The following is a 57671-nucleotide window of genomic DNA, read 5'->3' as shown; positions in this document are numbered from 1 at the left end:
TGATTTGAAACGCCGCCAAGGTGGTTATGGTCGTGGTGGCCGTATGAAAATTGAGTCTGATAAGGTTGAAATCACTTCTGGTGTTCGTCATGGGAAAACAACAGGGGCTCCGATTACCCTTCATGTTATCAATAAGGACCATCAAAAATGGTTGGACATCATGGCTGTGGAAGACATTGAGGATCGTTTGAAAAACAAACGTAAAATCACTCACCCACGTCCAGGACATGCTGACTTGGTTGGTGGAATGAAATACCGTTTCGATGATTTGCGTAATTCCTTGGAGCGTTCCAGTGCGCGTGAAACAACGATGCGTGTGGCAGTAGGTGCTGTCGCTAAACGAATCTTAGCTGAGCTCGATATTGAAATTGCTAATCATGTGGTTGTCTTTGGTGGTAAGGAAATTGATGTGCCTGAGAATTTGACGGTAGCCCAAATCAAGGAGTTGGCCCAACAATCTGAGATTTCAGTCGTTAACCAAGAACGTGAACAAGAGATTAAAGATTACATTGACCAAGTCAAAAAAGAAGGTGATACTATTGGTGGTGTCGTTGAAACGGTTGTTGGCGGCGTCCCTGTTGGCCTTGGCTCTTATGTGCAATGGGATACCAAACTTGATGCTAAGATTGCTCAAGCAGTTGTTTCCATCAATGCCTTCAAGGGGGTCGAGTTTGGTCTTGGATTCAAAGATGGCTACCTCAAGGGCTCTCAAGTGATGGACGAGATTCTCTGGAATGAAGAGGATGGCTATACGCGTCGCACTAACAACCTTGGTGGTTTTGAAGGTGGTATGACCAACGGGCAACCGATTGTGGTCCGTGGGGTTATGAAACCTATTCCAACCCTTTACAAGCCATTGATGTCAGTAGATATCGAAACACATGAACCATACAAGGCAACAGTCGAGCGTTCAGATCCAACGGCCTTGCCTGCAGCGGGTGTCGTTATGGAATCTGTAGTTGCTACAGTCGTAGCCAATGAAATCTTGGACAAATTCTCTTCTGATAACATGGAAGAATTGAAAGAAGCGGTAGCACGTCACCGTGACTATGTGAAAAACTTTTAAGCAGCATCAGACAATAGATGGGAGTAGTAATGAGTAAGAAAACTATTTATATCGCAGGATTGGGCTTGATTGGTGGCTCCTTGGCCTTAGGGATTAAAAGGGATCACCCTGATTATGAGATTCTTGGATATAATCGTTCTGACTATTCTCGAAATATTGCACTTGAGCGTGGGATTGTTGATCGTGCAACCAGTGATTTCAAAGAGTTTGCTCCACTTGCTGATGTGATTATCCTTGCAGTGCCAATTAAGCAAACTGTGGCCTACTTGCAGGAATTGGCTGACTTGGATCTCAAAGATAATGTCATCATCACAGACGCAGGGTCTACTAAGTTGGATATCGTTGAGGCAGCTGAACGTTACCTAACAGGTAAAAATATTCAGTTTGTTGGTTCCCACCCTATGGCTGGTTCCCATAAATCAGGGGCTATTGCAGCCGACGTGACGCTTTTTGAAAATGCCTATTATATTTTCACACCGACAAGTCTGACAAGAGAGACAACTATCCCAGAGCTTAAGGACATCTTGTCTGGGCTTAAGTCACGTTTTGTGGAGATTGATGCGGCTGAACACGACCGTGTAACCAGTCAAATCAGTCATTTTCCACACCTTTTAGCTTCTGGTCTTATGGAGCAGGCGGCTGATTATGCTCAGTCTCACGAGATGACCAATCACTTTGCGGCTGGGGGATTCCGAGATATGACCCGTATTGCAGAAAGTGAACCTGGCATGTGGGCTTCCATTCTCATGACTAATGGGCCTGCTGTCTTGGATCGTATTGAAGATTTCAAAAAACGTTTGGACCATGTGGCCGACTTGATTAAAGCTGAAGATGAGAATGCCATTTGGGAGTTCTTTGACAACGGTCGTAAAAAGCGTAAAGAGATGGAAATCCACAAAAAGGGTGGCGTGGAAAGTGCCTTCGATATTTTCGTGGATGTGCCTGACCGAGAAGACGTTATCCTTAGCATTATGGAATTGTTACGAGGAACGTCTTTGGTTAACCTTCGTATCAATGAAGAAAATCGTGAGGATATTCACGGTATCCTTCAAATTACTTTTAAAAATGAAAAAGATCGCACACATGCTAAGACTGTTATTGAAGCCAATACAGACTATCATGTGGTGATCGCCTAGGAGAATAAAATGACAAATATTTATGATTTAGCAAATGAGTTGGAACGTGGCATTCGTGCCCTTCCTGAGTACAAAACTTTGGTAGAGAAAAAAGAAGCGATTGCAGCTGATGCTGAGGCTAGCGCTCTTTTCAAAGAGTTTACTGATTTCCAAGAGGATTTCTATGCTAAAATGCAAGCTGGTACAATGCCAACAGCAGAAGAACAAGTAGCTGTTCAAGAATTGGGTCAAAAGGTAGAAGCTAATGCCCTTTTGAAAGAATACTTGGCTGCACAACAAGGTTTGTCTGTTTATTTAAATGATATTGAACGTATTATCTTCAAACCATTGCAAGAATTGAATAGTTAATTAGGGAGGGTGTGTCATTTGACAGGCCTTTTTCTGCTTTCAAAAGAGATTGTCTAAGGAAAAAACTAGAAATATTAAGGAGAAAAATGATGAGTCGTAAGATTGGAATTATTGGTATGGGAAATGTTGGAGCTGCGGTCGCTCATGGGGCAATTGCTCAAGGCTTGGCTGATAGCTATGTTTTTATTGACATTAATGAGAAGAAGGCCGAGGCAGATGCTCAGGATTTTAAGGATGCTATGGCAAATCTACCTAGCTATGCAAACATTGTTGTCAATGATTATGCAGCACTTGAAGATGCTGATGTGATTATTTCATCTCTTGGAAATATTCAGTTACAGCATAATGCTGGTGAGGACCGCTTTGCTGAATTTCCATTTACTCGAGAAGCCGTTTATCAGGTTTCTCAGAAGCTTAAAAAATTGGATTTTCAAGGAATACTCTTGGTTATCTCGAATCCTGTAGATGCTGTATCAGCCCTCTATCAGGAATTCACAGGCTGGCCAAGAGAACGTGTGATTGGGACAGGGACTCTACTCGATACAGCTAGAATGAAGGCAGCAGTAGGAGATGATTTGTCAGTCAATCCCAAATCAGTATCTGGCTACAATCTTGGTGAACATGGGAATTCCCAATTTACAGCCTGGAGTCAGGTTAAGGTCAAAGGTCAAGATATTACAGAATTGACCAGTGAAGAAGAGCGTCAAAATCTTTTTATGGCTTCTATGAAGGGTGGCCACAAGGTCTTTTATGGTAAGGGCTATACTTCATACGGCATTGCCAGTGCGGCTCTTCGTTTGGTAACTATTATCCTTTCGGATGCTCAAGAAGAAGTGGCGGTATCGAGCTATCAAGAAGCCTATCAGACCTATCTTGGATATCCAGTTATTTTAGGACGTCAAGGGGTGGTTGCTCCTGTTCACTTATCTTTGTCGGCTGAGGAAAATCGTCTTTTGGAGGAGTCTGCTAACTTAATTCGGAACCGTGTTCAAGAGGCAGTTGCCTTTCTAAGAGAAAAGTATACTAATACTAGAGAGTGAATATTTTGACAATTCAGTCTATGGTTGGGCTTTCGATTATGGTATAATGAAAGTAACTATAAAATTTTCAGGAGTAACCTATGAAACTAGAAACCAAGGCACAAGGTCTTCATGGCAGCTTGCGTATCCCTGGTGACAAGTCAATCAGTCACCGTTCGATTATGTTCGGAAGTCTTGCTAAAGGTGTGACAACTGTTCGTGATATTTTACGAGGTGAGGATGTCCTCTCAACCATGCAGGTCTTTCGTGATCTGGGTGTGACCATCGAGGATGACGGTGATGTGGTTCGCATTCACGGTGTTGGTTTTGATGGTCTCAAGGCTCCTCAAAACAAATTGGACATGGGTAACTCTGGAACATCGATTCGCTTGATTTCAGGTGTGCTCGCTGGTCAAGATTTCGATGTAGAGATGTTTGGGGATGATTCCCTTTCAAAACGCCCTATGGACCGTGTGACCATTCCCTTGCGTCAGATGGGTGTAGAGGTTTCTGGTCAAACAGATCGTGATTTGCCACCATTGAAAATGCACGGTAGCAAGTCCCTTAAACCTATTCATTACCAATTGCCTGTGGCCTCTGCTCAGGTAAAATCTGCCCTTATTTTTGCAGCTCTTCAAGCTGATGGTGAATCTGTCATCATTGAAAAGGAAAAAACACGTAATCATACGGAAGACATGATTCAGCAGTTTGGTGGTCAGCTTCAAGTAGATGGCAATGAAATTCGTATTTCTGGTGGACAAACCTTAACTGCCCAAGAAGTTGTGGTTCCAGGGGATATTTCTTCAGCCGCCTTTTGGTTGGTAGCAGGACTTGTGATGCCAAACTCTAAGATTGTCTTGGAAAATGTCGGTATTAACGAGACACGTACCGGTATCATTGATGTTATCAAGGATATGGGTGGTAAGATAAGCCTTTCAGATATTGACCAGGTTGCTAAATCTGCGACCATTACGGTTGAAACTTCAGAACTTAAAGGAACCAAAATTGGCGGTGACATCATTCCACGTTTGATTGATGAACTTCCGATTATCACACTCTTGGCGACACAAGCTCAGGGCAAGACGGTGATTCGTGATGCTGAAGAACTCAAGGTCAAAGAGACTGATCGTATTCAGGTGGTAGCAGATGCCTTGAATGCTATGGGGGCTGATATTGTTCCAACTGAGGATGGTATGATTATCACTGGTAAGACAGCTCTTCACGGGGCAGAGGTCAATACCTTTGGTGACCACAGGATCGGTATGATGACAGCCATTGCTGCCCTCTTGGTTCAAGATGGCGAAGTTAACTTGCAACGTGCAGAAGCTATCAATACAAGCTATCCAAGCTTCTTTAGTGATTTGGAAGGATTACTACATGGCTAAGGTTTTATTGGGCTTTATGGGAGTTGGTAAGAGTTCCGTCGCCCCATTCCTGGATGGTCGTTTCGTGGATATGGATCAGGTCATTGAAGAGAAAATCGGAATGTCCATTGCTGATTGTTTTGCCAAAGAAGGCGAAGCAAGCTTTCGTCAGATTGAGTCTGAGACTCTGGAAGCCCTCCTTCAAGAGGGAGATGACGTCATCATCTCTACTGGAGGTGGTGTCGTTGTGACGGAGCGCAATCGCCAGCTTTTGAAGAAAAATAGTAAGTATAACATATGGCTTCACGCTTCTTTTGATGTGGTCTATGACCGTATTAAAAAGGATACCAAGAATCAGCGCCCACTCTTTCTCAATCATTCTAAAGAGGAATTCAAGGCCATTTATGATGGTCGAATGGCCCTCTATCAAAGTTTGGCAGACCTGGTTATCACTGTTGATAACAGGACACCAGAAGAAGTAGCAAGGTTTATCAAATGTATGTAGGTTATTTGGGCCCAAGTGGGTCGTTTACGCATAATGCAGCCTTAAAGGCTTTTCCTGAGGCAGAATTGGTTTCATTAGGTACCATTACCGAGGTTATCAAGTCTTATGAAGAGGGACGTGTGGATTACGCAGTTATTCCTGTGGAAAATTCCATTGAGGGCTCTGTTCATGAGAGTTTAGACTATCTCTTCCATCAGGCCGATATTCGTGCTGTGGCAGAGATTGTTCAGCCCATCAAGCAGCAGTTGATGGCGACTAAACATCATGAGAAAATTGAGAAAATCTTCTCACACCCACAGGCCATTGCCCAAGGGAAAAAGTATATTAAACAGCATTTTCCACATGCCAAGATTGAGACAACAGCAAGTACAGCCTTTGCGGCGCGTTTTGTCGCTGATAATCCAGATCAGCCTTATGCAGCAATTGCTCCACATGCAGCGGCTAAGGAATACGGTCTTCAAATATTGGCTAAGGATATCCAGGAGATTGAAAAGAATTATACCCGCTTTTGGGTGCTGGGAAACACTGTTCCTGAGATTCCGCTCAATCAGATTGATTGTAAATTAACGCTGGCCTTGACCCTGCCTGATAATATGCCAGGGGCACTTTACAAGGCCCTATCGACCTTTGCCTGGCGAGGCATTGACTTGACCAAGATTGAAAGCCGTCCGTTGAAAACGGTACTTGGCGAGTATTTCTTTATTATTGATTGTGATTATACAAAGGAAAAGTTGGCTCAGTTCGCTCTTGAAGAGCTAACTGCAGTTGGAATTGGATATAAAATCTTGGGTGCTTACCAAGTCTATGAAATTTAAAGGGAAATCTTATGACCAAATCTAACGATGAGCCGTTTACGCATCATGAACGGTTACGTTACAACTATCTTTTAAAAAATCTTGCCCACCTTAATGGACAGCAGGCTTCGGAATTCAATTATCTACAAGGAAAGTTGGATGCTTATGAAGCGGAGCGTTCCTACGAGAGGTATCAGGGTCAAACTGCTGACTATCAAGAAGCACGGAGCCAGCCTTATAATAATCGTTCAAATTATTATCAGGCACCTGATTATGAGGATGTCAATCCGCTAACAGAGGAAGGTCTGCCTGTCTATCGAGAGGAAGCGCCTCAACGAAACGTTAAACGAAAAAAGGTTCAAAGACAAGCAGCCCCTTCAGCAACGTCGGCTCCAAGGTTCAAGTCGCAAGTAGTCAAGAAGAAGCGGCCAAAGAAAAAGCGAAGACTCAAGAAAGTCGTTAAGCTAGTGCTTAGTTGCTTAAGTCTTGGTGTTGTCTTTTTGGTGCTAGCAATGGCCTATCAATTTTACAAAGGAACTGACCTTTCTGCTGCTGGTAACAATGGTAAAGCCTATCAACCGGCCTTAGTCGAAACCTTTAACGGTAAAGACACTAAGGATGGGGTGAATATCCTTATTTTGGGTTCTGACCAACGAGTCAGCCAAGAATCTACCGAGGCCAGAACAGACTCCATTATAGTTGTCAATGTGGGCAATAAGGAAGGCAAAATCAAGATGGTAAGCTTTATGCGAGACACCTTGGTTAATATTAAGGGCGCTTCAGAGACAGACTATTCTCAGGATCTGAAACTCAATACTGCCTTCAATATTGGTGAGCAAAACAATCATCAAGGGGCAGAGCTTATGCGACAGACGCTCAAACGAAATTTTGACATTGATATCAAGTACTATGCCATGGTCGACTTTGAGACCTTTGCGGCAGGTGTTGATACCCTGTTCCCAGATGGCGTGAAAATCAATACTAAATTCTCCACTGTTGATGGTAAAAAAGTGTCCTCGGTCAAAGTTCCAGATGATTTGAGGATGGACAAGGATGGGAATGTTCCGAATCAAACCATTAAAGTCGGTAAGCAACAGATGGATGGACGAACTCTTCTTAATTACGCTCGTTTCCGTAAGGACGATGAAGGGGATTATGGGCGTACCAAGCGGCAACAACAAGTGATGCAAGCTATTATGAAGCAAGTTAAAAATCCTATTAGTCTTTTCAAGGGTTCTGAGGCTTTAGGAAAAGTATACTCACTGACTTCAACCAATATGAGCATGACGGAAATGTTGGATTTGGGTCTTTCAAATGCCGGTAGTTTCAAAAATGGTATCAGTTCTCAAACTATTCCATCAGATGGTGATTGGATTGACAGCTATGATTTATATGGCGGTCAAGGAATCGAAATTGATTTTGACAGTTACCAGGATAAATTAAAAGAACTAGGATTTAGATAAATAAAAAAACAAGCATGTTCTGTGAACGTGCTTATTTTTTTAGCGTTTAGCTTGTATAAAATCATTATACAGAAGCTTAATAAAATGATAGAGCAAATAGGCCATAATAGCCAGAACTAAAATCAGCTCGATAGTGTAAATCAATTGAGTTACTGGATTGACTAGCCCAAGACTTGTGGTAGCTGCTTTAAAAGCATTGACACTATTGACTAATGGGAAGCTAAAGGCAGCAAAAAGTGGGATAAAACCCTTGTTAACGAGTCTGGCAAAGAGTCTCAAGGCGCAGAAAAAGAAAATTTGGGAGAAGACAAACAGGCCGACTAAAATGATAGTTGCAGGTCTTTGATTACTCTTGATTGAGCTGGTAATGAGAAGGGCCAGAGGTGCTGCTAAAATAGCGAGTATAGGCTGATATAGGTGAGGGATGGCTATCTGTTTCATTCTCCATAAAACAAGTGGAAAGAGGGCCAGGGTCGCTAATCCCGTTAGTCCTAGGATAAGCCCCTTGATACTATTTGGAATACCATCCGGAACGGTTACAAGACTAATTGCAGGGCCTACATAAACCACGAACCAACTTGGATAGACTTGTTCTAAGGCTAGTGGGCGCAGAAAACGTAGACTGAAAAAGATGATATAGGCAATATAAAGTCCAAGGAGCCCTATCCATGTGATACTTAGGTCAGTTTGAGCTAGTGGAAGGCGACTGGTAAAGAGAAAGGCAGCCATAAAGAGGCTGGGAAAGGCCGAAGCTATGACTGGATTATGCAAATCTTCTTGAGTTTGTCTATAGCCAATGATCAGGCGTCCTAGCACTAGGAAAAAGCCAAAAACGGCTATAAGCCAAATACCCTGAGCAATCAGGGTAAGTTGACTTATTTGATTGGATAAACTAAAGAGGGCAAGTACCAGACTAGATAGGGCCAAGGGAATTTTCTTGAAAAATACCTTCATTGGTCCACAGTCTTTCTAGCTAGCTGCAAGGATATGGCGAAGCTGAACCGCACTCGGAGATACAATTGGAAGGAAGACGCCTTCATTCCAACGACGGATAAAGCTTGACTCTGATTCTTTCAAATAGCCACGACCACCACTAGCCTGAAGTTCGAGGAGCAGGCTGTTAGCTACGACATCGACAATATCGATACGCAATTGGAAAAGTTCACGTGGTTTGTCAATGAAATAATCGGCATCATTAAGACCCGAAAAGAGTTGATCTTGAATAGCAAGAAGATTTTCACGTGTTGCTTCAAATTCCTCACGAAGAACGCTACGGTTACTGTTTAGACTAGCTTCAACCTCATCAAGAGAACGTTGGGCCAAACCAAAGGCAAGACCAAACTGGAAACCAAGAAAGTTTGGACGTGTTTTGGCAATGTAGTCGGTACCATTTTTTGAAAGGACCCAATTAGGATCAAGTTTGACATGATCGAAAGTAAGAGAAGCGGTGTTAGCTCCTTGAAGAGAAACAAATTCCAAATCTTCGGAACGACTAAGACCTTCAGCTTCAGATGGAATAGTGATAATCCAAGGTTGGCTACCGTCTTTAAAGTCAGCAGCAAAGAGAGCTGCAAACTTATCTGCACGAAGATTAGTTACCCAAGGCAAACGACCATCGAGATAGTAGTCATCACCTTCTTGGCTGAGGGTCACATTCAATTCTTCAATGTCAGACAAGAATTTGACGGCATTTGATAAGCCAGTTCCACCAGCACGCTCACCAGTATACAATTCTTTCAACCAGGTTTCACGAGGGTAAGCATTGTCGCTAGCTAGGATATAGTCAATGAAAGTACGGTGTCCCCAAGAAATAAAGGAAGCTGTCAAAGAATGTTGTGCCAATTCATTAAGCACATCAACAACTTGAGTAGGACCACCACCTAGGCCATCAAACTCAGCAGGTACGCCTATTTTAAAGACGTCGTTTTCAGCAATTTTTTCAAGAAGTTGGTCCGCAATTGGTCCAGACTCTTGGTCAATATGGTCAGCGTTGGTGTCCAACCAAGTAAGGAATTCTTTTGAAAAATGTGACATAGGCTTAGGTCCTCCTCTAGTTTATCAGTTTAGCTTTGCATTAAGCGAATTCTTGAAGTTCAGGGTTAATTGGTGTTTGTGCGAGATTGTTAGCGTAGTTACACAAGCTTGCAAGGCTGACACCCAAGATAACGTCAAGGGCATTTTGTGCAGTGTAACCAGCTTCCAAGAAGTCGTTGTAGGCTTCGTCACCAACAGCACCTTTGGTATTGATTACAGCAATAGTGAATTTAGCGAGGGTATCAAGTTTTGGATCGTCCTCAATTGGTGTACGGTTACGAAGAGCTTCCAAAAGTTGAGGTGTCATTTGGATTTGCTTGATTGAAAAGGCTGTGTGACCTGCCACACAGAAGGCACAGCCATTAGTAACAGCAGCTGTAATTTGAACAACTTCACGTTCAGTTGGTGTCAATGAATTACGACGGTTGATTTCACCGACAGTGCGGTAAGTTTCAAGCGCAGTTGGCGCATTAGCAAGGAGACCAATCAAGTTTGGAATGAATCCCCCATTGGCATCTTTGACTGTCTGAAGGACGTCTTTGACTTCTTCTGGTGCAGTTTCGATTGTATGAATGGTAATATCTGGCATGATTATTCTCCTTTAGATAGAAACGACATCTAGCCAAGTAGCTGAGCCGTTTAATTTTTTGTCATGGACCTATGATAGCACTGTATGACTTTTCTGAAAAATCTATATTATTTATGGCCAGCCATAAATTTGATTTATATGTGCTATAATGGAGGGTAGCAAGTGGCTTTTAGGTCCCTCTAAAGCCCTATAAGAGTAAAGAAAGTTGAATTATGTTAAATAAAAACGCTATTGTAGAAGTTGAAATTGTTGATTTGACACATGAAGGAGCAGGCGTTGCTAAGGTGGACGGCTTTGTCTTTTTCGTGGATAACGCCCTACCAGGCGAAGTCATCAAGATGCGAGTGCTTAAGCTCAAGAAAAATATCGGCTTTGGTAAGGTTGAGGAGTATATGACCCTTTCACCAAACCGTAATCAGGACATTGATGCGACCTATCTTCGTTCAGGAATTGCTGATTTTGGGCATATGACTTATGAGGAGCAGCTTAAGTTCAAGCGTAAACAAGTTGTGGACAACCTCTATAAGACAGCAGGTATCTCAGACGTAGAAGTCGCTGAAACATTGGGGATGGATACACCGTACGCTTACCGTAATAAGGCGCAGGTGCCCGTTCGCCGTGTTAAAGGTCAGCTTGAAACTGGTTTCTACCGCAAGAATTCGCACGACTTGATTCCAATTGAAGATTTCCTTATCCAGGACAAGGAGATTGATAAACTCATTGTCTTTGTACGTGACCTTCTCCGTCGCTATGACCTCAAACCTTATGATGAGAAGGAGCAGACAGGTTTGATTCGTCATTTGGTAGTTCGTCGTGGTCATTATTCAGGTCAGATGATGTTGGTCTTTGTAACGACCAGACCAAAAGTTTTCCGTATTGACCAGATTATTGCTAAGATTACGGAAGCTTTTCCAAGTGTCGTTTCAATCATCCAAAACATCAACGATAAGAACACTAACGCCATCTTTGGTAAGGAGTTCCGCACCCTTTATGGTCAAGACACCATCACAGACAGTATGTTGGGCAATGACTATGAGATTTCTGCCCAGTCTTTCTATCAGGTTAACACCGAGATGGCTGAAAAACTCTATCAAACAGCTATTGACTTCTCAGATCTAAACAGCGACAGCATTGTTATTGATGCCTATTCAGGTATCGGGACAATAGGTTTATCATTTGCCAAACAGGTCAAGGAAGTCTACGGCGTTGAAGTCATCGAAACAGCCGTTGAAGATGCCAAGAAAAATGCAGAATGCAACGGCATTACTAACGCCCACTATGTGGCTGACTCAGCTGAAAATGCTATGGCCAAGTGGAGCAAGGATGGTATCAAACCAGACGTCATCATTGTAGATCCACCACGCAAGGGCTTGACGGAAAGCTTCATCAAAGCCAGCGTCGCCATGCAACCTGAGAAGATTACCTATGTCTCATGTAACCCAGCAACCATGGCGCGTGATATCAAACGCTATCAAGAATTGGGCTATGAACTGAAGAAAGTACAGCCGGTGGATCTATTTCCTCAAACGCATCACGTGGAGTGTGTAGTGTTGCTACAACGAAAAATAGGGTGAAAATCCTTGATTTTAAGCTATTTTACAAGCATTTTGTCTTTGTAGATAAAGGCAATTTTGACGTCAGAAAAGTCCTAAAAAGGCACATAGATGTATATGTATTTGTAGATGTCGTTTGCGCATCGGAAAAATGAATACAACAATAAATATTTAACTAACGAGAGAACAATTGTATATTGTTCTCCTTTTTTTATTTTCAGGAGGGAAAATGACAAAAGAATTACAATCATCACGCTATATTGTCATTTCATTTTTAGTACGTGAAATGGGAATAGATATTGTTGAAGCCATCTCTCTTATGGCTGAATTAGAAAAAAGTGGCTTGGTTCGATTGGAATCAAGTGGAAATTTAATACTCAAAGAACTTGGAGGAGCGTTATGAAACGAATAACCGCAAATCAATATCAAACTTCAGAACGGTATTACAAATTACCTAAAATTCTTTTTGAGGATGAGAAATATATGGATATGAAACTAGAAGTAAAGGTAGCTTATTCTATTTTAAAGGATCGTTTAGAATTATCTCTCAGTCGCGGTTGGATAGATGAAGAAGGAGCGGTTTATTTAGTATTTTCTAATTCTAAACTGATGAAGCTATTAGGTTGTTCGAAGTCAAAATTACTGTCCATCAAAAAAATTCTTAAAGAATATGACTTAATTGATGAAGTTCAACAGTCTTCAAGTGAGAAAGGGAGACTTGCTAATAAGATTTATTTAGGGGAATTGTCTTCTACCCAAGTAGGAAATTCAAACAGGCCTAGTGTTAAAAAAAGACTAGGGCAGGATGAAAATGAAACGGCCCCCGTCTCTTATTCAGCCCCTAGTGAGACTGAAGTTAGTGAGACTAAATATAGTGAGACTGAATCTTTATTTATTGAGGATGAGGAAGAAAGGAATTCTCAACCTATTTTGAGAAGAAAAGTCGAAAAGGTCACAAAATATGATCGAGATTATATTTGGGGATTGGTACAAGATCAATTTAGACGAGAAGGTTTTTCTGAAACAGCTAGTGAAATTGCTATGACTGATTTTGAGAGAATCTATCAGTATGCTCTAGATAATGTTCACTTTGTTAGACGAGCGGAAGTACTTGCTGAATTTGTGTTTAATGGCTTGTATTCCGTTTGGAATAACCGTGTTAGAAAAGGAGGTGGTTAAATGTCGCCAATCGAGTGGATATTAGTTATGCTCATTGTCATTTCAAGTGGTGTGACACTTTGGACATTGATAGTCGATCAGAAAGGGGTGATAAAGAAATGAAATTTATTGATTTATTTTCAGGTATCGGTGGCTTTCGACTAGGAATGGAAAGTGTCGGACACGAGTGTATTGGATTTTGTGAGATTGATAAATTTGCTAGAGAATCTTATAAGTCCATTTTTCAAACAGAAGGAGAAATAGAATTTCATGACATACGAGATGTTTCAGATGACGAATTTAAAAAACTTAGAGGGAAAGTCGATATCATCTGTGGGGGATTCCCTTGTCAAGCATTTTCAATCGCAGGAAGACGATTGGGATTTGAAGATACTAGAGGCACTCTGTTCTTTGAAATTGCTCGGGCGGCCAAACAAATCCAACCACGTTTTCTTTTTCTTGAAAATGTTAAAGGCCTACTCAATCACGATAAGGGACGGACGTTCACCACAATCCTTACCACGCTTGATGAGTTGGGGTTTGATGTTGAGTGGCAGGTGCTTAACAGTAAGGATTTTGGCGTTCCCCAAAACAGAGAGAGGGTGTTTATTATCGGACATTCTAGAAAGAAAGGTACCAGACTCCTATTTCCTTTCAGACGAGAAGGTCAAGCAACTAACTCTGAGACTTTGAAAGAACTAGGGAATTTAAATCCATCAAGAAGTGGAATGAGTGGTGAAGTCTATTATTCAGAAGGTCTTGCGCCAACTTTAGTTCGTGGAAAAGGAGAAGGATTTAAGGTTGCGATTCCTTGTATGACACCAGATAGATTAGACAAAAGACAAAATGGTAGACGTTTCAAGGATAATCAAGAGCCAATGTTTACTTTAAATACTCAGGATCGTCATGGCATTGTCGTTGTTGGAGATTTACCGACTAGCTTTAAGGAGACAGGTCGTGTCTATGGAAGTGAGGGCTTATCTCCAACACTGACTACAATGCAAGGTGGAGATAAAATTCCTAAAATACTAATTCCAGAACCAATCCAATTTCTAAAAGTCCGAGAGGCAACGAAAAAAGGATATGCTCAAGCAGAGATTGGGGATTCAATCAATTTAGAAAGACCAAGTTCTCAGTATCGTCGTGGTAGAGTTGGAAAAGGTATAGCTAATACGTTAACAACTAGTGGGCAAATGGGAGTAGTAGTGGCTAGCTATGAAGGAGAAGATAAACAAGTTTACCAAGTAGCTGGTGTTTTAATAGATGGACAATTTTACCGTTTGAGAATACGACGAATCACTCCTAAAGAGTGTTTTCGCCTGCAGGGCTTTCCTGATTGGGCTTTTGAAGCTGCTAGAAAAGTTTCTAGTAATAGTCAGCTCTATAAACAAGCTGGTAATAGTGTAACCGTTCCTGTGATTGCCGCAATCGCAAAGAAATTAAAAGAAATAGAGGAAAAAGATGAAAGCGTTAAATAAAGAGTCAATACTATATTGTGATGAATTAGAAACAGAATTACATGATGCAGAAATGATGCAGTTGGATGAACAAATATTTTTGATGCCCAATTATCCATGTGAGTTTGAGGTGACATTTTTAGATTATTACCATAAAAAACATAATTACCCACTATTTTATGAATCCTATCTTCAAAACATTATGGAATTCCTTGAAAGTCAGGATATAAAGAACGGAGCTGATGCTTTTGTAGATGATCATCAGAATCTTGTTTTTGTTTTATATGGGCAAGGCTATCGAGCCGAGGGAAAAGAGGGAATACTTACAACCCAAGTAACTGTAAAAGCTTATGATGAAGACAAGAAACCGATTAACTTCTCCAATTTATTAGATTCCTTAATCGTCTCAGAATATAAAATGGAACCGAATCTTTGGGAGGTCTCCCATGATTGATCTCTATCTAAGTAAAAATAACCATAGAAATCAACTTCTTTTAGAATTCTTCCAAAACTATGGCATTGAGGTATCCTGTCATTCGATTTCTGAAATGACAAGGGATAAATTAATTGAGCTGATGAGCTATTCTTCAGATTGTTTTGAGTTTTTATCTCCCAATTTATTACGATTTAAGAACCGTGACAATTTAAGATTAACGGATTTCATTGAAATGATATTAAAAAATCCTGAACTAACCATCAGACTTCCTCTTGCGGTTTCAAATAAGAGAGTTTATCCAAATCTAAATTTGGAGGAAGCTAGAGCTTTATTGCCAAGAGATACGAAACAATTGATTTACATGGAACAAACACATTATTTATCTAGTTAAAGGAGAAGCAATATGGCTGAACGATTTTGGGAGAACTTGTCCATTATTTTGGCTGAAAGAAATATTAGCTGGATTGAGTTAACCAGAAAAATGTTTGCGGGAGAGTTTCACTATCCAAGTGAATTGAATCGTTTGTATCAAAAGATTAGGCACTACAAGGTGGAACAACGAATGCCTCAAAGTCCATGGGTAGAAAGGATTGTACAGGTATTAGATTTAGATTATGAAGATTTATTTCGGAGGTAACTATGAAAAGAATAATTCCAGTTTATATATTCCAACAAGTAAATGTCCTATTGGTATCTCTATACTTACTGAAATTTCTTTGTATCGGTGAGTTAACTATACTACAGATTCTCTATGGTTCGTCACTCATTTCTTTTTTATGGATGTATGGCCAACGTAAAAAAGTGCATAAGGTCAGTATGAAATCTAGGATGAAATGGCTTGGTATTGGATTAGCTAGCCTACTGATTATAAGTCTATGTTTTAGCCTAATCCATGCTCAAGGAAGCACGAATCAAGCAAACTTAATTGGCCTACAACATCAGGTTCCTTGGTTTTCATTTTTATTGTTCTTAATCAATGCGAGTATGGTTGAAGAATTTCTGTATCGAGAAATTTTATGGAACTTGGTTAGAAAATTAGATATTCGAGTTGGTTTGACAAGTGTTTTATTTGCCTTAGTACATCATCCAGGAACCATTCTAGCTTGGTGTTTATATGTTTCACTTGGGATGTTTTTAGGGCTTGTACGCTATAAATCTGACTTATGGGGAAGTATGGGTTTACATTTGGTGTGGAACCTACTAGTTTATAGTTTGCTGCTTTTTTAGACAAAATTAGCTTATTTTAGGGAAATGAAATGCTAACGTTATGTAACAATGTTAGTCTTTTATTTCAAAATCTTTGTTTAGTATGAATTTAGCTCTGCAGGAAAATAAAAAATGTGATAAAAATTTCAACTACTCTTATCTATAATAAAGCTACCTGTTCTTTGAAAATTGAATCCACTCCGTCTTGATTAGCGTGCCTGTGTAAGTAGGGACTGAGAGTATTTCCCTGTGAAGGGCAACTGGCACAAGACGTGTGTGAGAATTTTCTAACAGACACGGAGTTTATCGTTACCAGACTTAAACGATGCGACAAACTAGATAAAGGAGTTAATCATGAAGGTAGTAAACTTGTATGATTTGAAACAAATGGGAAATAAAGGTGGTTGTACCATCCAATTGATTCATCACTTTCCTTTTGGTATGGGCTTAGGACATCTCAAAAAAGACTACATTGAATTTAAACGTGTTGGTATCTTTGATGGGAAAGCAGTAGAAGTTACTCTTCGAGAACCTTATTCGAGAGATCTACTGCAGGTTGTCAAGTCGATTAAGCAACGTCAGAAATTGATAGCTTATCGTTATAAAGAAGGAAAGCTGCTATTTGTGAAGAAGGAGGCATCAGATGTCCTCTGAACAACAGGAACGAATGGCAGTTCAATATGCTGAGCGTAGTCTTTTATTTACTGTCAAAAGTCTCTTAAAGATTCTAGAATGGTCTAGACGTCAGGCTTTAGCACAGGATTCTGCCTATAAGATAGGGGTACAGAAATTAGAAGAATTGCTACAATCTCCTTATTCGATTGATACGATTAATCTGAAAAAAGATTTTTTAGACAAACCAATTGATATAGAGAAATTTAAAGCCTTTTTAGAAAAAGAAGAGATTCCTTTAGCCATCGCTTGGCAAGGGGATTCTCTACATTTCTACACGAAAGACCGTTCGATTCTAGATAATCATTTAGACCATCTGTTAGAAAAAATGGTTAATGATCCGGAGAAATTAGCTGATTTTACTATGGATAAGTCATTAGACGATGCAATTGATGAGGCTAAATCCCAAATTACCTTTAGACAAGAAGGAGCCGTTAAACAGAAAGAGATGGTGAGATGATGTACAGTGGAAAGAAATTCCTACTATTCTCACTGTTAGGTATCTTCCTAGGCTATCTTTTTCATCGTTTGACGCTTTTGTATGATTCCTATACTGGAAATAGCTTAGATAAATGGACTCATCTTCTAATGGAAGGTCAAGATGAAGTTCTTCAGTCGCCATGGAATGTTTCTTTTACTGGAAAATCAAGTGCTTTTTTTCTACTAGGCTTTGTGATGATGTTGCTGGTTTATCTCTATCTAGAGACTGGTAAAAAACAATACCGAGAAGGGGTAGAATACGGGAGCGCCCGTTTTGGAACCCTAAAAGAAAAGAAGCTCTTTTACGGCAAGGAATTTTCTAATGATACGATCTTAGCACAAGATGTTCGTCTGACATTATTAGATAAAAAACCACCTCAATATGATAGAAATAAGAATATTGCGGTGATTGGAGGTTCAGGAAGTGGGAAGACCTTTCGCTTTGTGAAACCCAATCTGATTCAGATGAATAGTTCTAATATTGTAGTGGATCCTAAAGATCACTTGGCCGAGAAAACAGGCAAACTCTTTTTAGAACATGGCTACCAAGTAAAGGTGTTAGATTTAGTCAATATGAAGAACTCAGATGGCTTTAATCCTTTTCGCTATATAGAGACAGAAAACGATTTGAATCGCATGCTGACGGTTTATTTCAATAACACCAAAGGCTCTGGCTCCCGTAGTGATCCATTTTGGGATGAAGCTTCTATGACTTTAGTCCGTGCTTTAGCCTCTTACTTGGTCGATTTCTATAATCCACCCAAAACAAGAGAACAGCTCATAGAAGAAAGTCGTTTAAGTCAAAAAGAATATCAAAACTTGTTGAAACGTCAAAAAAAAGAAGTGGAAGAGCGAAAAAAACGAGGGCGTTATCCAAGTTTTGCTGAAATCTCAAAACTCATTAAACACTTATCCAAGGGTGAAAACCAAGAAAAAAGTGTCTTAGAAATTCTATTTGAAAATTATGCTAAAAAGTATGGAACTGAAAATTTTACCATGCGAAATTGGGCAGATTTTCAAAATTATAAAGATAAGACTCTGGATTCTGTTATAGCTGTAACCACTGCTAAATTTGCCCTCTTCAATATTCAAAATGTCATGGATTTGACCAAAAGAGATACCCTTGATATGAAGACATGGGGCCAGGAAAAATCAATGGTTTACTTAGTTATCCCAGATAATGATAGTACCTTTCGCTTTCTTTCAGCCCTCTTTTTTTCAACCGTATTTCAAACCCTAACAAGACAAGCAGATATTGATTTTAAGGGTCAATTGCCTCTTCATGTGAGAGTCTATTTAGATGAGTTCGCAAATATCGGAGAAATTCCAGATTTTGCTGAACAAACCTCAACAGTCCGTTCTCGAAACATGAGCCTCGTTCCCATTCTACAAAATATTGCCCAACTTCAAGGACTCTATAAAGAAAAAGAAGCTTGGAAAACCATTTTGGGGAACTGTGATAGTTTAGTCTACTTAGGTGGTAATGATGAAGATACCTTTAAATTTATGAGTGGCTTACTCGGTAAACAAACCATTGATGTTCGAAATACTAGTCGTTCCTTTGGCCAGACAGGTTCAGGATCCCTTTCTCATCAAAAGATTGCTCGTGATTTAATGACACCTGATGAAGTCGGAAATATGAAACGGCATGAATGCCTGGTTCGAATTGCTAATATGCCAGTCTTTAAAAGCAAAAAATACAGTTCCACTAAGCATCCAAACTGGAAATACCTAGCCAATCAAGAAACCGATGAACGGTGGTGGAACTATCAAATCAATCCTTTGAATCAAAGACAAGAAAATCATCTTGAAGGCCTTAGAATTCGTGATTTAACTTTTGAATCTAGTTTAAAATAAAAATAGAAAAGAGGAAATAGATGATTACGCATTTTAAAGGTTTTGTTTATGGAGTAGACGCAAGTGCTATGTTTGCACAAGCTATGTCTTTGTTACAGAAGGGATTGATTGCAGTTGGTGCCTTTCTCGTTGTTGTGGGGATTGTCAACCTTGCAACCAACATTAAAGATGGTGGACCAGGTGTTCGGAATGCCATTCTTGAAATTGTCGGTGGTGTTATGGTAGGGGCTGCTGGAGCCTTTGTAACTCAAATTTCAATTTAGGAGGATAAACAATGACATGAATCTTAGTTTAGTCTCACCCTTTGTTTACCTTGCATCTGAAAAAATATCAGCTGAAAATTTATTTGAAGGATTTAATGTGGATTTACAATCTACGGTAGATCTGATTAAATCCCTATCTAACTACAATCCAACCGTTTGGACTTATATGTCTAGTATTACTAAAAGTGTCATGCAGCCTCTTGGAGTTGCGATTTTATCAGTTGTTCTCATCTTAGAATTTTCGAAGATGGCAAAGAAGATTGCTAACTCAGGTGGAGCGATGACCTTTGAAGCATTAGCCCCGATGTTGATTAGTTATATCATGGTCGCAGTTGTAATTACCAACACTACCGTCATTGTAGAAGCCATCATCGGGATTGCGAGTCATGCCATTGAACAAGTGGCTTCGATTGTGGCTCACGGTGGGGCAAAGTATGATACCATCTCTGGATTAAAAGGTTCAGGCTTTATTGGCCGGATGATTGTAGGCTTTTTCGCCCTCCTCATTTGGCTTGTTCGGATAGTAAGTGCAGCCATGGTCAATCTTTTGGTATCCATTCGATTTATTCAACTTTACCTTATGATTCCATTTGCCCCTCTTACGATTCCAACATTTTTAAGTGATGAGTGGAAGTCTATTGGTATTGGCTATTTAAAAAATATTATGGTCTATGCGGTACAAGGGGTTCTCATTTTTCTGATTGTTTCTCTTGTTCCTTTGTTTGAATCTGCTGGGAAAATAGCTGTTTCAAATGGTGCAGGAGTCCTGCAATCTCTTGCGATTATGTTTGGTAGTTTAATACAAGCTATCTTACTGATTATTGCCCTCGTTGGTTCTCAACGTACGGCTCGCTCAATCTTAGGTATGTAATTAGATAAAGGCTAGGAAGTGATTGCTTCTTAGCCTTTTTAGAAAGGAAAGTCATGAATACACGTGTCTTTAAAGACATCTCAAAATACCAACACAGAGCTTGGTTAGGCTTCACTACAAGGCAAATCATCTTTGTTTTACCAGCCTTTATTGTCACAATTATTGTTTTGGGCTTGAATCTCTTTTTCTGGCAATTTGGAGATTGGTTTGTTTACGGTTTTGTGTTTGCCTTTACCATTCCCCTCATGCTTTTTGGAGTCTATAAACCCAATGATTTATATTTTGAACATTATTTGAAATACCGTCTTCATTTTGAATTAACGGTTCCCCTACGCACAATTACAGGAAAGAAAGGACCTGAACATGAAAAGAAAATCAAATACATTAAAGAAACAAAAAACTTCAATGACTAATAAAAAGGAAAAAGTTAAAGGGAAAAAAGAGGAAGTGTTACCCTCAACGGCTAATACTCTTTCCTATCAAGCCCTGTATCAAAATGGTCTGATGCAGGTAAAAGAAGATTATTTCTCACAAAGCTATTTACTTGGTGATGTCAATTACCAAACTGTTGGTTTAGAAGATAAGGGCGCAATCATTGAGAAGTATTCTGATTTGATTAACTCTTTAGACGACCAAACCAACTTCCAATTGACCATCTTTAATAAAAGATTGAATTTAGAAAAGTTTAGACAAAGTGTTTTGTATGAGGAAAAAGAAGATGGATATGATAGCTATCGTAAAGAATTGAATCGGATGATGAATCAGAATTTAGACAGTGGTGAAAATAATTTTTCAGCTGTGAAACTGATTAGCTTTGGTAGAAAGGATTCTAATCCCAAACAAGCCTATCGTTCCTTGTCCCAAATAGGAGAATATTTCAAGAGTGGTTTCTCAGAAATTGATGCTCGATTTGAATCCTTGGCTGGAGAAGAACGGGTGAACTTGTTGGCAGATATGCTTAGAGGAGAACACCATCTTCCTTTTTCTTACCGTGATTTAACGAGATCTGGTCAGACAACTCGTCACTTCATAGCGCCTAATCTCTTAGATTTCAAAAACAAGAATTACCTACAAATCAATGACCGCTTATTGCAGATTGTCTATGTGAGAGACTACGGCATGGAATTAGGGGATCAATTTATTCGAGACCTCATGCAAGGAGATTTGGAATTGATTGTGAGCCTCCATGCTCAAAGTTCGACCAAGGCTGATGCCATGAAGAAACTACGAACGAAGAAAACCTTGATGGAATCCCAAAAGATTGGGGAACAACAAAAACTTGCTCGTACAGGTATCTATTTGGAAAAAGTAGGCCATGTATTAGAAAGCAATATCGATGAAGCTGAGGAACTCTTAAAAACCATGACAGAGACAGGAGATAAACTATTTCAAACTGTCTTCTTGATTGGTGTTTTTGGTCAGGATGAAGAAGAACTCAAACAAGCACTAGACACGATTCAACAAGTGGCCGGCTCAAATGACCTAATGATTGATAAACTTCCATATATGCAAGAAGCAGCCTTTAATAGCTTACTGCCATTTGGTTGTGATTTTTTAGAGGGAGTATCACGGAGTTTATTAACATCTAATGTAGCAGTGAACTCTCCATGGACTTCAGTAGATTTACAAGACCGTAGTGGGAAATATTACGGTATCAATCAAATATCAAGTAATATTATTACCATTGATCGCAGCCTATTAAATACACCGTCTGGTCTGATTTTAGGAACATCTGGAGCCGGTAAAGGGATGGCAACCAAGCATGAAATTATCACGACAAAAATCAAGGAATCTGGTGAAAATACAGAAATTATCATCGTGGATCCAGAAGCAGAGTACAGTGTTATTGGACGGGCTTTTGGTGGGGAAATGATTGATATTGCGCCAGATTCCCAAACCTATCTCAATGTACTTGATTTGTCTGATGAAAATATGGATGAGGATCCTGTTAAGGTAAAATCAGAATTTCTTTTATCCTTTATCGGCAAGTTATTGGATAGGAAAATGGATGGAAGAGAAAAATCGATTATCGACCGAGTTACGAGACTCACCTATCAGTCATTTAAAGAGCCTTCTTTGGAAGAATGGGTATTTGTCTTGAGTCAACAACCAGAAGAAGAAGCGCAGAATTTGGCACTTGATATGGAACTGTATGTCGAAGGTTCTCTTGATATTTTTTCTCATAAGACCAATATTCAGACAGGATCTAATTTCTTAATCTATAATGTTAAAAAGTTAGGAGATGAGCTGAAACAAATCGCTCTTATGGTTGTTTTTGATCAGATATGGAATCGTGTTGTTCGGAACCAAAAATTAGGGAAGAAGACCTGGATTTATTTTGATGAAATGCAACTTCTTTTACTAGATAAATATGCCAGTGATTTCTTCTTTAAATTGTGGAGTCGTGTCAGAAAATATGGAGCCAGTCCGACTGGGATAACCCAAAATGTCGAAACCTTATTGTTAGATCCAAATGGTAGACGGATTATTGCAAATAGTGAATTTATGATTCTCCTCAAGCAAGCAAAAAATGATAGAGAAGAACTGGTTCAACTCTTAGGCTTGTCAAAAGAACTTGAAAAATACCTAGTCAATCCAGAAAAAGGGGCAGGACTGATAAAAGCTGGTTCAGTTGTCGTACCCTTTAAAAATAAGATTCCTCAAGGTACTCAATTGTTTGATATCATGAGTACGGATCCTGATAAAATGGCTTCTAATTAAGGGAAAGGTAAATGAAGGATAAAAGAGAAATCATACGTGCCCGAAAGGCATTTAGAAGAAGTCTAAAAGATGAGAAGAAATTCTTGAAACAAGGAAAGAAGGAGGTGAAGAAACAGAAAAAAGATTCCGCTGTACTGGATGAAAAAGCATGGAAAAAAGAGATAAAAGAAAAGCTAGAGGAGATGAGTGAAGCTTCAAAGGCTAGAGTAAAACAAGCAAATGAAGACTACAATCATATTCTTCAAAATAGTCCTCCATCTCTTTTGAATCGCAAAGAATTAAGAGACAGACGGTTGCCTCATGCTAGGAAACGATTGAAAATAGCTAAGAAGCAATTTAGAGAAGCCAAGGTAGAAGTAAAAGAAGAAAGAAAAGAAGAAAGAAAAGAGAGTCGTAAAGAAAGAAAAACCAATCAAAAATTTCTTTATGGTAAGGAATCGAAACAAAAATCTAATTTTTTCTTTCAAGGGAAGAGTTTAGAAGAATTAAAAGCTAAGAAAGAAGTCAAGGCCGCAAAAGAAAATCTAAAATCTACTAAACAAGCCTATAAGTCCAAAAAAGTCAGTAGGAAAGCCAAAACCTTTCTCTATGTCCTTGGACGTGAAGGTGGAGAGTTAGTTTCAGAAAATGAAGATTTAGAAGGCTATCGCACACTTCAAGAGACCATTAGAAAAGGGAAACGCTACAGTCGGCTTTCTTATAATCTGGGGAAAGCTAGTGTCAAAACAGGACAAGCAACAGGTCGTTTTACCAAGAAAAGACTGACCAACACAAAAGAGCGATACCATCATTTTAAGGATGGAAAAGGATGGAAACTAGCGAAAGACAACCCAAGTTCCTTTAAGAATCGGTTTCGAAAATTAAAGAAACAAGGTCTTACAAGTGTCCGAAATATCTATCAAAAACTAAAAGCAGCCTTTTCTTTCTTTACATTTGCGACTGGGAATCCTGCAACATGGATAGTTGGAGGAGTCATTTTTCTCCTCATACTGATGATGAGCTTCTTTTTAGGATTTTCATCTGCTAGTTTGATTCAACAAGATGAATTTGAATTGACTAAAGCTTATACCCACATAACTTGGGAAGATGCAGAACATACCCGAACAAATGATAAAGGCATTACCTATTACACAAAAGTTGATGATGTGATGGGGTATATGAACTTTAAGTTCCATGACTATGAGTTACACAAACCAGTTCACTTATTTAGTTCAGAAACTTATAAGAATTTTTTGTCTACTTTGTGGCATGATTTAAACGATGGGGAAGATTTGAAATCCATGCAAGACCTCTATGAAATTCCTAAGTATAAACTATCGAAAGACGATCAAGAGGAAATGAAGGAACTAAAAGAAGAAGGTGTGTATGCTTCCATGCAGGAATTGGACAATCCATTTGAGGGGAAAAGCAACGAAGATAGTCTAACCATGACTTATCGTTACGGATACTATGATTTAGACGGGAAACCTACTCTTCAGGAGTACATTCTACTAGAAGCGAAGGCTCACCAAACGATTGTCGCACCAATGGATGGAGTTGTATCTTTTGATGGCAACAATGTTATTCTCACTAACGGAAAAGGAGAGAATGAGAGTCGATTGACCTTGTACTCTATTCATAATGGCCGTGCGATTGAGGGGACAAGAGTCCTAACGGGTGATATTATTGGTGAAACACCAGACGATACAGGTTTGAAAGTTTCTTATCAAAAGTATAAGAACAAGAAAGAAAAATTGGTGTATGTCAATCCGCAATTCTATTTTCCAAAGGTCATTCAACTTCAGACCACTATCTTACCTGCCATTGGTCAGTTTGGTGGGGATGAGTTTGAACGTGCAAAACATATTTATGAGTTTTTGAAATCTCAAGGGGCAAGTCCCCAAGCCATTGCGGCTATTTTAGGAAATTGGTCGGTAGAGTCTTCTATCAATCCTAAACGTGCTGAAGGAGATTATTTATCTCCTCCAGTTGGCGCTACCGATTCCTCATGGGATGATGAAAGCTGGTTAGCAATTGGAGGTCCAGCCATTTATGGAGGTGCTTATCCTAATATTCTTCATAGAGGTCTAGGTTTAGGGCAATGGACGGATACCGCAGATGGTTCAACACGTCATACAGCTTTATTGAATTATGCACATATCAAAAATAAGAAGTGGTATGATTTAGACCTCCAGCTTGACTTTATGCTTCATGGAGATAGTCCTTACTATCAAAGTTGGTTAAAGGATTTCTTTAAAAATACGGGCAGTGCAGCCAATCTTGCCCAAGTCTTCCTCACCTATTGGGAGGGAAATTCTGGTGACAAACTACTGGAAAGACAAACCAGAGCAACGGAATGGTATTACCAAATTGAAAAAGGTTTCAGCCAAACAAATGGAGGACAGGCAAAAAGTGACCCGCAATCTCTTGAAGGGGTTCGTGGGGACTTGTATGAGCATTCTGTTCCTGGTGGTGGAGATGGTATGGCCTATGCCTATGGACAATGTACATGGGGTGTTGCGGCTCGTATGAATCAATTAGGCTTAAAATTAAAAGGAAGTAATGGAGAGAAGATTTCAATCATTAATACCATGGGAAATGGTCAGGACTGGGTTGCGACAGCTTCAAGTCTTGGTGGGGAAACTGGCTCTACACCAAGAGCAGGTGCTATTGTTTCTTTTGCGGGAGGTACACATGGCACACCAGCAGACTATGGTCATGTGGCTTTTGTAGAGAAGGTCTATGACGATGGTTCTTTCCTCGTGTCTGAAACCAACTATGGTGGCAACCCTAACTATACCTTTAGAAAAATCTCGCAAGTAGATAGTGCCATTAGTTTTGCCTATACTACGAAATAGAAGAGTTTACACTTGAAATTTTAGATATTTTCAGGTAAAATAAATAGTGTAGATGAGTGGTCGGCTCATGGTCAATCTGATAGTAATCTTGGACATAAGGGCCAAGCGGTGGCGGACACCAGAACGAAATCCGATAGCAATCTTGGACGTAAGGGCCAAGCGGTGGCAGACACCAGAATAAACCGACTGACTAGGTGGCTTACAGACTCTGTAAACCACCTTTTTTGTGAGGAAAATATGGAAAATATGGAAAATATGGAAAATTTTGAAGTTTATCGTAATCCTAATTACAACGAAAAAATAAAACTTCAGCGTTTTTTTACACAGTTACAAATTGCGGCTTCTTTTTTTAAAAAACACTTTGTTGGCAAAATCATGTATTATGAAACGGAAATTGAAAGTGTTGAGCTTCATTTTTCACCTACTAATTTCATGCACCTATGTGGTGTTGATTACCAAAAAGGTGCAGGCAGTTTCTTTGACGATTGTTTAAATAGACATGTCATAATTGATGAGTTGAAAATAAAAAAAGATGGAACCACAATGCAAAAGTTACAAGTTTTAGGATCCATTGAGGAGTTATTGGGAAAGCATGTTCATCTAACTGGTTCAGGACGTTATTTGTATTTGGAGTTTGATTATGCTCTTCGTACAAGAAAACAGATACTAGCATTAACATTGAAAGAGACATCAAGGAAAATTGTTCCTCAATCTTTATTAGATTTGAAGAGAAAGACAGTATTTCCAAAAGGTGAAAAAGTAATTTCCATTTACTCAAAACATTTACAAACATCGGAACTTTTTTATTATTTAAAAGATTAGTTTACATATCTTTTGTGGCATAAAATATATTTTTATCATTTTAAGGAGAACGCAGTTTTGGCTCGTTCTCTTTTTTGTTGTGATACTTCTTTCAAGAAATATTTGGTAGGATTGGAGTGAAAAAAGATTAACTAGGAAAGAAGGAAGTATATGGAAGCCATTTATCAACGTGATTCGGATCAAGATGGACTGACTGATGCTCAAGAATTGACGCTAGGAACCAATCCTCTTAGCGCAGATTCTGATGGTGATGGTCGTTCAGATTTAGTAGAAGTAGAAGAAGGAACCAATCCCTTAGAAAAGGATTTACAAGACATGGACCAAACAAGTATAACTGAACCGTCTTCAGTATTTATGGAAATGAAACAAAAGATTTCAGATATGATGGAGAGTCACTACAAGGAATTTATACAGGCTCTGATTAGTATTGAAACAGGGATTGAAAACCAACAAGACCTAGAAGACTTATATACTTACTACATGAGAACAGATGCCGTTTCTCTTTTGTCTAGTGATTTAGAAACCAGTCCTCAAGAGGTTGAAATGGAGATAGAGTTGTAGGGGAATCATGTGATTCTCCTATTTTCGTATAGATGAAAGGAGCGAGTATGGAAGTAATGCAATTATTGGCTATGTTTCGTGGAACAATTCCAAAAGATAGGGAGAAAATGGGCCTATTTCTTCGTTATCAAGCGCAACATTTTGATGAGAAATGGCAAGACTTGGTAGAGAGTTTTTTGGCTGAAGATGGCAAGATAGAAGAGATACCTCATGTCTATTCGTTTCATCAAGATATTATTTCTTTCCTAGAGGCTAGTTCTGAAAACAATGACCAAGATTTAGAAAGTTACACAAGAAATTTCGGGCAAGCGGGTCTAAGTAAATTATCTCAATTAAGTAATTTTGAGAAAAACTTGGTGCTAGAAGTCGCAACCTATAACCTTTCCACTCGATTTTATACCCAATCTGAAAAAGAGAAGTTAGAACCATTAAGTGAGCTTGTATCTCATCAGAATCAGGATGTCAATTTAGTCAATGTCTATCGGGTTGCGAATAATCTATCTGACCGCATTAGTAGAGATATAGAGGAGTTTCTTCTAATGGTTGATTCCAAAGAACTAAAAAAAGAGGTTCTTGAGATTCATTTTGAAGAAAAAGAAGGAGATGTTCTAGCCTATTTGGGTTCAGAATTGATGGCTACTTTAGATACTGTTACGGATTTTGTCCATCATGAAGAAAACTACAAACAACTACCACTGACACAAAAGCTGAAGATTATTACTCATTTTGATGAAGTAAAGGCTATAAGAGAAAAGTCTAAGCAAGTAGAGGAAGCAGTCTTACCTTTAGATAATATTGACCAGGTAGAAGAAAATGTGGAAGTTCATTCCCTATCTAAAGTAGATAAAATTGTAGAAGAAGCTTTGAGGGAATATCCAATCGGTTCACAAGTAAGTTATAAAGGACAAGTATTTCAGTTGGTTTCGATTGAAAATGCACAGTTAAATGACTTAGTTCGCCTAGAGCTATTCAATGATTCCAACCAGTTATTTGAAGAGAATCCTATCTTATACTTGAACAGTTTGGAAGAGATTGAACAAGTATTGTCTCTCGTAGAACTTGAAAAAGAAGATTCAGAGATTGAGATTGATTCACCAAGTGAAAGCCAGGAAATAGATTTGTTTTCCTATCTGCAAGAAGATAATGAAAAGGATAAGGAAACAGAAATGCTTATTGTAGGCATTGAAGAGACGGATGTCCCTGTTCTAGATTTTGTTTTTCCAGATGATTTAGAGGATTTTTATCCTAAGACAAATCGAGAAAAGATTGAAACGAATATCGCCGCAATTGAACTTGTTAAAAGATTAGAAAAAGAGAGACGACAAGCAAGTCCAGAAGAACAAGAGCTACTAGCCAAGTATGTTGGATGGGGTGGTCTTGCCAATGAATTTTTCGATGAACTCAATCCAAAGTATGAAACAGAACGTTTAACTCTTAAGAGTTTAGTAAGTAAATCAGAATACTCCACTATGAAACAAAGTTCTCTCACAGCCTATTATACAGACCCAATGATTATTCGCCAGATTTGGCAAAAGTTACTGGATGATGGTTTTGAGGGAGGAAGGATATTAGATCCTTCTATGGGGACTGGGAACTTTTTTGCGGCTATGCCTAGAAGTATACGAGATAAATCAGAACTCTATGGGGTTGAATTAGACAGTGTGACAGGCGCAATCGCAAAACAACTCCACCCCAATACCCATATTGAAGTGCGAGGATTTGAAGAAGTGCCCTATCAAAATAATAGTTTTGATTTAGTCTTAACGAATGTTCCTTTTGGAAATTTTCGCATTGCCGATAAAAACTATGATAAACCTTATATGATTCATGACTACTTTGTCAAACACTCACTTGATTTAGTAAGAGACGGAGGACAAGTGTCGATTATCTCATCTATCGGGACAATGGATAAGCGGACAGATAATGTCTTACAAGAGATTAAAACCAACACTCATTTTTTAGGGGGAGTTCGGTTGCCAGATATGGCTTTTAAAAGGATTGCAGGTACTCGTGTAACCACAGACCTCCTTTTCTTTCAAAAGGATCAAGCAAAGAATATTAATGAGGAAGAACTTGTTTTTAGTGGTTCTATTCCCTTTGAGGAGGATAAGCGTGTCTGGATCAATCCTTATTTTGATGGGAAATACAATACACAAGTTTTGGGTGAATATGAAGTACGTAATTTTAATGGAGGAACCCTCAATGTTAAGGGGGTATCAGAAACATTAGCTACTGACATAATGAAAGCATTAGAGAATGTGGAAGCACCTAAACAAATTGACAATTCTTTGAAAGCACCTGTTTTTATCCAAGAAGAAGTGGATAGTTCTATCCCAAGTCGTATACGTGAGGACTTAGCGCTCTATTCTTTTGGATATGAGGGAAATCAAATTTATTACCGAGATACGCATGGTATTCGGAAAAGTTCAAAAGTAGACGAAATTAGTTATTATGTAGACGAGAAGGGAGATTTTAAAGCTTGGGATAGTTCTTTGTCTGAACATAAAATAGACCGATTCGTGCAACTTCATTTGACAGATGAGGAAGCACTAGATGTATACAAGTCAGAAGAAGCGAGTAAAAGGGGGAAATATAAAGGCTTGTTCAAAAAAACTGTCTTTTATGAAAGTCCCTTATCGGATAAGGATATTAGTCGCATTAAGGGAATGGTTGATTTAAGAGAGACCTATCAAGCCTTAATTGAAATTCAACGTCATCCAGATTATAGTCGAACAGATTTTCAGGTATTACTTAGTAAACTCAATCATGACTATGACCGCTTTGTAGGTCAATTTGGATACTTGAATGCCTCAGTCAATCGGAACTTATTTGATAGTGACGATAAGTATTCCTTACTAGCAAGTTTAGAAGATGAATACATTGATTCTAAAAGTCAGAAAGTAAAATATAAAAAATCTTTAGCTTTTGAGAAAGCATTGGTTAGGCCAGAGAGGGTGATTACAAGAGTTTCAACAGCTCTAGATGCCTTAAACTCCAGTTTATCGGATGGTAGAGGGGTTGATTTAGACTATATGGTATCCATTTATCCCGAACATAGCCAAGCTGCTATTTTAGATGAGTTAGGTGACCAGATTTTAATGGATCCAGAAAGCTATTTAAGAGGGGAAAGAAAATATCTTTCTAAGAACCAGTTTTTGTCAGGAGATATTCTCAACAAGATAGAAGTAGTTCAACTATTAGTGGAGGAAAACAACCAAGAATATGACTGGTCGCATGCTTTAGATTTGTTAGAATCTGTTCGCCCTCCACGGATTCATCTGGCAGATATTGAGTTCAAAATAGGGTCACGTTGGATTCCTCAATCCGTTTATGGTAAATTTGCCTTTGAATGTTTTACCAATCGTGAAATTGAATTGTCTTCGCCAGATGTTGAACAAGTCATTGAAGTGAATCCTGTCGATGGCCAGGTTCATTTAAGGACATCATTTGCTTATCGCTATCCAAGTGCCAAAGATAGTAGTCTTGGAGTTAGTGGGTCACGTTATGATACAGGAAGAAAGATTTTTGAGAATTTACTAAATTCAAACCAACCGACGATTACCATGACAGTTACGGAAGGAGAAAAGAAAAAGACTATCACAGATTTGGAAAAAACCTCTGTTCTAAGAGCAAAAGAGCAGCATTTACAAGATCTATTTCAAGAATTTGTCTCACGGTATCCAGAAGTCCAACAAGTCATTGAGGAAAGCTATAATCGCCTTTATAATCGAACGGTTAGTCGAGAGTATGACGGTAGCCATCTAGTCATTGATGGCTTGGCACAAAACATCAGTCTTCGTCCTCACCAAGAGAATGCCATTCAAAGAATCGTAGAAGAAAAAAGAGCCTTATTAGCTCATGAGGTAGGTTCGGGAAAGACCTTGACCATGCTTGGGGCTGGGTTTAAATTAAAGGAGTTGGGGATGGTTCATAAGCCCTTGTATGTAGTGCCCTCTAGTTTGTCTGCTCAGTTTGGCCAAGAAATCATGAAATTTTTCCCTACTAAAAAGGTCTTTGTGACCACTAAGAAAGATTTTGTGAAGGCGAGAAGAAAACAATTTGTTTCTCGTATTATTACAGGAGATTACGATGCCATTGTCATTGGGGATTCTCAATTTGAAAAAATCCCTGTCAGTAAGGAAAGACAGATGAATTATATCGAGGATAAACTCAATGAACTACGAGAGATTAAAACACATTCTGAAAATAAGTACACCGTTAAAGAAGCAGAGCAATCAATAAGTGGTCTAGAGAAACAATTGGAAGAACTCCAACGCTTCAATCGTGATAGCTTTATTGATTTTGAAAATCTAGGAATTGATTTTCTCTTTGTGGATGAAGCACATCACTTTAAAAATATTCGTCCAATTACTGGACTTGGGAATGTAGCAGGTATTACCAATACAACTTCTAAGAAGAATGTGGATATGGAAATGAAGGTGCGACAGATTCAGGAAGAGCATGATTTTAAAAACATTGTCTTTGCGACAGGAACACCTGTTTCCAATTCTATTAGTGAGTTATATACTATGATGAACTATATTCAACCAGATATCTTAAAACGCTATCAAGTTGATTATTTTGACTCTTGGGTAGGTGCTTTTGGAGAAATTCAAAACTCTATGGAATTAGCTCCTACAGGGGATAAGTACCAACCTAAGAAACGATTTAAAAAGTTTGTCAATCTACCTGAGTTGATGAAAATCTATAAAGAAACAGCCGACATTCAAACACAAGATATGTTGGATTTACCTGTTCCAGAAGCTCATATTATCCCTATTGAGAGTGAGTTAACTGAAAACCAGAAACTCTATTTAGAAGAATTAGTTATGAGGTCAGATGCGGTCAAATGTGGAACAGTTGATCCGAGTCAGGATAACATGTTAAAAATTACGGGTGAGGCACGAAAACTAGCTATTGATATGCGTTTATTGGACTCTAGCTATAGTCTAGCAGACAATCATAAACTGCTTCAGGTAGTGGATAATGTTGAAAGAATTTATCGTGAAGGAATGGAAAATAAGGCTACTCAGATGATTTTTTCAGATATTGGCACACCTAAGAAAAAGGATAATGGCTTTGATGTCTATTCTGAAATAAAGGATTTATTAGTTGATAGAGGAATTCCTAGTAAGGAAATTGCCTTTGTACATGATGCCAATAGTGATGAAAAGAAGAATAGTTTGTCTCGAAAGGTCAATGCAGGAGAGGTGCGGATTCTCCTTGCCTCAACTGAAAAAGGAGGAACAGGTTTAAATGTTCAGAGCAAGATGAAAGCAGTTCATCACCTGGATGTACCGTGGAGACCAAGTGACATTCAGCAACGCAATGGACGGATTATCCGACAGGGAAATGAAAACAAGGAAGTGGATATTTACCACTATATTACCAAAGGTTCGTTTGATAATTATCTATGGGCAACTCAGGAGAACAAACTCCGTTATATTAAGCAGATTATGACTTCTAAGGAGCCGATTCGTGCTGCAGAAGACATTGATGAGCAGACCATGACAGCTTCTGATTTTAAGGCACTAGCAACAGGTAATCCTTATCTCAAATATAAGATGGAACTAGAGAATAATCTAACTCTATTAGAAAATCAAAGACGCGCCTTTCAACGCAGCAAGGATCACTATCGTCATACAATCTCATACTGTGAAGAAAATATGCCCATTCTTGAGAAACGATTAAGCAAGTATGAAGGCGACATTCAACAGTCTGAAATGTCAAAAGACCAGGTATTTACTATGACAGTAGGTAAGCAAGCTTTTGAGCAACGAGCTGAAGCAGGTGAATCCCTACACCGTCTTATCCGTCATAATCAAGCTGACAGCAAAGAATTCCGAACCCTAGCAAGCTATAGAGGATTTGACATTAAAATGCTTAGTCTTCCAATAAATCAGCCTCTTCCTGAAACCTTCTCTGTTAAGATTGTGGGAGAAAATCAGTATTCTGTCAGTTTAGATTTGTATTCTCCTTTAGGGACAATTCAAAGGCTTCAGCATACGATTGATCACATTAAAGAGGACCAAGTGAAAACTCAGAACTTATTGGATGAATTAAAGGATAAATGGAATACTGCTAAGGTAGAAATTGAGAAAAATTTTCCAAAGGAAGAGGATTATCAAACTAAAAAGGCCGAATACGATGTACTCGCGCCATTGATTGAAACAGAAACGGATTTAGATATTATTGATCAGGCCTTAAGACAATTCCACGAAAAAGGAAACGAAAAGCAAGAACAACTTTCTTTTGAATTGGATTAAAAAATAGATATAAATAGCGGACAAGAAAAGAAAAGCGCGGTAAAATAAAGATAGAAAGAAACGAGGTAACGATTATGATGGAAGATACCTATTATCAATTAGAAGAGGCCTTGGTACAGGGATTTCAAACACCTGAAGAATACCATGCCTACAAGGAACTAAAGGAACATTATGAGGAAGTGACAGGCGATTACAGCTTTTCTATACGAGAACTCACTAGCCAATTGGAAATCTCTCTTCAGAATCATAGAGGTGTGGACTTTGAAGAACATGAAAAAGAGGAGTATTTGGACTTAGTTCAAAAGCTAGAGGAATTTGATTCCTCTCTTGCCACTCATTACCGTCACTTGATTGACTAGAAAGGAGAAAGTCATGAATGATTTACTCCTTATCCCAGTAATTTTTTTAGCAGTAGGAGGAATTCTCATTCTTTTATGGAGACTCTTTCTTATTGCCAGTGGACTTTTCCTGATTGGTTTTGTCAGTTTTCTTATTTTCGTGGAGGTCTATGGAATTTATCTGTTCTTTACTGAACCTAGTTTATACTTTGATGATATCAGACAACATGGTTTAACTAGTTATACGGCTGTGTACCTTTTCATCAATCTGATGTTGGTTCTAGGATTCAGTTGGTGTTTCATAAACTCCAAAACTAAGGAAAGTATGTAAACTTGTTAGATGGTTAAAAAACTTTATCTGAATCTAAATTCGGATAAGGTTTTTTATTAGCCTTGATTCTTTCATATACTTCATAGCTAAATTGGAGTAATAATTTATGAAAATCATTATCCTCACTATTATTACTTGTATTTATGGCTTGTTTATGGCGTTCAATATGAGAAAGAGCTCTTCTCAAATTTTCTTCTTTTAATTTGTTCATATTTATATTATAAACTGAAGACAGCTAATTTTGATATTTTTCTCTGAACTGTACGATTTTGCGCCTGAAATGTAGGAATTACATTTCGTTGTGATGTGATAAAACTTACAAGTTCTTTTTGTTATTCTTGACCTAGTTTTTATAGAAAGAAGGTCTAAGATGTTAAATAAAGTCAAAACTAAAGCCTTAATTAGTGTTGGTGCAGTAGCCGCAACTAGCTTTATTCTCATGATGGGATATACTGCTGGTCAACATTCTACTGCTAAACAAAGTCGCAAAGAAATCGAATTGGCTGCAGCTAAACTTGTAGAGGACAAACAAGCAGAAGATAAAGCCAGCATTTTGTCATCGGATACTGTAAAAGAATTTTTGACGCAGTACTATACGAAAGAAAAGCTCGGAGAAAATAATACACGTATTCAACCTTATATGACTGAATCGGCTTATTCTCAAGAATTGTCAAGTCAAAATGATGCCATGAACCAAGTGTATAAGGATTATATTTTGGATTATCATTTTGAAAAAGCAGATATCTTTGTCAATCAGACTACGAATCAAGCCATTGCCATGGTCTCTTATAATGTAACCTATGTATCTGATTTAAAGAATGCCAACCAATCAAAGACTAATCAGACAGAAACAAGAACAGTTAAGTTATCCTATTCTAAACTACCTGGTAAGTTATTGGTCAACCAAGTACAGGTTTGGAAATCTGGGTTAGATGATTTGGATAAGGCCACTCCCAAAACTTTGGAAGAATCCTCATCTGTTCCATCACTGCCAAATACTACGACAAAATGATGATATTGCATGGAAATAGAAGAATGTAAGCAAATTTCAATTCTTGATGTAGCCAATCGTTTAGGTATCTCCTTTAAACAAGTTTCGAGCAGTGTCTATGAACATCCTGAACACGATTCATTTCGGATTTTTTCAACTACCAATACTTTTAAATGGTTTTCAAGAGATATTCAAGGTGATGTCATTGATTTTGTTCGACTTGTTCAGGGAATTTCCTTTAAAGAAGCTCTAGCCTTTCTTTCTGAAGAACCTTTTCAAAAAGAAGCTGTTCAAGCAAAAAGAGAGAGACCATTTTATTATCCTTTAAAGAGAATAGAAGATTCTAACTGTAGTCTGGCCAGATATTACTTAACAGAATGTAGAGGAATTTCAGAAGAAATCGTACAAAGTATGATTCAACAGGGTTTAATAGCACAAGCCAGATGGAAAACAAATGAAACAGTTGAACCTGTTATTGTTTTTAAAAGCTTTAATCATCGTCACAAGCTGCAGGCAGCAAGCTTACAAGGGATTTATAAGAATCCCGCTCTTTCTAGAGAGAGGTTAAAAACGATTCTAAAAGGAAGCCATGGACATATTGGAATATCCTTTGACATTGGTAAACCAAATAGACTGGTCTTTTGTGAATCGTTCATCGACTTGATGAGCTATTACGAACTGCATCAACAAAGTCTATCTGATGTTCGTTTGGTATCTATGGAAGGATTAAAAAGGTCTGTTGTTGCTTATCAAACTTTACGACTGATAGCTGAAGAAAATCAGAAGTTGGAATTTTTGGATACAGTAATACCTTCAAAGTTATTGCCTTTAATCAATACAATTCGTGATACCACCAGCTATTTTGATAATCATCATGATTTATTGACACTTGCGGTAGATTGTGATGATGCAGGAAAAGATTTTTCTGATAAGTTATCTCAATCAGGATTTCCTGTTTTCTTGGATTTCCCTGATAATGAATCAGGGAAAGAAAAAGTAGACTGGAACGATATTCTTCGAGAGAAGAAATCAGATTTACAATTGATGATCGAGAATGCAAAGGAAACATTGAGGAATCAACCAGTAAGACAAACCTCTCAATGTTTAGAATTGTGATAACAAAATCAAGATGTTTTAGCTAATATTAGAATGAAGGAGGAACGTATATGACCATTATTGAACGCTTAGAAGAAAAGGTCACTAGGCAAGAAAGTAAGGTAGCAAGAGAGACAGAAAAACTAGCTGCTTACAAAGAGCAACTGGAGACAGCGATGTTTGCGACGTTCAAAAGGCGTCAAAGCATCAGTCACATGAGTTTTGAAGAAGCTCTTGATCATGCCTTTGGTAAAGAAAGACAATTCGATGATTCTGAATTTAGAAAGGATGAAATGAGTGAATGACAAAAGATTGGAATTTTAATCAACCATTAGAAAGTAAATCAGAAAATCCAGAAGATCCAGATAAAATTGCGGCCTTATTTGGAAATCATCAAGGAGGTAATGATGTAAATTATGAAGCAGCTTTTCAAAAGCGAAAACAAGCACCTGTGACGGAATCAAATTCTAGTTCTAAACCCAAAATTACAGAGGTTAGAACAGGAAAAGAAACAGATATCACTACAAGTTATCAGCAACATCTTAAAAGACTGATTGCAGATAACAATAGCGATATTCAAAGTAGTCAAAAGAAAATTGAAGAGCTACATACGTTGATCGACACAAAGAATAAAGACAATAAGAAATTGCAGTCCATTTATGATGCGATTTCCGAATTACACTAAGCAGTCCTGATAGGCTGCTTTTTTTGAGAGGTTATAGATGTTTACAACATTTTTTAAGAAAAATCACGACAATAGTGATGTATTTAAAAAGCTGATTCATAGACTATCTGATATGTCTGTCCAAGATCTTGAAAAAATAGACCGACTGCTAGATATCATTTTCACTCCAAATCAAGAATCACAACAACTAAAAACAGAAGCAACTTACAGAGAAGAAACTTTGGACGACACATTAAAGAAAGCTAAGAACCAACTTCATAAGGAACAATTGGAGAAGAATTTAGAGAGATTTAGGAAAAATAGTCAATAACGCACCAAAATTGGTGCGTTATACTTTTTTATGCTATAATGGATTTATAAAAATAAAGGAGTTTGCCATGATTGGAAAGAACATAAAGTCCTTACGTAAAACGCATGACTTAACACAACCAGAATTTGCCCGAATTATTGGAATTTCTCGAAATAGCTTGAGTCGTTATGAAAATGGAACTAGTTCAGTCTCTACGGAACTAATAGATATCATTTGTCAGAAGTTTAATGTATCTTATGTCGATATCGTAGGAGAAGACAAAATGCTCAATCCTGTTGAAGATTATGAATTGACTTTAAAAATTGAAATTGTGAAAGAAAGAGGTGCTAATCTACTTTCTCGACTCTATTGCTATCAAGATAGTCAGGGAATTAGCATTGATGATGAATCTAATCCTTGGATTTTAATGAGTGATGATCTATCTGACTTGATTCATACGAATATCTATTTAGTAGAAAATTTTGATGAAATAGAGAGATATAGTGGCTATTTGGACGGTATTGAGCGGATGTTAGACATGGTGAATCATCGGGTGGTAGCCTAATGGGAATCCAAGATTATACTGACAGTGCATTCAAACATGCTTTAGCTCGGAACGTTCGCTCATTGACAAGAGGAAAAAAGTCCAGTAAGCAACCTATAGCGATTTTGCTTGGAGGGCAAAGTGGTGCTGGTAAGACTACAATTCATCGAATTAAACAGAAAGAATTTCAAGGAAATATTGTTATCATAGATGGCGATAGTTTTCGTTCTCAGCATCCACGCTATTTAGAACTGCAGCAAGAATATGGCAAAGATAGTGTAGAATACACCAAAGATTTTGCAGGCAAAATGGTAGAGTCTTTAGTAACAGAATTGAGTCATTTGAGATACAATCTTTTGATTGAGGGAACTTTACGAACGATTGAGGTTCCAAAGAAAACAGCACAACTCTTGAAAAACAAGGGATATGAAGTGCAATTAGCCTTGATTGCGACAAAGCCTAAGCTGTCCTATTTGAGCACTCTTATCCGATACGAAGAACTGTACGCTATTAATCCAAATCAAGCACGCGCAACTCCAAAAGAACATCATGATTTCATTGTAAATCATCTAGTTGATAATACAAGACAATTGGAAGAACTAGCTATCTTTGAAAGAATTCAAATTTATCAACGAGATAGAAGTTCTGTATATGATTCAAAAGAAAATGAAACTTCAGCAGCGGATGTTCTTCAAGAGTTACTGTTTGGGGAGTGGAGTCAGGTAGAGAAGGAGATGTTGCAGGTGGGACAAGAACGGTTGAGAGAATTGTGTGATAGAGATAGAGAGGGAAATTATGAAAATTAAAAAAATTTATGTACAAAATTATCGTTTATTGAAGGATTTTTCTCTAGAGTTGAAAAATGATTTATCTTTAATTGTTGGTAAAAATAATTGTGGTAAGACTTCGGTTTTATCTGTGTTAGAAAAGATATTCAATAAGAATTCTGGTAATACCTTAACATGGGAAGATATTAGCTTAAGTCATAGAAAAGAAATTTATGAAAAAGTAAAGTTAGTTTCTGATATTTCTGAGAAAGACTGGGAACCTATTTTAGGTACTAGTCTTCAAATTTGGATTCAATATTCGGAAATAGATTCGTATCAAAATATCCAAACATTCATGATGGATTTAAATCCCGATAACAATTTTATTATTCTTGAATTTACGTATATAATCCCTATTCAAAAACTTCGTGAGTTAAATCTTCAAGTTAGTGATTTTATAGATGATTTTTCAAGATTTGAGTCGTTCATGAAGAAAAATATGAGTAAACTTTTCGAAATGCAGATTTACTCACTGGGATACAATCCTTCTACTCAAAAATTAACAGAAGAAAAATCTGATTTACTTGAAATGAAAGATGTTCATAAAATTATTAAAGTAAGAGGGATCAGTGCTAGTCGAGAAGTATCTAATAAAGAAAATAACCATTCATTGTCTAAGACGTCAAATCAATTTTATAAATTAAATAATGGAGAAGATATTGACAGCAATGCAAATAATTTACTTAAATCTGCGATTTTAAAGGCAGATGAAACTTTAACGAAAGCTTATAGTGGTGATGATAGTAGCGAAGGGATATTTACTCCAGTCTTTGAACGAGTAAAAAGATTTGGTGGAAATGATAGTGAAGCAGAGTTGGCAATTCATTCATCACTGTCTGAGAAAGATATTATAAGTAATAATACGACGCTATATTATAAGCATGATGATAGTCTATTACCTGAGACATATAATGGTTTGGGGTATTTAAATCTATATGGAATAATTTTTGAAATTGAGACTGTAATGGCAGATATAAAAAAAGACCCTGCAGATATTAACCTAGTTTATATTGAAGAGCCAGAATCGCATACGCATCCACAATTACAGTATATTTTTATCAAGAATATTAAAGATTTGTTAAAAGTACACGATGATGAACTAAAAGCACGTGGAGATACTAGCGGTGTTCAAACTTTAATTACAACTCATTCATCTCACATAGTTTCTGATTGTAGCTTTGATGATCTAATTTATTTTAAGCGTGATAATGGCACAGCAGTATCAAAGGCTTTTAACTCATTGAAAGAAGAATATGGTGATGAACAACTAGGATATAAATTTGTAAAGCAGTACCTTACTCTCAATAGTAGTGAATTATTTTTTGCTGATAAAGTTATTTGTGTTGAGGGTGATACAGAAAGGATTTTAATTCCTACGATGATGCAAAAGGTAGATATAGCCAATCCAATAAACAAAGCTTCGAATACAATGCCATTGCTTTCTCAAAATATTTCAATTATCGAAACAGGTGCTCATTCACAAGTGTTTAGGAAATTATTTGATTTCTTAGGAATAAAAGTATTGATAATTACAGATATTGATCCAGCAAATAAAAATGAAAATAATCGTATGAATTCTTGTTCGGCAGTAGATGCTACATCTACGACAAATACTTCAATTAAAAGCTTCTTTGATATTTCTGGAGATGAAATTTTTTCAATAGTAACTCAAAAGAGTTTTGCAGAAAAAATATCATCAGATTATAGAATCCGTATTGCATATCAAATTCCCGAAGATGACAATGGTTATCAACCTGCTAGTTTTGAGGATGCCTTTATTGGTTTAAATAAAGAATTTATTATTAAACATAAAGATGGTCTTATTGAATTTGAAGCTTTAAAAAACTTTGATGATGGTGAGATAGAAGATTTCTATGAATTTGCTAGGAATAAAGTGAACAAAAAATCTGCATTTGCGTCAAGTTTATTATACTTTGAAGATGAAGAAAATACTTGGAAAGTACCTAACTATATTTCGGAGGGATTATTATGGTTGAGAGAACAATAGAATCAGAGGTAGAAAAAGTATTTGAAGTTATAAAACAAGATCAAAATTTTATTCTTGAGGGCGGTGCTGGAAGCGGGAAAACTTATTCGTTAATTTCCATTATTGAAAAAATATCTATTGAGGAACCGAAACAATCGATTATATGTATTACTTATACTAACAATGCTGTTGCAGAGATTAGGTCACGAATCATTAATGATAATTTATGGGTTTCAACAATTCATGAGTTTATCTGGTATGTCATTGGAAAATTCCAAAAAGAGATTAAAGAATGTCTTGTTGAGTTAATAAATGATGATTCACAAAAGTTATTCGTTGCACCAAAGGAAGTATTTGAAGAAGAAAATATTTCACATGATTACTTTGATGATGTTCGTGTTGACTATGCTGAATGGTATTCTATGAGTAGAACAGACCAAAATAGAGTTCAAATAAGTCATGATCATATCCTTATAGTTGCTGAAAAAATGTTTTCGAAATATAAGAAACTGTGTGATATTTTAGCGGATACTGCAAACTATATTTTTGTTGACGAATATCAAGATACAAGTCCACTAATTGTGAAAATATTATTAGAACATCTACAAAAGAGTACTAAGAAAAATGTTGTAGGATTTTTTGGAGATTCTATGCAAGCTATTTATGATTCAGGGGTAGGAGACTTAGATTCTTATAATTTGGTAAAGATACAAAAAGCTCAAAACCGGCGTAATCCTAAAAAAGTTATTGACTTGGCAAATAAATTCAGAAATGATGGATTAGTTCAAATCCCATCTAGTGATGTAACTGCTCCCAATATGGAAGAAGGTAATGTAATTCAAGGAGTAGTGAAATTTATCTACGGGAATGATATTAATAAACTTGAAGTTCTTAGAAATAGTAAACTATACAGAGAGTTAGAATTCGATATACCTAACAAAACAAAGGAATTGCGCCTGACGCATAAACTTAATGCAGAAATGGCAGGTTTCTCTAAGTTATTTGAATTATATAATTCTGATATATTTGTGAAATTAGTTGCAAATTTGAAGAAGAAAATTGACACAAATCAGATAATTGATGATGGAAAATCATTTGAAGAGTTAGTAGAAGAAGCTCAAATAGTTGTTGGAAGGGGTGGTCCATTAATAATTGATGTTGTTAAATCTACCCCAGAACTTTTAGATTTTTATGATGAAGTTAAAACATATTCGTTTGAAGAAGTGATTAGTAAGAGTAAAGTTAACAAAGATTCTTTATTAGCATATAAATTTAATGGATCAAGCAGTAGATATGAAGCGGGTACAGATAGAGATAGGATTCTTAGAAGACTAGATCTAATCCATGAACTATTAGATCTATATAAAACAGGTAAGCATAATGAATTTTTACGTATTACTAAATTTAATATAACTTCTTCAGAAGATAAGATTAGTCTATCTGAAGTTATGACAAAAATCTCTGTTGATGATATTACAATTGGAAAAGTCATAGAACTTGCAGAGGTAAGTGGATTAATTTCAAAGGATGACTTATTTACTAATTTTATTGAAAATAGGGGATATTATTTATGGTTACGACTTAAGAAATTATCATTTAAAGAATATATAAATAGTATTGCTTATCTTAGAGAATATGTATCTGTCATAACTCAGCATAAAGTTAAAGGCAGTGAATATGAGAATGTCTTAGTTTTGTTAGATAATGGAAGGTGGAATCAATATAATTTTGATACCTTATTTGGTATGGGGTCTACTAGTGAGAAGGTTCAAGATAGAACGAAGAAATTATTCTATGTCGCAATCACTAGAGCAATGAAAAATTTAATCGTTTATATGCCGACTAGTGATAGTCAGATTATTGAAAAAGCACAAGATTACTTCGAATTAGATGATATTGTTGATGTTATGTCTTTCGTTGATGATTAAATTTTGGTAAGGAGGAAATATGATTACATTAGACACTAAATTGTTGGAATTTGATATTACTGGTATTTTAGGTTTTGAAATTAATCAACACATTGATTTTTATAATGATGGGGTTAATGAAGCCTATATGGCAATTAAAAATAATGATAAGAGTACTGCATTATCTATTTTACGAATACTAAAATCACAATTAGATAGAGAATATAAGTATTTTGATTCTAAGAGGTTTTGGGATTTTAATTCTCTAAACGATGCATATAGCTATGTTGATGGTATAAATAGAGCGAGTAGAGCATTAGTAGGGGCACCAAATTATAGAAATTTGGAATCTATGCTCTATGATATTAATGATTATATGACTAGGCATAGATATGAAGAGGATATGTTTTATGGGAATATATTTGCCTTAGCTGTGGAAAATCGATTAGATGAGATGACAAATCAAGAATATCATTCTTGTGCTGGACAATTACTTCAAAGGATTAGAGCATTTTATCTGCGACCAGGAAAAGGTACTGCAAAAGAATGTATTGAACTTTCTAAAGGTTTTTCACAAAAGAGTTTAGAACCGTATGTCTTTAAAGAATATTTTGCTAAATATTTAAGATAGTTTTTTGAGAGTTTAGGCTCTCTTTTTTCTTACCTTTATTTCTATGATGTGATAACTTTTCCAAAACATTCTTGTTATCCTTATATCATTCCTAAGAAAATCAGGTCTTGATTTTTCACTGGGGGGTTGGGGGGCGGAGCCACCAAGTTATCTTATCGTTGGCTGTCAAAATTGGAGGGTTTTGGTCGGCTGGCGATATGATTTTTGGGATATTGTGGACACAATATCTGAGCTCGCAAAGACCGAACAAGAAGCGAGTGAGGCCTTTAGGAAGCGTACTGACAATGTGAGGTAGACTTACACTGTCAGACAAGTAGAATGTTGAAGGGATATCAGAATGGGACAAGAAATTAAGTCAATCCGAAAGCAATTTAGAATTACGAGACAAGAAGAAAAACAGATAAAAGAAATGATGAGGGAACAAAAAGTGGATAGTTTCTCAGAATTTCTTCGTCAAAATTTATTGAAAAAGAATTATCAGGATAGAATTTTTGAAAGTTGGTTCTCCCTTTGGCAGTCTCAAAAGTTTGAACAGATTAGTCGAGATGTGTATGAAGTTCTGGTTGTCGCAAGAGAAAATCATCAAGTGACTCAAGAGCACGTCTCAATCTTATTGACTTGCGTTCAAGAATTGATTGCAGAAGTGAATCAAGTGCAGCCACTCAGTCGTGAGTTCCGTGAAAAATATATGGGTTAGGACGATGTAATGGTTTATCGCTATCGTACCAATCTCAAAAAAGTATTTCTAACTGATCCAGAATTACACCAATTGAATGAACGGATTGCTAAGAGCAATTGTCAAAATTTCTCAGTCTATGCCAGAAAAGTGTTACTTAATCCCAATATGGCTTTTGTCACAATTAACACGGATACCTATGAACAGTTAGTGTTTGAATTGAGACGGATTGGGAATAACATCAATCAAATTGCGCGTGCGATTAATCAAAGCCATTTGATTTCTCAGGACCAATTACAAGAATTGAGTAAAGGAGTCGGAGAGTTAATTAAGGAAGTGGATAGAGAATTTCAAGTGGAAGTGAAAAAATTGAAGGAGTTTTATGGTAGTCACTAAACATTTTGCGACACATGGTAAAAAATATCGTAGGCGTTTGATTAAGTATATCCTCAATCCCTATAAAACAGATGATTTGAAATTGGTATCTGATTTTGGAATGAGCAATTACTTGGACTTCCCTAGTCATGCAGAAATGGTAGAGATGTACAATGTCAACTTCACCAATAATGACAAGTTGTACGAATCCAGAAACGACCGACAAGAAAAACACCAACAAACTATTCATGCTCATCACCTCATTCAATCATTTTCTCCTGAAGATAATCTGACACCTGAAGAAATTAATCGCATTGGTTATGAGACCATGATGGAATTAACAGGAGGACGTTTTCGTTTTATCGTGGCAACTCACACAGACAAAAATCATATTCATAATCACATCTTAATCAACTCTATTGACCGCAATTCAGATAAAAAGTTGATATGGAACTATGCCTTGGAACGAAACCTCCGTATGATTTCAGACCGTATTTCGAAAATGGCTGGTGCAAAAATTATTGAGAAACGTTATTCCTATCGAGATTATAAAAAATATAGGCAGTCTAGTCATAAATTTGAATTAAAGCAACGTCTTTATTTTTTGATGCAGCAATCTAAATCATTTGATGATTTTTTAGAGAAAGCAAAGCAGTTGCATGTTCAGATTGATTTTAGTCAAAAGCATAGCCGTTTTTTGATGACAGATAGAACGATGATAAAACCAATTCGAGGACGCCAACTCAGCAAACGAGATCTATATGATGAAGAATTTTTTAGAACGCATTTTGCTAAGCAAGAGATTAAAAGTCGTTTAGAATTTTTGTTGAACCGTGTCAATTCTTTAGAAGAGTTAATAACAAAAGCAAAAGAATCGAATCTAACCATTGACTTAAAACAAAAAAATGTAACTTTTATCCTGGAAGAAGAGAATCAAAAGATAAGTTTGGGTCATCAAAAAATAAGTGATAAGAAATTATATGATGTCAAATTTTTTCAAGATTATTTTAAAAATAAGGAAGTCGGTGCTTCAGAAGGATTAGAGAATTTACAGGAACAGTACCATGCTTTCCAAGAAGAACGAGATAAGGATAAAGTATCCACTGAAGAGATTGAGGAAGCCTTTGAGACATTTAAGGAAAAACGAGATACCGTTCGTGAATTTGAAGTGGAACTTGCAGAGAACCAAATAGAGAAGCAAGTTGATGAGGGCATTTATATCAAAGTGTCTTTTGGTATTAAGCAGAGTGGTCTCATTTTCATTCCCAATTATCAATTAGATATTCTGGAAGAAGAGAATCAGACAAAATATAAAGTCTATATCCGAGAGACAACCTCATATTTTGTCTATAACAAAGAACATTCGGATAAGAATCAGTATATTAAAGGGCGAACCTTGATTAGACAGTTAACCAACGATAGTCGAGTAATACCATACAGAAGACCGACTGTTGATCGACTTCAAGAAAAGATTTCTGAGATTAATCTCTTGATTGAGTTGACAGAGACAGACAAAAAATACCAGGACATCAAAGACGAACTGGTTGCAGAAATAGCAGAGCTAGACATCAAACTGACTCAAACAAATGAAAAAATCGCCACCTTAAACAAGATGGCGGAAGTGCTTATCAATTTGAAGAGTGAAGATCCAAATAGTCGAAAACTAGCAAGGTATGACTTTTCAAAACTAAATTTAACAGAATCAATTACACTAGAGCAAGTGACTGAAGAAATAAGAGTATTACAAGAGGAGCTAGGTCATTATCTTTATGAGTATGAAAGACTGATTATAATATTGGAAGAATTTGTAAAAATGTTAAATATTACTACTAATAATCCTAATCCAAAATTTCAAGAGAATATTTTGATGGACTAATCTCTATAATTGACATAGTGGTATAAAATATTTGATAACTAAAGACTAGACTGGTATACAAATAGTGACAAGAGCACCGTTCTCAAAATTACTCAAATTTACTTCTCCGCCATGAATTTTCGCTACCCGATTAACAAATGCTAATCCAATTCCGAAATGACTTCCTTGCTCTGAATTTGTTGCCTGTTTGTCTTGAAAGTATAGTAACCCATATTTCTCGAGTATATTCTCCGAAAATGAAGAATCGCTATTCCATATGGAAATATAAAATTTATTATCTATTAACCTATAGTCTACTCTTATTAATGGAAAATTACTTTTGGAATGGTCAATTGCATTATTAATAATATTTAAGATTGCTCGTAGGAATAGGTTTAAATTAAGTGTTAAATTAATAGTGATTGGTAGATTATTGGAAAATTGGATTTTAGCCTTTTTATCAGTAATTAACTTAATTTCTTGTTCAAATAATTCAAGTAAGTAATCCGAAGAGAAACTCTCCCAATTAGAACTATCATTATAGAATGTTTTAGAGTAATTAATTAGCTGATTAAAGTATCTATTAAGTTGTTGGCTAGCAATTTCGATATCTCCTAAACATTGACCAATATTTCCAGTAATATCCATAGATTGTAAAAATTGAGCATTTCCTTGAATAATTGTTAAAGGTGTCTTCAAATCATGTGCTGCAGCTGAGACTTGAAACATCAATTCCTTTTTTTGCTGTTTTTCAGATTGAATCATTTTTTTAATCGTTGACTGCATTTCCTGAATTTTTTGTCTTGTTTCAATCAGTTCAATCAAAGTTAATTTAGCTGGGGCTTGTTCATTTATATCAACCAATAGACTTTGATTATAAACAATATTTGTTTCTTGCTTTATCTTTTCTAGAAGGTTGCTAATATTTTTAGCAATAATAGAAAATAAAATTAGACTAATATAAATCCAAGAAATCGTGCTGAAATAGATAGTAAATGCACCTGCATTTTTTTCAGTAATATTAGTAAAAGCAGTAAATAACAATGGTAGCAAATAAAATAGAAAAAGACTAATAAGAAATTGTCTTAAAATCTTAAAATATGTTTGTTTAATCAGTTGGTTAAAAGTCAGAGCGTTATCCACTGATAACCACCTCCCCAGATTGTTTTAATTGGATTAATTTCATAAGGTTTTAATTTTTGCCTGATTTGGTATACATACTCTGTAATAGACCTTCCCAGTGTTTCAGAATCATGAGGGTAAAGATAATCAAAGAGTTCGTCATTTGAAAATATTCTATTTGGATTGCTGGAAAGCAACAAAATTAATTGGAATTCTCTTTTCAAGGGTTAAGACTGAACCTACCCAAGATGTCAAGGTTCACGCCAAACATATGGAAGATTACTACAAGCAGTTCACCTTTGATGACAAGGCATGTATGCTGTCGGTTGTTGTCCATGATAATCTGGACGGAGATTCTCTTTTTGTTGGTCATGTTGGCGTCTTAGTTCCAACGACGGATGGCTACTTATTTGTTGAAAAGTTGACCTTCGAAGAGCCCTACCAAGCCATTAAATTTGCTAGCAAGAAGGACTGCTACAAGTATCTCACAACCAAGTACAAGGACTACACCGGACCGGGTCTAGCCAAACCCTTTATCATGGACAATGGCAAATGGGTGGATATGGACTAGGTTAACGTGCAACGAAAGTTTGAGTAGGGTAGAAACATGACACATGAGCTAGTCAATCCCTTGTCTCATCAGTCCCAATCAGTTGTATAATCTCATGTAAGAGTGTAAAATCTACTATATAAAGATTAAGAGGAATTAGTAATGAAATTAAAAGATTTTACTGAAAAAGAACAAGAACAAATCAACCAAGGGTTGAGTACAGCTGAGATTTCTGACAAGGAAGCTGCGAAGAAGTTGCTTGACTTGGTACCGCTAGAATGGATTAAACGCATTCCTTTCTTTGTAAGAGGCCATGCGACGACTAAGACAGTAGAGCGTGTAGCCAAGCAATATCCTGAGCTCTATGCAGTGGCTAAGCGCCAAGGGGACCTTCCTGAAAAAGAGAGAGAAGAGTTGCGTAAAATCATGACAGCTATTTTTGAAGAAAAAATGAACAAACACAAAATTAAGTAATGTTTTACCAAAAAAGGTATAAGTCTGCAAACTTATACCTTTTTCTTATCTTTACTTCCTATTTGACTTGGATAGACTAATGGCAACCACTGTCGCACCCAGATAAAATGCAGCTAGCAAACCTTTTGTAGTTATAAAAGGTTTGTCGAAGATAATATAATTATATACAGAAAATCCGAGTCCAATAAGAGTTACACTAATTGATAAAAGAATAGCGTCAACCATAATTGTCTTTGGGTCATCATCAGCCTCCTGTTTGTATCCGTTTTCTTTCTTGCAATAGTAAAACATAAAAAAACTTAGCTAAATCAAGAGAGTGGTTTGGCTAAGGTATATGATATTATTTTGTTAAGATAATGGTATCATCTGAATCACGATCATCATCTTCAATAGTCAGCTGATTTCCGTCGAGTTTATAGTATTTGATATCATCCCCAATCGTTAGACTTTGATTGGCAGGGTTAACTGTTACAGACTTGCTATCCTTCTCGCCATCTGCTTCGTCCTCTTCCCAAGTACCAGTATTTCCAGAGATAGTAAGAGTAATACGATCGCTTTCATCAGTTCCTTTATAGGTGCCATCTAGCCCGTTAGTCTGTTTAGAAGCTTCAGAACTTTGTGAAGGTGAAACCTTACTTGAACTTTGTTGGGTACTAGCAGAGCTTTCAGGTGTTTGAGCTTTCTGGTTTGAGCAGGCTGCTAAAAGACCAAGAACTGCCATAGAGGCAAGAGAAAGTGTGAGTTTTTTGGACAATGTCATAGGCTTTGTCTCCTTTCTTTGATACCTTAAGTATAGCAAACGCTTATACATAAACCAAGCAAAACCCTTTTTCTGAAAATAGATACAACTATCCCTAGCAAATGACTCCCCACTAGCAAGATCATACTCTATTATCCCCATTTAAACTATGCTATGATGATAAAAAGTTATTAAGGAAGGTCCCTAATGACAACAAGAAATCCACGTCGCCAGTGAGAGCGACTTTGGGCAGTAAATAAGTACCTGGTGTTCAGTCATTCAAACAAGATTTACTTAGAAATCCGGAACTATCTCAAGAATGATGAGGTTAGTTTGGATTAGGCTCAAGCTTATATTAATCAAGCACTTGACCTTCCTGAAAATCCTGGTCAAGTCGTCAATTCCTTCCAACATATCTGCAGCTATTTTAAGAAAAGGGCGACTGCCAGCGAAAAGGAAATGTTTATGGTCCAGATGGATAGCTATAAGGTTGTAAGGGAAACTAGGATTCTAGGGGCTAATCTCGTCCAGTCTCTATTATTTGGGCTCATCCATGCGCTTATGTTTATCCAACTAATTGGCGCCCTAAAAGCTATGGCTACTTTTTACCTTCTCACTCATTGAGATAAATATAGCAGAAAATTATCATGGATGAATTAAAAGAAATCAAACTTAAAAACTATTAGTACTTAAATGAGGTCGCCATCAAGGGAGAGATATTCTTCACTGGCTTCTCTCTCATGGAGCTTTTTCCCATTTGTGAAATTGCTAGGAGTAGAGGTATTGACGATATCATCTATAATGGAGGCATCAGTGGTTTGAATACGGATGAATTTCTCCAGCATATCCTTCCCCTGATTTTGGATTTGCAACCGGCCAAGCTTTTCATCAGTATGGGTACTAATGTTATGACCTAGGAGACTTATGGAGACCATTGGTTACACCATATGATGGCAAATATCGGACAAATTCTGGAGCAAATACTAGCTATATTGCTAAATACCAAGATTTACCTGATAGCTTTTTCTCCAGCAAATCTTCATCTGCCTTGTCAGACCCGGGCATCTATCCAGTGGATGAAACTGCGGACCCCTGAAAACCTTGACCGTTCTAATAAGACTCCTGAGGAAATCGCCAAAACCTATGGTTGCCACTTCATTAATTGTAATGCTGAGCCGGTCGATGATATAAAAGAGCAGAAAGCAGAGCGTACCTATGACGGCGTTCACCTATATGCCAATGCTTACTGAAAGGTCTATGAAGCTCTTGAGCCCTACCTCTTGGATTAAGAAAATATGAGAGAATTTCCAGTTCTTACTCGCTTTTTTCCCTTGATTCCAGTACAATAGACGTCAAAAGTGAAAAATTGAAATGGGGTATCCCTATGTGGAAGTGGTTTAAACGATTCATTGTCCTTGTCATTGTGCTCTTTTTTGCAATGGTGGCTCTACTTATTCCGGATAAGATTGACAGTCAAGACCAATTAAAAAATGTACCAACACAAACATCTCTTGTTGATTTAGTCCAGGCTGGTATTGGTGGGACATCACTATCATCAGGGAGCCTTTCAACCGAGATTAATCTGGATAGTAATCAGTTTCGTCAAGTCCTAAAAGAAAGCATAGCTGAATCTAATGATGAGACCCTGCAAAACAGTACCGTAGAGTTGAATGATTCCTATCTAACAGCTAAGGTTCCCGTATCTCTTGGCCCTATCGAATCAACATTTAGCCTTGATTTTACGGTCAGCACTAACAAGGAAGTCATCCTACTAGATTTGGCAGGTGCCCACCTGGGTCGCCTTCCAGTTCCAAAATCACTGGTTCTGCCTTACCTCAAGAAGAGCATTGCCCAGTCCAGCAGTGGTGTTCGCGTGGTTAACAACCAGATTCAGCTCAAGCTTCCTGAAATCGGCTACGAAATTGAGCAAGCCACTATTAACAATAGCAAGATGAAGGTGAAGCTTAACATTCCGATTTCCTTGCCAACAAGTTGGTAATTTAAACTCCTTTGTTCAAAAATGAAATCCAAGACCAAGTCCAAGTTGACTTGGCTTTTTACATGAGCAAAGTCGTTAAAGGGAGTAGTATTTATATTTTTTCTAGATTTCGGAATGAAGTGAATAAAGTTGTTTAGATAAAAATAATATTAAATTGATTTTTTAAAACATAGATTATAGCGTTTACAAACACGGTTGTGAATTTTCAGATATTATTGTAAAATATTAGAAAAAAGCATAAGGAGATTCTTAAATGAGCGACTTAGTTTTAGGACTTGATATCGGTATAGGTTCTGTTGGTGTAGGTATCCTTAATAAAGTGACGGGAGAAATTATCCATAAGAATTCACGCATTTTCCCAGCAGCCCAAGCGGAAAATAATGTAGAACGTAGAACAAATCGTCAAGGAAGACGATTGACACGACGTAAAAAACATCGTAGAGTTCGTTTAAATCATCTATTTGAGGAAAGTGGATTAATCACCGATTTTACGAAGGTTTCAATCAATCTTAACCCATATCAATTACGGGTTAAGGGCTTGATCGATGAATTGTCTAATGAAGAATTGTTTATCGCTCTTAAAAATATGGTGAAACACCGTGGGATTAGTTATCTCGATGATGCCAGTGATGACGGAAATTCATCAGTAGGAGACTATGCACAAATTGTTAAGGAAAATAGTAAACAATTAGAAACTAAGACACCGGGACAGATTCAGTTGGAACGCTACCAAAAATATGGTCAATTACGTGGTGATTTTACTGTTGAGGAAGATGGAAAAAAACATCGCTTAATTAATGTCTTTCCAACATCAGCTTATCGTGCAGAAGCGCTAAGAATATTACAAACCCAACAAGAATTTAATTCACAGATTACAGATGAATTTATTAATCGTTATCTCGAAATTTTAACTGGAAAACGGAAATATTATCACGGACCAGGTAATGAAAAGTCTCGGACTGATTATGGTCGTTATAGAACGAGTGGAGAAACTTTAGACAATATTTTTGGTATCCTAATCGGGAAATGTACATTTTATCCAGAAGAGTTTAGAGCAGCAAAAGCATCCTACACGGCTCAAGAATTCAATTTGCTAAATGATTTGAACAATCTAACAGTTCCTACTGAAACCAAGAAGTTGAGCGAAGAACAGAAGAATCAAATCATTAATTATGTCAAAAACGAAAAGGCAATGGGGCCAGCGAAACTTTTTAAATATATCGCTAAGCTACTTTCTTGTGATATTGCAGATATCAAGGGATACCGTATCGACAAATCAGATAAGGCTGAGATTCATACTTTCGAAGCCTATCGAAAGATGAAGACGCTTGAAACCATTGATATTGAGAAAATGTCAAGAGAGGAACTTGATAAGTTAGCCTATGTCTTGACATTAAACACTGAGAGGGAAGGTATTCAAGAAGCCTTAGAGCATGAGTTTGTTGATGGTAACTTTAGCCAGGAGCAAATTGACGAATTGGTTCAATTCCGCAAAGCAAATAGTTCCATTTTTGGCAAAGGATGGCATAATTTTTCTGTCAAACTGATGATGGAGTTAATCCCAGAATTGTATGCGACGTCAGAAGAGCAAATGACTATCCTGACACGACTTGGGAAACAAAAAACAACTTCGTCTTCAAATAAAACAAAATATATAGATGAAAAACTATTAACTGAAGAAATCTATAATCCTGTTGTTGCTAAGTCTGTTCGCCAAGCTATAAAAATAGTAAATGCAGCAATCAAAGAGTATGGAGACTTTGACAATATTGTCATCGAAATGGCTCGTGCAACAAATGAAGATGATGAAAAGAAAGCTATTCAAAAGATTCAAAAAGCAAACAAAGATGAAAAAGATGCAGCAATGCTTAAGGCTGCCAACCAATATAATGGAAAGGCTGAATTACCACATAGTGTTTTCCACGGTCATAAGCAATTAGCGACTAAAATCCGCCTATGGCATCAGCAAGGAGAACGTTGCCTTTATACTGGTAAGACAATTTCAATACATGATTTGATTAATAATCCTAATCAATTTGAAATAGATCATATTTTACCTCTCTCTATTACCTTTGATGATAGCCTTGCCAATAAGGTTTTAGTTTATGCAACTGCTAACCAAGAAAAAGGACAACGAACACCTTACCAGGCTTTAGATAGTATGGATGATGCATGGTCTTTCCGTGAATTAAAAGCCTTTGTCCGTGAATCAAAAACACTTTCAAATAAGAAAAAAGAATATCTTCTTACGGAAGAAGATATTTCAAAATTTGATGTTCGAAAGAAATTTATTGAACGAAATCTTGTAGATACAAGATACGCTTCAAGAGTTGTCCTCAATGCCCTTCAAGAACACTTTAGAGCTCACAAGATTGATACAAAAGTTTCCGTGGTTCGTGGTCAATTCACATCTCAATTGAGACGCCATTGGGGAATTGAGAAGACTCGTGATACTTATCATCACCATGCCGTAGATGCACTGATTATTGCTGCTTCAAGTCAGTTGAATTTGTGGAAAAAACAAAAGAATACCCTTGTAAATTATTCAGAAAACCAACTACTTGATATTGAAACTGGTGAACTTATTAGTGATGATGAGTACAAGGAATCTGTGTTCAAAGCCCCTTACCAACATTTTGTTGATACATTGAAGAGTAAAGAATTTGAAGACAGTATCTTATTCTCATATCAAGTGGATTCTAAGTTTAATCGTAAAATATCAGATGCCACCATTTATGCAACAAGACAGGCTAAAGTAGGAAAAGATAAGAAGGATGAAACTTATGTCTTAGGGAAAATCAAAGATATCTATAGCCAGACTGGCTATGATGCCTTTATAAAGATTTATCAGAAGGATAAGTCAAAATTCCTCATGTATCGTCACGACCCACAAACCTTTGAGAAAGTTATCGAGCCAATTTTAGAGAACTATCCTAATAAGGAAATGAATGAAAAAGGGAAAGAAGTACCATGTAATCCTTTCCTAAAATATAAAGAAGAACATGGCGACTATATTCGTAAATATAGTAAAAAAGGCAATGGTCCTGAAATCAAGAGTCTTAAATACTATGATAGTAAGTTAGGTAATCATATTGATATCACTCCCAAAGATAGTAACAATAAAGTTGTCTTGCAGTCAGTTTCTCCATGGAGAGCGGATGTCTATTTCAATAAGACTACTGGAAAATACGAAATCCTTGGATTAAAATATGCTGATCTACAATTTGAGAAAGGGACAGGAACATATAAGATTTCTCAGGAAAAATACAATGTCATTAAGAAGAAAGAGGGTGTAGATTCTGATTCAGAATTCAAGTTTACACTTTATAAAAACGATTTGTTGCTTATCAAAGATACGGAAACAAAAGAACAGCAGCTATTCCGTTTCTTATCTCGTACTAAACCTAATGTTAAACACTATGTAGAATTAAAACCTTATGATAAACAGAAATTTGAAGGAAATGAATCGTTAATAAATGTACTAGGAGCTGTAGCTAAAGGTGGTCAATGTCAAAAGGGAATAAACAAACCCAATATTTCTATTTACAAAGTAAGAACGGATGTTCTAGGAAATCAGCATATCATCAAAAATGAGGGTGATAAGCCTAAGCTAGATTTTTAATATTAATTGTTAAAAAGTGTTGCAATTATAGTTGTCATATACTATAATAATCGTGTAAGGGACGCCTTACACAGTTACTTAAATCTTGCAGAAGCTACAAAGATAAGGCTTCATGCCGAAATCAACACCCTGTCATTTTATGGCAGGGTGTTTTCGTTATTTAAAAAGGAGAAGAAATGACTTGGAGAGTTGTACATGTCAGTCAAAGTGAGAAGATGCGCTTAAAGCTTGATAACTTATTAGTGCAAAAGATGGGACAAGAGTTTACGGTGCCACTTAGTGATATTTCGATAATAGTTGCAGAAGGTGGAGATACCATTGTTACACTTAGATTATTAAGCGCCCTAAGTAAATATAATATTGCCTTAGTCGTTTGTGATAACGAACATTTACCAACAGGAATTTATCACTCACAAAATGGGCACTTTAGAGCTTACAAACGCTTGAAAGAACAGATGGATTGGTCTCAGAAACAAAAGGACAAGGCATGGCAGATTGTAACTTATTATAAAATCAATAACCAAGAGGATGTCCTAGCCATGTTTGAAAAAAGTCTAGATAACATTAGACTACTTTCAGACTATAAAGAGCAGATAGAACCTGGTGATAGAACGAATAGAGAGGGACATGCTGCCAAGGTCTACTTTAATGAGCTCTTTGGTAAACAATTTGTCAGAGTAACTCAGCAAGAAGCTGATGTCATCAATGCTGGCTTAAACTATGGCTATGCTATTATGAGGGCTCAGATGGCTAGAATAGTGGCGGGTTATGGTTTAAATGGTCTATTAGGGATCTTCCATAAAAATGAATACAATCAGTTTAATTTGGTTGATGACTTGATGGAGCCATTTAGACAGATTGTAGATGTTTGGGTTTATGATAATTTACGAGATCAAGAATTCCTTAAGTATGAGTATAGGTTGGGATTGACAGATTTACTCAATGCTAAAATCAAATATGGCAAAGAGACTTGCTCAGTGACAGTTGCTATGGATAAATATGTCAAAGGCTTTATCAAATATATTTCGGAAAAAGATAGTAGTAAATTTCACTGTCCGGTGGTATCAAGTTTAGAGTGGAGAAAATAAGATGAGGTATGAAGCATTGAGATTATTATGTTTTTTTGATTTGCCCATGGAATCCAAGGATGAAAAAAGAATCTATCGTAATTTTCGTAAAGAATTAATTTCAAATGGGTTTGAAATGTTACAATTTTCGGTCTACTATCGCACTTGTCCTAATAGAAGTTTTGCAAATAAATTTTATAAGAAGTTAAAGATGAGTAATCTACCTGCTGGAAATGTGAGACTTTTGGCGGTTACTGAAAAGCAATTTTCAGAAATGACGTTAATCATAGGTGGCAAAACTAAGCAAGAAGAAATCGTCAGTGATAATAAGTTGGTGGTTATATGAAATTTTTTGTACAACATCCTTACAAAGAACGTATTGAATTGAATATTGGGGTAATCACACAAATTGTTGGTCAGAATAATGAACTCAAATATTATACTTGGCAGATTTTGAGTTGGTATTTTGGTGGAAGAAAATACTCAAGTGAGGACTTAAGTATTTTTGATTATGAAGAGCCTACTATACTTGATGAGACTGGAGAAATAGTGAAGCGAAGTAGCTATCACTATATCGACATTTCAAGTTTTAAGGATTTACTTGAACAGATGGAATATAAGAAAGGCACACTTGCTCACGATTACCTTAGTAAAGTTGTCAATCAAGTGGATATAGTAGCCCATTTGGAGAGAATTAATGAACAAGTAGAGCTTATAGAAGAAACCATGAATCGGCATATAAACTTAAACTGTGGTCAGGTGGAATACCATTTAGAGAATCGCCCTCTAACACTAGACCAACTACTCACAAAAAATTTTAGTCCATTTTTTACCATTGAGAATATGAATCTATCTTTCGAATGGGTTTCAAATACTGATAAACTATCCCTCTTTTTAGAAATGTTAGACCGTCTTCTGTCACAAACAACAGAGAAATATCTCATCCTGCTAAAAAATATTGATAGTTTTATTTCAGAGGACTCATATGATAGTTTTTATAAGCAAATTGATCAGCTAGTCAAAAAGTATCCAAACCTAACCTTTATTTTATTTCCAAGTGACCAAGGCTATCTAAAGATTGATGAGGAAAATAGCAAGTTCGTCAATATTTTATCTGACCAGGTGGAGCATTTGTATGATGTTGAGTTTATGTATGAAAGTGTAGCGAAACATTATCCAAGTAATAATTTTCCAACGAGAGAGGATTTTAGGATATCCTTAGAGACCGTAACGCCTTATTTATTGACAAAAATGCTGAGACAACCTAGTCTCTCACTTGTTGATTCAGTAATATTGAATATCCTAAATCAGTTGTTTCATTTTAGTTACCGTATAAGATATTCCCAAACATCTGATGAAAAACTTTTACAGAAATTTTTAGAAAGTAAGGATTGACAAGGACAGTTATTGTTTTTATAATCACTATGTGGGTATAAAAACATCAAAATTTCATTTGAGGTTTTTGTACTCTCAAGATTTAAGTAACTGTACAACCAACGTCTTTCCAGAAATGAAGAATCAGTTGTTTTTGTACTCTCAAGATTTAAGTAACTGTACAACTTGACGGTTCGGACTTCGAACGCACAGAGCGGTTTTTGTACTCTCAAGATTTAAGTAACTGTACAACCAATACCTTAAAGAGATACAAATGGAGTGAGTTTTTGTACTCTCAAGATTTAAGTAACTGTACAACATGACACACTTTTCAATAACTTATATCACGGTTTTTGTACTCTCAAGATTTAAGTAACTGTACAACCATCGGTCTGACCAAACGCATCTTGCAATGGTTTTTGTACTCTCAAGATTTAAGTAACTGTACAACCCCTTTACCTGGTCTTACCGACCAATGGTGGTTTTTGTACTCTCAAGATTTAAGTAACTGTACAACCTGGTAAGAAGGGTAAAAAAGAGTGGCACTGTTTTTGTACTCTCAAGATTTAAGTAACTGTACAACCAGATTGGTTTATCGAACAAGGTCGCAAGTGTTTTTGTACTCTCAAGATTTAAGTAACTGTACAACTGTCGTTATTACCAACTTTAGCGATAGCTGGTTTTTGTACTCTCAAGATTTAAGTAACTGTACAAC

At 36.9% G+C, this 57671-nt stretch carries 58 protein-coding genes, 4 pseudogenes and 1 CRISPR repeat array (1 of these 63 running past the window's edge); of the genes and pseudogenes, 52 read left to right on the top strand and 10 right to left on the bottom strand.

What is annotated here, in order from left to right; all coding sequences use genetic code 11:
- The 8 genes from aroC to ADF62_RS00495 form a co-directional block, all read left to right on the top strand.
- Positions 1-1066: the 3' portion of a chorismate synthase gene (aroC, locus tag ADF62_RS00530; protein ID WP_003097545.1), read on the top strand. It extends 101 nt beyond the left edge of the window; 1066 of the gene's 1167 nt are visible here — the last part of the coding sequence; its start codon lies off the left edge, out of view; its stop codon occupies positions 1064-1066.
- A 29-nt stretch (positions 1067-1095) separates the two neighbouring features.
- Positions 1096-2202 carry a prephenate dehydrogenase gene (locus tag ADF62_RS00525; RefSeq protein WP_037621527.1) on the top strand — a complete coding sequence of 369 codons (1107 nt, stop codon included), beginning with the start codon at positions 1096-1098 and terminating at the stop codon, positions 2200-2202.
- A 9-nt stretch (positions 2203-2211) separates the two neighbouring features.
- Positions 2212-2550 (top strand): YlbF/YmcA family competence regulator, encoded by a 339-nt coding sequence (locus tag ADF62_RS00520; protein ID WP_003097542.1) that lies wholly within the window; start codon positions 2212-2214, stop codon positions 2548-2550.
- 89 nt (positions 2551-2639) lie between these two features.
- The gene (locus ADF62_RS00515; RefSeq protein ID WP_037621525.1) at positions 2640-3590 is read left to right on the top strand and encodes an L-lactate dehydrogenase; all 951 of its coding nucleotides are present in this window, start codon (positions 2640-2642) and stop codon (positions 3588-3590) included.
- A gap of 80 nt (positions 3591-3670) precedes the next feature.
- Entirely contained in the window at positions 3671-4954 is a 1284-nt protein-coding gene (gene aroA / locus ADF62_RS00510; RefSeq protein WP_003097540.1) for a 3-phosphoshikimate 1-carboxyvinyltransferase, read from the top strand.
- The gene (locus tag ADF62_RS00505; protein ID WP_003097538.1) at positions 4947-5438 is read left to right on the top strand and encodes a shikimate kinase; all 492 of its coding nucleotides are present in this window, start codon (positions 4947-4949) and stop codon (positions 5436-5438) included. Before aroA ends, ADF62_RS00505 begins: the two co-directional genes overlap by 8 nt.
- Positions 5429-6253 (top strand): prephenate dehydratase, encoded by an 825-nt coding sequence (gene pheA, locus ADF62_RS00500; RefSeq protein ID WP_002890467.1) that lies wholly within the window; start codon positions 5429-5431, stop codon positions 6251-6253. Before ADF62_RS00505 ends, pheA begins: the two co-directional genes overlap by 10 nt.
- Positions 6254-6264: 11 nt before the next feature.
- The gene (locus tag ADF62_RS00495) at positions 6265-7695 is read left to right on the top strand and encodes an LCP family protein (RefSeq protein ID WP_003097537.1); all 1431 of its coding nucleotides are present in this window, start codon (positions 6265-6267) and stop codon (positions 7693-7695) included.
- 39 nt (positions 7696-7734) lie between these two features.
- On the opposite strand, the gene ADF62_RS00490 is transcribed toward ADF62_RS00495, so the two are convergent.
- Genes ADF62_RS00490 through ADF62_RS00480 form a run of 3 tightly spaced genes read right to left on the bottom strand, consistent with a single transcriptional unit; the run spans position 7735 to position 10318 of the window.
- On the bottom strand, positions 7735-8649 hold the full coding sequence (locus ADF62_RS00490; RefSeq protein ID WP_003097535.1) for an ethanolamine utilization protein EutJ: 915 nt from the start codon (positions 8647-8649) through the stop codon (positions 7735-7737).
- A 15-nt stretch (positions 8650-8664) separates the two neighbouring features.
- Positions 8665-9729, bottom strand: a complete 1065-nt coding sequence (locus ADF62_RS00485; protein WP_003097533.1) for an acyl-CoA dehydrogenase family protein — start codon at positions 9727-9729, stop codon at positions 8665-8667.
- 40 nt (positions 9730-9769) lie between these two features.
- Entirely contained in the window at positions 9770-10318 is a 549-nt protein-coding gene (locus tag ADF62_RS00480; RefSeq protein WP_002888987.1) for a carboxymuconolactone decarboxylase family protein, read from the bottom strand.
- Positions 10319-10530: 212 nt separating this feature from the next.
- Here ADF62_RS00480 and rlmD point away from each other — a divergent pair, with 212 nt between their 5' ends.
- The 16 genes from rlmD (at position 10531) to ADF62_RS00405 (ending at position 25829) form a co-directional block, all read left to right on the top strand.
- Positions 10531-11892 (top strand): 23S rRNA (uracil(1939)-C(5))-methyltransferase RlmD, encoded by a 1362-nt coding sequence (gene rlmD, locus ADF62_RS00475; RefSeq protein ID WP_048787851.1) that lies wholly within the window; start codon positions 10531-10533, stop codon positions 11890-11892.
- Positions 11893-12100: 208 nt separating this feature from the next.
- Positions 12101-12274: a hypothetical protein gene (locus ADF62_RS11065; RefSeq protein WP_078142618.1), complete on the top strand. Its 174-nt coding sequence runs from the start codon at positions 12101-12103 to the stop codon at positions 12272-12274.
- Positions 12271-13050: a replication initiator protein A gene (locus tag ADF62_RS00470; protein WP_048787850.1), complete on the top strand. Its 780-nt coding sequence runs from the start codon at positions 12271-12273 to the stop codon at positions 13048-13050. Before ADF62_RS11065 ends, ADF62_RS00470 begins: the two co-directional genes overlap by 4 nt.
- Before the next feature lie 98 nt (positions 13051-13148).
- The gene (gene dcm / locus ADF62_RS00465; RefSeq protein WP_048787849.1) at positions 13149-14507 is read left to right on the top strand and encodes a DNA (cytosine-5-)-methyltransferase; all 1359 of its coding nucleotides are present in this window, start codon (positions 13149-13151) and stop codon (positions 14505-14507) included.
- Complete coding sequence (locus ADF62_RS00460; RefSeq protein ID WP_048787848.1) at positions 14491-14940, top strand: hypothetical protein; 450 nt, start codon at positions 14491-14493, stop codon at positions 14938-14940. Before dcm ends, ADF62_RS00460 begins: the two co-directional genes overlap by 17 nt.
- Entirely contained in the window at positions 14933-15313 is a 381-nt protein-coding gene (locus ADF62_RS00455; RefSeq protein ID WP_048787847.1) for an arsenate reductase, read from the top strand. Before ADF62_RS00460 ends, ADF62_RS00455 begins: the two co-directional genes overlap by 8 nt.
- Positions 15314-15325: 12 nt before the next feature.
- Entirely contained in the window at positions 15326-15559 is a 234-nt protein-coding gene (locus ADF62_RS00450) for a hypothetical protein (protein WP_000840778.1), read from the top strand.
- A gap of 2 nt (positions 15560-15561) precedes the next feature.
- Positions 15562-16149: a CPBP family intramembrane glutamic endopeptidase gene (locus tag ADF62_RS00445; protein WP_048787846.1), complete on the top strand. Its 588-nt coding sequence runs from the start codon at positions 15562-15564 to the stop codon at positions 16147-16149.
- Between the two features lie 333 nt (positions 16150-16482).
- The gene (locus ADF62_RS00440; RefSeq protein ID WP_000869753.1) at positions 16483-16782 is read left to right on the top strand and encodes a hypothetical protein; all 300 of its coding nucleotides are present in this window, start codon (positions 16483-16485) and stop codon (positions 16780-16782) included.
- Positions 16772-17260, top strand: coding sequence for a hypothetical protein (locus ADF62_RS00435; RefSeq protein ID WP_000093677.1), 489 nt, complete (start codon positions 16772-16774; stop codon positions 17258-17260). Before ADF62_RS00440 ends, ADF62_RS00435 begins: the two co-directional genes overlap by 11 nt.
- Positions 17260-19137, top strand: a complete 1878-nt coding sequence (locus ADF62_RS00430; RefSeq protein WP_048787845.1) for a VirD4-like conjugal transfer protein, CD1115 family — start codon at positions 17260-17262, stop codon at positions 19135-19137. The genes ADF62_RS00435 and ADF62_RS00430 overlap by 1 nt, the downstream gene beginning before the upstream one ends.
- A 20-nt stretch (positions 19138-19157) precedes the next feature.
- On the top strand, positions 19158-19400 hold the full coding sequence (locus tag ADF62_RS00425) for a hypothetical protein (protein WP_000627865.1): 243 nt from the start codon (positions 19158-19160) through the stop codon (positions 19398-19400).
- 16 nt (positions 19401-19416) lie between these two features.
- Positions 19417-20271: a conjugal transfer protein TrbL gene (locus ADF62_RS00420; protein ID WP_048787844.1), complete on the top strand. Its 855-nt coding sequence runs from the start codon at positions 19417-19419 to the stop codon at positions 20269-20271.
- Between the two features lie 53 nt (positions 20272-20324).
- On the top strand, positions 20325-20684 hold the full coding sequence (locus ADF62_RS00415) for a PrgI family protein (protein WP_001097589.1): 360 nt from the start codon (positions 20325-20327) through the stop codon (positions 20682-20684).
- Entirely contained in the window at positions 20635-22992 is a 2358-nt protein-coding gene (locus tag ADF62_RS00410; RefSeq protein ID WP_179944327.1) for a VirB4-like conjugal transfer ATPase, CD1110 family, read from the top strand. The genes ADF62_RS00415 and ADF62_RS00410 overlap by 50 nt, the downstream gene beginning before the upstream one ends.
- A gap of 11 nt (positions 22993-23003) precedes the next feature.
- Positions 23004-25829, top strand: coding sequence for a phage tail tip lysozyme (locus ADF62_RS00405; RefSeq protein WP_048787843.1), 2826 nt, complete (start codon positions 23004-23006; stop codon positions 25827-25829).
- 30 nt (positions 25830-25859) lie between these two features.
- Here ADF62_RS00405 and ADF62_RS11060 read toward each other — a convergent pair whose 3' ends face one another.
- Complete coding sequence (locus ADF62_RS11060) at positions 25860-26048, bottom strand: hypothetical protein (protein ID WP_071788347.1); 189 nt, start codon at positions 26046-26048, stop codon at positions 25860-25862.
- Positions 26049-26066: 18 nt separating this feature from the next.
- Between ADF62_RS11060 and ADF62_RS00400 the strand changes: the two genes are divergently transcribed.
- The 5 genes from ADF62_RS00400 (at position 26067) to ADF62_RS00380 (ending at position 34147) form a co-directional block, all read left to right on the top strand.
- Entirely contained in the window at positions 26067-26651 is a 585-nt protein-coding gene (locus tag ADF62_RS00400; protein WP_239664974.1) for a PBECR4 domain-containing protein, read from the top strand.
- A gap of 150 nt (positions 26652-26801) precedes the next feature.
- A complete protein-coding gene (locus tag ADF62_RS00395) occupies positions 26802-27212 on the top strand; it encodes a thrombospondin type 3 repeat-containing protein (protein ID WP_048787842.1) in 411 nt (136 codons plus the stop codon).
- Between the two features lie 47 nt (positions 27213-27259).
- Complete coding sequence (locus ADF62_RS00390) at positions 27260-33478, top strand: DEAD/DEAH box helicase family protein (protein WP_179944326.1); 6219 nt, start codon at positions 27260-27262, stop codon at positions 33476-33478.
- Positions 33479-33552: 74 nt separating this feature from the next.
- Positions 33553-33837, top strand: a complete 285-nt coding sequence (locus ADF62_RS00385; protein WP_048787840.1) for a DUF5962 family protein — start codon at positions 33553-33555, stop codon at positions 33835-33837.
- 13 nt (positions 33838-33850) lie between these two features.
- Positions 33851-34147, top strand: coding sequence for a DUF5966 family protein (locus tag ADF62_RS00380; protein ID WP_048787839.1), 297 nt, complete (start codon positions 33851-33853; stop codon positions 34145-34147).
- 13 nt (positions 34148-34160) lie between these two features.
- Here the strand turns inward: ADF62_RS00380 and ADF62_RS00375 are convergent, their stop codons facing one another.
- Positions 34161-34358, bottom strand: coding sequence for a hypothetical protein (locus ADF62_RS00375; RefSeq protein WP_004249782.1), 198 nt, complete (start codon positions 34356-34358; stop codon positions 34161-34163).
- Positions 34359-34517: 159 nt separating this feature from the next.
- Here ADF62_RS00375 and ADF62_RS00370 point away from each other — a divergent pair, with 159 nt between their 5' ends.
- From ADF62_RS00370 to ADF62_RS00310, 13 genes are all read left to right on the top strand, one after another.
- On the top strand, positions 34518-35159 hold the full coding sequence (locus ADF62_RS00370) for a hypothetical protein (RefSeq protein ID WP_000933083.1): 642 nt from the start codon (positions 34518-34520) through the stop codon (positions 35157-35159).
- A gap of 9 nt (positions 35160-35168) precedes the next feature.
- Entirely contained in the window at positions 35169-36254 is a 1086-nt protein-coding gene (locus ADF62_RS00365; protein WP_048787838.1) for a toprim domain-containing protein, read from the top strand.
- A gap of 50 nt (positions 36255-36304) precedes the next feature.
- Complete coding sequence (locus ADF62_RS00360; RefSeq protein WP_000152419.1) at positions 36305-36538, top strand: DUF5965 family protein; 234 nt, start codon at positions 36305-36307, stop codon at positions 36536-36538.
- On the top strand, positions 36535-36918 hold the full coding sequence (locus ADF62_RS00355) for a DUF5945 family protein (RefSeq protein ID WP_048787837.1): 384 nt from the start codon (positions 36535-36537) through the stop codon (positions 36916-36918). Before ADF62_RS00360 ends, ADF62_RS00355 begins: the two co-directional genes overlap by 4 nt.
- Before the next feature lie 37 nt (positions 36919-36955).
- Complete coding sequence (locus tag ADF62_RS00350) at positions 36956-37228, top strand: hypothetical protein (RefSeq protein ID WP_048787836.1); 273 nt, start codon at positions 36956-36958, stop codon at positions 37226-37228.
- A gap of 67 nt (positions 37229-37295) precedes the next feature.
- Complete coding sequence (gene pezA, locus ADF62_RS00345) at positions 37296-37772, top strand: type II toxin-antitoxin system antitoxin PezA (protein WP_048787835.1); 477 nt, start codon at positions 37296-37298, stop codon at positions 37770-37772.
- Entirely contained in the window at positions 37772-38557 is a 786-nt protein-coding gene (pezT, locus tag ADF62_RS00340; RefSeq protein ID WP_048787834.1) for a type II toxin-antitoxin system toxin PezT, read from the top strand. The genes pezA and pezT overlap by 1 nt, the downstream gene beginning before the upstream one ends.
- On the top strand, positions 38547-40586 hold the full coding sequence (locus ADF62_RS00335; RefSeq protein ID WP_048787833.1) for an ATP-dependent nuclease: 2040 nt from the start codon (positions 38547-38549) through the stop codon (positions 40584-40586). The genes pezT and ADF62_RS00335 overlap by 11 nt, the downstream gene beginning before the upstream one ends.
- Complete coding sequence (locus ADF62_RS00330) at positions 40568-42493, top strand: UvrD-helicase domain-containing protein (RefSeq protein WP_048787832.1); 1926 nt, start codon at positions 40568-40570, stop codon at positions 42491-42493. Before ADF62_RS00335 ends, ADF62_RS00330 begins: the two co-directional genes overlap by 19 nt.
- A gap of 19 nt (positions 42494-42512) precedes the next feature.
- Positions 42513-43103 carry a hypothetical protein gene (locus ADF62_RS00325; protein ID WP_048787831.1) on the top strand — a complete coding sequence of 197 codons (591 nt, stop codon included), beginning with the start codon at positions 42513-42515 and terminating at the stop codon, positions 43101-43103.
- A gap of 337 nt (positions 43104-43440) precedes the next feature.
- A complete protein-coding gene (locus ADF62_RS00320; protein ID WP_048787830.1) occupies positions 43441-43800 on the top strand; it encodes an SAG1252 family conjugative relaxosome accessory protein in 360 nt (119 codons plus the stop codon).
- A 9-nt stretch (positions 43801-43809) separates the two neighbouring features.
- Positions 43810-44175: a MobC family plasmid mobilization relaxosome protein gene (locus ADF62_RS00315; RefSeq protein WP_048787829.1), complete on the top strand. Its 366-nt coding sequence runs from the start codon at positions 43810-43812 to the stop codon at positions 44173-44175.
- Entirely contained in the window at positions 44162-46030 is a 1869-nt protein-coding gene (locus ADF62_RS00310) for an SAG1250 family conjugative relaxase (protein WP_048787828.1), read from the top strand. Before ADF62_RS00315 ends, ADF62_RS00310 begins: the two co-directional genes overlap by 14 nt.
- Positions 46031-46075: 45 nt before the next feature.
- Here ADF62_RS00310 and ADF62_RS00305 read toward each other — a convergent pair whose 3' ends face one another.
- Both ADF62_RS00305 and ADF62_RS10000 read right to left on the bottom strand, forming a co-directional pair.
- Positions 46076-47152: a sensor histidine kinase gene (locus tag ADF62_RS00305; RefSeq protein WP_048787827.1), complete on the bottom strand. Its 1077-nt coding sequence runs from the start codon at positions 47150-47152 to the stop codon at positions 46076-46078.
- Positions 47137-47352, bottom strand: a pseudogene (locus tag ADF62_RS10000) (winged helix-turn-helix domain-containing protein); the annotation flags it as partial. The gene ADF62_RS00305 and the pseudogene ADF62_RS10000, both read right to left, overlap by 16 nt.
- Between ADF62_RS10000 and ADF62_RS00300 the strand changes: the two are divergent.
- Both ADF62_RS00300 and ADF62_RS00295 read left to right on the top strand, forming a co-directional pair.
- Positions 47340-47702, top strand: a pseudogene (locus tag ADF62_RS00300) (DUF4300 family protein); the annotation flags it as partial. The pseudogenes ADF62_RS10000 and ADF62_RS00300 sit on opposite strands and share 13 nt — an antisense overlap.
- 141 nt (positions 47703-47843) lie before the next feature.
- Positions 47844-48155 (top strand): hypothetical protein, encoded by a 312-nt coding sequence (locus ADF62_RS00295; RefSeq protein ID WP_003094237.1) that lies wholly within the window; start codon positions 47844-47846, stop codon positions 48153-48155.
- A gap of 51 nt (positions 48156-48206) precedes the next feature.
- On the opposite strand, the pseudogene ADF62_RS11830 reads toward ADF62_RS00295, so the two are convergent.
- Positions 48207-48397, bottom strand: a pseudogene (locus tag ADF62_RS11830) (bacteriocin immunity protein).
- 98 nt (positions 48398-48495) lie between these two features.
- Entirely contained in the window at positions 48496-48915 is a 420-nt protein-coding gene (locus ADF62_RS00285) for an SP_0198 family lipoprotein (protein WP_003094396.1), read from the bottom strand.
- 243 nt (positions 48916-49158) lie between these two features.
- Between ADF62_RS00285 and ADF62_RS11825 the strand changes: the two are divergent.
- Positions 49159-49518 (top strand): annotated as a pseudogene (locus ADF62_RS11825) (DUF1722 domain-containing protein).
- Positions 49519-49583: 65 nt separating this feature from the next.
- On the opposite strand, the gene ADF62_RS11275 reads toward ADF62_RS11825, so the two are convergent.
- A complete protein-coding gene (locus ADF62_RS11275) occupies positions 49584-49829 on the bottom strand; it encodes a hypothetical protein (RefSeq protein WP_037621523.1) in 246 nt (81 codons plus the stop codon).
- Between ADF62_RS11275 and ADF62_RS11270 the strand changes: the two genes are divergently transcribed.
- From ADF62_RS11270 to csn2-St, 7 genes are all read left to right on the top strand, one after another.
- Positions 49829-49990 carry a hypothetical protein gene (locus ADF62_RS11270; protein WP_003093242.1) on the top strand — a complete coding sequence of 54 codons (162 nt, stop codon included), beginning with the start codon at positions 49829-49831 and terminating at the stop codon, positions 49988-49990. The genes ADF62_RS11275 and ADF62_RS11270 overlap by 1 nt on opposite strands.
- Positions 49971-50144, top strand: a complete 174-nt coding sequence (locus ADF62_RS11265; RefSeq protein WP_155809867.1) for a hypothetical protein — start codon at positions 49971-49973, stop codon at positions 50142-50144. The genes ADF62_RS11270 and ADF62_RS11265 overlap by 20 nt, the downstream gene beginning before the upstream one ends.
- Positions 50145-50278: 134 nt before the next feature.
- Positions 50279-50893, top strand: a complete 615-nt coding sequence (locus tag ADF62_RS00270) for a hypothetical protein (RefSeq protein ID WP_003097516.1) — start codon at positions 50279-50281, stop codon at positions 50891-50893.
- A gap of 253 nt (positions 50894-51146) precedes the next feature.
- Positions 51147-54515, top strand: a complete 3369-nt coding sequence (gene cas9 / locus ADF62_RS00265; RefSeq protein WP_048787825.1) for a type II CRISPR RNA-guided endonuclease Cas9 — start codon at positions 51147-51149, stop codon at positions 54513-54515.
- A gap of 176 nt (positions 54516-54691) precedes the next feature.
- Positions 54692-55603, top strand: coding sequence for a type II CRISPR-associated endonuclease Cas1 (cas1, locus tag ADF62_RS00260; protein WP_003097497.1), 912 nt, complete (start codon positions 54692-54694; stop codon positions 55601-55603).
- 1 nt (position 55604) lies between these two features.
- Positions 55605-55928 carry a CRISPR-associated endonuclease Cas2 gene (gene cas2 / locus ADF62_RS00255; RefSeq protein ID WP_002946754.1) on the top strand — a complete coding sequence of 108 codons (324 nt, stop codon included), beginning with the start codon at positions 55605-55607 and terminating at the stop codon, positions 55926-55928.
- Positions 55925-56977 carry a CRISPR-associated protein Csn2-St gene (csn2-St, locus tag ADF62_RS00250; protein WP_003097495.1) on the top strand — a complete coding sequence of 351 codons (1053 nt, stop codon included), beginning with the start codon at positions 55925-55927 and terminating at the stop codon, positions 56975-56977. The genes cas2 and csn2-St overlap by 4 nt, the downstream gene beginning before the upstream one ends.
- A 63-nt stretch (positions 56978-57040) precedes the next feature.
- A CRISPR array of direct repeats spans positions 57041-57671; the repeat unit is 36 nt; unit sequence GTTTTTGTACTCTCAAGATTTAAGTAACTGTACAAC.

The organism is Streptococcus sp. 1004_SSPC (genome assembly GCF_001069025.1).
Classification (GTDB): Bacteria; Bacillota; Bacilli; order Lactobacillales; family Streptococcaceae; genus Streptococcus; species Streptococcus vestibularis.
The sequence above is the reverse complement of the archived record's forward strand: the minus strand, read 5'-3'. Positions and strand labels throughout refer to the sequence as shown.

Coding starts and splice junctions, on each gene's coding strand:
- ADF62_RS00375 (WP_004249782.1), bottom strand. CDS start 34,358: ATGAACAAATTAAAAGAAGAAAATTTGAGAAGAGCTCTTTCTCATATT.
- ADF62_RS00460 (WP_048787848.1), top strand. CDS start 14,491: ATGAAAGCGTTAAATAAAGAGTCAATACTATATTGTGATGAATTAGAA.
- rlmD (WP_048787851.1), top strand. CDS start 10,531: ATGTTAAATAAAAACGCTATTGTAGAAGTTGAAATTGTTGATTTGACA.
- ADF62_RS00325 (WP_048787831.1), top strand. CDS start 42,513: ATGATTACATTAGACACTAAATTGTTGGAATTTGATATTACTGGTATT.
- ADF62_RS00365 (WP_048787838.1), top strand. CDS start 35,169: ATGGAAATAGAAGAATGTAAGCAAATTTCAATTCTTGATGTAGCCAAT.
- pezA (WP_048787835.1), top strand. CDS start 37,296: ATGATTGGAAAGAACATAAAGTCCTTACGTAAAACGCATGACTTAACA.
- ADF62_RS00270 (WP_003097516.1), top strand. CDS start 50,279: ATGTGGAAGTGGTTTAAACGATTCATTGTCCTTGTCATTGTGCTCTTT.
- ADF62_RS00515 (WP_037621525.1), top strand. CDS start 2,640: ATGAGTCGTAAGATTGGAATTATTGGTATGGGAAATGTTGGAGCTGCG.
- dcm (WP_048787849.1), top strand. CDS start 13,149: ATGAAATTTATTGATTTATTTTCAGGTATCGGTGGCTTTCGACTAGGA.
- ADF62_RS00380 (WP_048787839.1), top strand. CDS start 33,851: ATGAATGATTTACTCCTTATCCCAGTAATTTTTTTAGCAGTAGGAGGA.
- aroA (WP_003097540.1), top strand. CDS start 3,671: ATGAAACTAGAAACCAAGGCACAAGGTCTTCATGGCAGCTTGCGTATC.
- ADF62_RS00430 (WP_048787845.1), top strand. CDS start 17,260: ATGTACAGTGGAAAGAAATTCCTACTATTCTCACTGTTAGGTATCTTC.
- ADF62_RS00370 (WP_000933083.1), top strand. CDS start 34,518: ATGTTAAATAAAGTCAAAACTAAAGCCTTAATTAGTGTTGGTGCAGTA.
- ADF62_RS00295 (WP_003094237.1), top strand. CDS start 47,844: ATGAAATTAAAAGATTTTACTGAAAAAGAACAAGAACAAATCAACCAA.
- ADF62_RS00425 (WP_000627865.1), top strand. CDS start 19,158: ATGATTACGCATTTTAAAGGTTTTGTTTATGGAGTAGACGCAAGTGCT.
- ADF62_RS00410 (WP_179944327.1), top strand. CDS start 20,635: ATGAAAAGAAAATCAAATACATTAAAGAAACAAAAAACTTCAATGACT.
- cas2 (WP_002946754.1), top strand. CDS start 55,605: ATGAGGTATGAAGCATTGAGATTATTATGTTTTTTTGATTTGCCCATG.
- ADF62_RS00330 (WP_048787832.1), top strand. CDS start 40,568: ATGGTTGAGAGAACAATAGAATCAGAGGTAGAAAAAGTATTTGAAGTT.
- ADF62_RS00520 (WP_003097542.1), top strand. CDS start 2,212: ATGACAAATATTTATGATTTAGCAAATGAGTTGGAACGTGGCATTCGT.
- ADF62_RS00420 (WP_048787844.1), top strand. CDS start 19,417: ATGAATCTTAGTTTAGTCTCACCCTTTGTTTACCTTGCATCTGAAAAA.
- ADF62_RS00355 (WP_048787837.1), top strand. CDS start 36,535: ATGACAAAAGATTGGAATTTTAATCAACCATTAGAAAGTAAATCAGAA.
- cas9 (WP_048787825.1), top strand. CDS start 51,147: ATGAGCGACTTAGTTTTAGGACTTGATATCGGTATAGGTTCTGTTGGT.
- ADF62_RS00415 (WP_001097589.1), top strand. CDS start 20,325: ATGAATACACGTGTCTTTAAAGACATCTCAAAATACCAACACAGAGCT.
- ADF62_RS00335 (WP_048787833.1), top strand. CDS start 38,547: ATGAAAATTAAAAAAATTTATGTACAAAATTATCGTTTATTGAAGGAT.
- ADF62_RS00485 (WP_003097533.1), bottom strand. CDS start 9,729: ATGTCACATTTTTCAAAAGAATTCCTTACTTGGTTGGACACCAACGCT.
- ADF62_RS00445 (WP_048787846.1), top strand. CDS start 15,562: ATGAAAAGAATAATTCCAGTTTATATATTCCAACAAGTAAATGTCCTA.
- ADF62_RS00455 (WP_048787847.1), top strand. CDS start 14,933: ATGATTGATCTCTATCTAAGTAAAAATAACCATAGAAATCAACTTCTT.
- ADF62_RS11265 (WP_155809867.1), top strand. CDS start 49,971: ATGAAACTGCGGACCCCTGAAAACCTTGACCGTTCTAATAAGACTCCT.
- ADF62_RS00320 (WP_048787830.1), top strand. CDS start 43,441: ATGGGACAAGAAATTAAGTCAATCCGAAAGCAATTTAGAATTACGAGA.
- ADF62_RS00400 (WP_239664974.1), top strand. CDS start 26,067: ATGGAAAATATGGAAAATATGGAAAATTTTGAAGTTTATCGTAATCCT.
- ADF62_RS11275 (WP_037621523.1), bottom strand. CDS start 49,829: ATGGTCTCCATAAGTCTCCTAGGTCATAACATTAGTACCCATACTGAT.
- ADF62_RS00285 (WP_003094396.1), bottom strand. CDS start 48,915: ATGACATTGTCCAAAAAACTCACACTTTCTCTTGCCTCTATGGCAGTT.
- ADF62_RS00350 (WP_048787836.1), top strand. CDS start 36,956: ATGTTTACAACATTTTTTAAGAAAAATCACGACAATAGTGATGTATTT.
- ADF62_RS00525 (WP_037621527.1), top strand. CDS start 1,096: ATGAGTAAGAAAACTATTTATATCGCAGGATTGGGCTTGATTGGTGGC.
- ADF62_RS00405 (WP_048787843.1), top strand. CDS start 23,004: ATGAAGGATAAAAGAGAAATCATACGTGCCCGAAAGGCATTTAGAAGA.
- ADF62_RS00480 (WP_002888987.1), bottom strand. CDS start 10,318: ATGCCAGATATTACCATTCATACAATCGAAACTGCACCAGAAGAAGTC.
- ADF62_RS00505 (WP_003097538.1), top strand. CDS start 4,947: ATGGCTAAGGTTTTATTGGGCTTTATGGGAGTTGGTAAGAGTTCCGTC.
- pezT (WP_048787834.1), top strand. CDS start 37,772: ATGGGAATCCAAGATTATACTGACAGTGCATTCAAACATGCTTTAGCT.
- ADF62_RS00490 (WP_003097535.1), bottom strand. CDS start 8,649: ATGAAGGTATTTTTCAAGAAAATTCCCTTGGCCCTATCTAGTCTGGTA.
- csn2-St (WP_003097495.1), top strand. CDS start 55,925: ATGAAATTTTTTGTACAACATCCTTACAAAGAACGTATTGAATTGAAT.
- ADF62_RS00310 (WP_048787828.1), top strand. CDS start 44,162: ATGGTAGTCACTAAACATTTTGCGACACATGGTAAAAAATATCGTAGG.
- ADF62_RS00390 (WP_179944326.1), top strand. CDS start 27,260: ATGGAAGTAATGCAATTATTGGCTATGTTTCGTGGAACAATTCCAAAA.
- ADF62_RS00360 (WP_000152419.1), top strand. CDS start 36,305: ATGACCATTATTGAACGCTTAGAAGAAAAGGTCACTAGGCAAGAAAGT.
- cas1 (WP_003097497.1), top strand. CDS start 54,692: ATGACTTGGAGAGTTGTACATGTCAGTCAAAGTGAGAAGATGCGCTTA.
- ADF62_RS00435 (WP_000093677.1), top strand. CDS start 16,772: ATGTCCTCTGAACAACAGGAACGAATGGCAGTTCAATATGCTGAGCGT.
- ADF62_RS00495 (WP_003097537.1), top strand. CDS start 6,265: ATGACCAAATCTAACGATGAGCCGTTTACGCATCATGAACGGTTACGT.
- ADF62_RS11065 (WP_078142618.1), top strand. CDS start 12,101: ATGACAAAAGAATTACAATCATCACGCTATATTGTCATTTCATTTTTA.
- ADF62_RS00440 (WP_000869753.1), top strand. CDS start 16,483: ATGAAGGTAGTAAACTTGTATGATTTGAAACAAATGGGAAATAAAGGT.
- pheA (WP_002890467.1), top strand. CDS start 5,429: ATGTATGTAGGTTATTTGGGCCCAAGTGGGTCGTTTACGCATAATGCA.
- ADF62_RS00470 (WP_048787850.1), top strand. CDS start 12,271: ATGAAACGAATAACCGCAAATCAATATCAAACTTCAGAACGGTATTAC.
- ADF62_RS00315 (WP_048787829.1), top strand. CDS start 43,810: ATGGTTTATCGCTATCGTACCAATCTCAAAAAAGTATTTCTAACTGAT.
- ADF62_RS00395 (WP_048787842.1), top strand. CDS start 26,802: ATGGAAGCCATTTATCAACGTGATTCGGATCAAGATGGACTGACTGAT.
- ADF62_RS00385 (WP_048787840.1), top strand. CDS start 33,553: ATGATGGAAGATACCTATTATCAATTAGAAGAGGCCTTGGTACAGGGA.
- ADF62_RS00450 (WP_000840778.1), top strand. CDS start 15,326: ATGGCTGAACGATTTTGGGAGAACTTGTCCATTATTTTGGCTGAAAGA.